The sequence below is a fragment of the Nocardiopsis suaedae genome, assembly GCF_027706745.1.
Classification (GTDB): domain Bacteria; phylum Actinomycetota; class Actinomycetes; order Streptosporangiales; family Streptosporangiaceae; genus Nocardiopsis_A; species Nocardiopsis_A suaedae.
The window spans coordinates 1-44,490 of the sequence record NZ_JAQFWP010000062.1; the positions used below are offsets into that span (position 1 = coordinate 1).

General features: G+C 73.7%; 42 protein-coding genes and 1 pseudogene. 28 read left to right on the forward strand and 15 right to left on the reverse strand.

All coding sequences use genetic code 11. The annotated features are described in order from the left end of the window. Window positions 1–1,105 precede the first annotated feature (1,105 nt). The 3 genes from O4U47_RS24705 to ftsY all read left to right on the forward strand — a co-directional run bounded on the left by O4U47_RS24705 (window position 1,106) and on the right by ftsY (window position 4,481). Entirely contained in the window at window positions 1,106–2,050 is a 945-nt protein-coding gene (locus tag O4U47_RS24705; RefSeq protein WP_270680359.1) for an ABC transporter substrate-binding protein, read from the forward strand. Window positions 2,051–2,054: 4 nt separating this feature from the next. Beyond that, window positions 2,055–3,086 carry a FecCD family ABC transporter permease gene (locus O4U47_RS24710; RefSeq protein ID WP_270680360.1) on the forward strand — a complete coding sequence of 344 codons (1,032 nt, stop codon included), beginning with the start codon at window positions 2,055–2,057 and terminating at the stop codon, window positions 3,084–3,086. Between the two features lie 210 nt (window positions 3,087–3,296). Continuing rightward, on the forward strand, window positions 3,297–4,481 hold the full coding sequence (gene ftsY / locus O4U47_RS24715) for a signal recognition particle-docking protein FtsY (protein ID WP_270680361.1): 1,185 nt from the start codon (window positions 3,297–3,299) through the stop codon (window positions 4,479–4,481). A 91-nt stretch (window positions 4,482–4,572) separates the two neighbouring features. Here ftsY and O4U47_RS24720 read toward each other — a convergent pair whose 3' ends face one another. Both O4U47_RS24720 and O4U47_RS24725 read right to left on the reverse strand, forming a co-directional pair. Next, window positions 4,573–5,364, reverse strand: a complete 792-nt coding sequence (locus tag O4U47_RS24720; RefSeq protein WP_270680362.1) for an ABC transporter permease subunit — start codon at window positions 5,362–5,364, stop codon at window positions 4,573–4,575. Window positions 5,365–5,367: 3 nt separating this feature from the next. Then, entirely contained in the window at window positions 5,368–6,315 is a 948-nt protein-coding gene (locus tag O4U47_RS24725; protein WP_270680363.1) for an ABC transporter ATP-binding protein, read from the reverse strand. A 407-nt stretch (window positions 6,316–6,722) separates the two neighbouring features. Between O4U47_RS24725 and O4U47_RS24730 the strand changes: the two genes are divergently transcribed. From O4U47_RS24730 to O4U47_RS24800, 15 genes are all read left to right on the forward strand, one after another. After that, entirely contained in the window at window positions 6,723–8,048 is a 1,326-nt protein-coding gene (locus O4U47_RS24730) for an ammonium transporter (protein WP_270680364.1), read from the forward strand. 454 nt (window positions 8,049–8,502) lie between these two features. Continuing rightward, window positions 8,503–9,774: a hypothetical protein gene (locus tag O4U47_RS24735; RefSeq protein WP_270680365.1), complete on the forward strand. Its 1,272-nt coding sequence runs from the start codon at window positions 8,503–8,505 to the stop codon at window positions 9,772–9,774. A gap of 103 nt (window positions 9,775–9,877) precedes the next feature. Further along, complete coding sequence (gene ffh, locus O4U47_RS24740; protein WP_270680366.1) at window positions 9,878–11,470, forward strand: signal recognition particle protein; 1,593 nt, start codon at window positions 9,878–9,880, stop codon at window positions 11,468–11,470. 223 nt (window positions 11,471–11,693) lie between these two features. Continuing rightward, a complete protein-coding gene (rpsP, locus tag O4U47_RS24745) occupies window positions 11,694–12,146 on the forward strand; it encodes a 30S ribosomal protein S16 (RefSeq protein WP_270680367.1) in 453 nt (150 codons plus the stop codon). Between the two features lies 1 nt (window position 12,147). After that, window positions 12,148–12,390 (forward strand): RNA-binding protein, encoded by a 243-nt coding sequence (locus tag O4U47_RS24750; protein ID WP_270680368.1) that lies wholly within the window; start codon window positions 12,148–12,150, stop codon window positions 12,388–12,390. Window positions 12,391–12,493: 103 nt separating this feature from the next. Then, on the forward strand, window positions 12,494–13,021 hold the full coding sequence (rimM, locus tag O4U47_RS24755) for a ribosome maturation factor RimM (protein ID WP_270680369.1): 528 nt from the start codon (window positions 12,494–12,496) through the stop codon (window positions 13,019–13,021). 6 nt (window positions 13,022–13,027) lie between these two features. Continuing rightward, a complete protein-coding gene (trmD, locus tag O4U47_RS24760; protein ID WP_270680370.1) occupies window positions 13,028–13,828 on the forward strand; it encodes a tRNA (guanosine(37)-N1)-methyltransferase TrmD in 801 nt (266 codons plus the stop codon). A 164-nt stretch (window positions 13,829–13,992) separates the two neighbouring features. Further along, window positions 13,993–14,352 (forward strand): 50S ribosomal protein L19, encoded by a 360-nt coding sequence (gene rplS, locus O4U47_RS24765; protein ID WP_270680371.1) that lies wholly within the window; start codon window positions 13,993–13,995, stop codon window positions 14,350–14,352. 169 nt (window positions 14,353–14,521) lie between these two features. Continuing rightward, entirely contained in the window at window positions 14,522–15,529 is a 1,008-nt protein-coding gene (lepB, locus tag O4U47_RS24770; RefSeq protein ID WP_408639024.1) for a signal peptidase I, read from the forward strand. A gap of 142 nt (window positions 15,530–15,671) precedes the next feature. After that, the gene (locus O4U47_RS24775; RefSeq protein WP_017626253.1) at window positions 15,672–15,998 is read left to right on the forward strand and encodes a DUF2469 domain-containing protein; all 327 of its coding nucleotides are present in this window, start codon (window positions 15,672–15,674) and stop codon (window positions 15,996–15,998) included. A gap of 357 nt (window positions 15,999–16,355) precedes the next feature. Continuing rightward, window positions 16,356–16,736, forward strand: coding sequence for a YraN family protein (locus tag O4U47_RS24780; RefSeq protein WP_270680373.1), 381 nt, complete (start codon window positions 16,356–16,358; stop codon window positions 16,734–16,736). After that, complete coding sequence (locus tag O4U47_RS24785; protein WP_270680374.1) at window positions 16,737–18,272, forward strand: YifB family Mg chelatase-like AAA ATPase; 1,536 nt, start codon at window positions 16,737–16,739, stop codon at window positions 18,270–18,272. Window positions 18,273–18,313: 41 nt separating this feature from the next. Continuing rightward, window positions 18,314–19,438, forward strand: a complete 1,125-nt coding sequence (dprA, locus tag O4U47_RS24790; RefSeq protein WP_270680399.1) for a DNA-processing protein DprA — start codon at window positions 18,314–18,316, stop codon at window positions 19,436–19,438. Window positions 19,439–19,508: 70 nt separating this feature from the next. Next, window positions 19,509–19,886 carry a RidA family protein gene (locus O4U47_RS24795; RefSeq protein WP_270680375.1) on the forward strand — a complete coding sequence of 126 codons (378 nt, stop codon included), beginning with the start codon at window positions 19,509–19,511 and terminating at the stop codon, window positions 19,884–19,886. A 44-nt stretch (window positions 19,887–19,930) separates the two neighbouring features. Continuing rightward, entirely contained in the window at window positions 19,931–20,821 is an 891-nt protein-coding gene (locus tag O4U47_RS24800) for a tyrosine recombinase XerC (RefSeq protein ID WP_408639025.1), read from the forward strand. Between the two features lie 100 nt (window positions 20,822–20,921). On the opposite strand, the pseudogene O4U47_RS24805 reads toward O4U47_RS24800, so the two are convergent. Continuing rightward, a pseudogene (locus tag O4U47_RS24805) lies at window positions 20,922–21,437 on the reverse strand (murein hydrolase activator EnvC family protein); the annotation flags it as partial. Between the two features lie 315 nt (window positions 21,438–21,752). On the opposite strand from O4U47_RS24805, the gene rpsB reads away from it, so the two are divergent. The 5 genes from rpsB to O4U47_RS24830 all read left to right on the forward strand — a co-directional run bounded on the left by rpsB (window position 21,753) and on the right by O4U47_RS24830 (window position 26,146). Next, window positions 21,753–22,694: a 30S ribosomal protein S2 gene (gene rpsB / locus O4U47_RS24810; RefSeq protein ID WP_270680377.1), complete on the forward strand. Its 942-nt coding sequence runs from the start codon at window positions 21,753–21,755 to the stop codon at window positions 22,692–22,694. A gap of 90 nt (window positions 22,695–22,784) precedes the next feature. Further along, window positions 22,785–23,621 (forward strand): translation elongation factor Ts, encoded by an 837-nt coding sequence (tsf, locus tag O4U47_RS24815; protein WP_270680378.1) that lies wholly within the window; start codon window positions 22,785–22,787, stop codon window positions 23,619–23,621. A 125-nt stretch (window positions 23,622–23,746) separates the two neighbouring features. Further along, a complete protein-coding gene (pyrH, locus tag O4U47_RS24820; RefSeq protein WP_270680379.1) occupies window positions 23,747–24,514 on the forward strand; it encodes a UMP kinase in 768 nt (255 codons plus the stop codon). A gap of 100 nt (window positions 24,515–24,614) precedes the next feature. Continuing rightward, entirely contained in the window at window positions 24,615–25,172 is a 558-nt protein-coding gene (gene frr / locus O4U47_RS24825; RefSeq protein ID WP_270680380.1) for a ribosome recycling factor, read from the forward strand. Window positions 25,173–25,207: 35 nt separating this feature from the next. Next, complete coding sequence (locus O4U47_RS24830; RefSeq protein WP_270680381.1) at window positions 25,208–26,146, forward strand: phosphatidate cytidylyltransferase; 939 nt, start codon at window positions 25,208–25,210, stop codon at window positions 26,144–26,146. Window positions 26,147–26,260: 114 nt separating this feature from the next. On the opposite strand, the gene O4U47_RS24835 is transcribed toward O4U47_RS24830, so the two are convergent. The 7 genes from O4U47_RS24835 to O4U47_RS24865 all read right to left on the reverse strand — a co-directional run bounded on the left by O4U47_RS24835 (window position 26,261) and on the right by O4U47_RS24865 (window position 32,220). Continuing rightward, on the reverse strand, window positions 26,261–26,836 hold the full coding sequence (locus O4U47_RS24835) for a TetR-like C-terminal domain-containing protein (protein WP_270680382.1): 576 nt from the start codon (window positions 26,834–26,836) through the stop codon (window positions 26,261–26,263). Continuing rightward, window positions 26,829–27,644, reverse strand: a complete 816-nt coding sequence (locus O4U47_RS24840) for an alpha/beta fold hydrolase (RefSeq protein ID WP_270680383.1) — start codon at window positions 27,642–27,644, stop codon at window positions 26,829–26,831. Before O4U47_RS24840 ends, O4U47_RS24835 begins: the two co-directional genes overlap by 8 nt. Before the next feature lie 293 nt (window positions 27,645–27,937). Beyond that, window positions 27,938–28,789 carry an NAD(P)H-binding protein gene (locus tag O4U47_RS24845; protein ID WP_270680384.1) on the reverse strand — a complete coding sequence of 284 codons (852 nt, stop codon included), beginning with the start codon at window positions 28,787–28,789 and terminating at the stop codon, window positions 27,938–27,940. Next, entirely contained in the window at window positions 28,786–30,120 is a 1,335-nt protein-coding gene (locus tag O4U47_RS24850) for an MFS transporter (protein WP_270680385.1), read from the reverse strand. Before O4U47_RS24850 ends, O4U47_RS24845 begins: the two co-directional genes overlap by 4 nt. Continuing rightward, a complete protein-coding gene (locus tag O4U47_RS24855; RefSeq protein ID WP_270680386.1) occupies window positions 30,117–30,704 on the reverse strand; it encodes a helix-turn-helix domain-containing protein in 588 nt (195 codons plus the stop codon). The genes O4U47_RS24850 and O4U47_RS24855 overlap by 4 nt, the downstream gene beginning before the upstream one ends. Window positions 30,705–30,808: 104 nt before the next feature. Then, window positions 30,809–31,048: a hypothetical protein gene (locus O4U47_RS24860; RefSeq protein ID WP_270680387.1), complete on the reverse strand. Its 240-nt coding sequence runs from the start codon at window positions 31,046–31,048 to the stop codon at window positions 30,809–30,811. 71 nt (window positions 31,049–31,119) lie between these two features. Next, window positions 31,120–32,220 carry a suppressor of fused domain protein gene (locus O4U47_RS24865; RefSeq protein ID WP_270680388.1) on the reverse strand — a complete coding sequence of 367 codons (1,101 nt, stop codon included), beginning with the start codon at window positions 32,218–32,220 and terminating at the stop codon, window positions 31,120–31,122. A gap of 203 nt (window positions 32,221–32,423) precedes the next feature. Here O4U47_RS24865 and rlmN point away from each other — a divergent pair, with 203 nt between their 5' ends. Continuing rightward, window positions 32,424–33,518 (forward strand): 23S rRNA (adenine(2503)-C(2))-methyltransferase RlmN, encoded by a 1,095-nt coding sequence (rlmN, locus tag O4U47_RS24870; protein ID WP_270680389.1) that lies wholly within the window; start codon window positions 32,424–32,426, stop codon window positions 33,516–33,518. Between the two features lie 22 nt (window positions 33,519–33,540). Further along, window positions 33,541–34,023 carry a VTT domain-containing protein gene (locus O4U47_RS24875; protein WP_270680390.1) on the forward strand — a complete coding sequence of 161 codons (483 nt, stop codon included), beginning with the start codon at window positions 33,541–33,543 and terminating at the stop codon, window positions 34,021–34,023. 7 nt (window positions 34,024–34,030) lie between these two features. Here O4U47_RS24875 and O4U47_RS24880 read toward each other — a convergent pair whose 3' ends face one another. Both O4U47_RS24880 and O4U47_RS24885 read right to left on the reverse strand, forming a co-directional pair. Then, complete coding sequence (locus tag O4U47_RS24880; protein ID WP_270680391.1) at window positions 34,031–34,525, reverse strand: Lrp/AsnC family transcriptional regulator; 495 nt, start codon at window positions 34,523–34,525, stop codon at window positions 34,031–34,033. Window positions 34,526–34,665: 140 nt separating this feature from the next. Beyond that, window positions 34,666–36,291 (reverse strand): PucR family transcriptional regulator, encoded by a 1,626-nt coding sequence (locus tag O4U47_RS24885; protein ID WP_270680392.1) that lies wholly within the window; start codon window positions 36,289–36,291, stop codon window positions 34,666–34,668. 170 nt (window positions 36,292–36,461) lie between these two features. Here O4U47_RS24885 and O4U47_RS24890 point away from each other — a divergent pair, with 170 nt between their 5' ends. Beyond that, entirely contained in the window at window positions 36,462–37,760 is a 1,299-nt protein-coding gene (locus O4U47_RS24890; RefSeq protein WP_270680393.1) for an aspartate aminotransferase family protein, read from the forward strand. A 93-nt stretch (window positions 37,761–37,853) separates the two neighbouring features. Further along, window positions 37,854–39,353 carry a CoA-acylating methylmalonate-semialdehyde dehydrogenase gene (locus O4U47_RS24895; RefSeq protein WP_270680394.1) on the forward strand — a complete coding sequence of 500 codons (1,500 nt, stop codon included), beginning with the start codon at window positions 37,854–37,856 and terminating at the stop codon, window positions 39,351–39,353. 440 nt (window positions 39,354–39,793) lie between these two features. Here the strand turns inward: O4U47_RS24895 and O4U47_RS24900 are convergent, their stop codons facing one another. The 3 genes from O4U47_RS24900 to gabT form a co-directional block, all read right to left on the reverse strand. Next, a complete protein-coding gene (locus tag O4U47_RS24900; protein ID WP_270680395.1) occupies window positions 39,794–40,033 on the reverse strand; it encodes a hypothetical protein in 240 nt (79 codons plus the stop codon). Between the two features lie 215 nt (window positions 40,034–40,248). Further along, window positions 40,249–41,067: a carbon-nitrogen hydrolase family protein gene (locus O4U47_RS24905; RefSeq protein ID WP_270680396.1), complete on the reverse strand. Its 819-nt coding sequence runs from the start codon at window positions 41,065–41,067 to the stop codon at window positions 40,249–40,251. 104 nt (window positions 41,068–41,171) lie between these two features. Continuing rightward, a complete protein-coding gene (gene gabT / locus O4U47_RS24910) occupies window positions 41,172–42,512 on the reverse strand; it encodes a 4-aminobutyrate--2-oxoglutarate transaminase (protein WP_270680397.1) in 1,341 nt (446 codons plus the stop codon). A gap of 183 nt (window positions 42,513–42,695) precedes the next feature. Here gabT and O4U47_RS24915 point away from each other — a divergent pair, with 183 nt between their 5' ends. Further along, a complete protein-coding gene (locus O4U47_RS24915) occupies window positions 42,696–44,255 on the forward strand; it encodes a PucR family transcriptional regulator (RefSeq protein ID WP_270680398.1) in 1,560 nt (519 codons plus the stop codon). The last annotated feature ends 235 nt before the right edge of the window (window positions 44,256–44,490 follow it).

Below are 44,490 nucleotides of genomic sequence, written 5' to 3' on the forward strand. Positions count from 1 at the left end.
GGGTTGAAACGGACATCATAAGAACGGGTTCCCCGAGATCATCACGGAGGGGGCCGGCCGGGTGGTGCATACCGGGCATACTGGGCGCAGCGGGGAGGGGGCGGCGATCCCGCGTCGCGAAAGAGACGCTTCTCGCGTGATCGGGTGGCGGATCTGCCGCGCGGGATGGGCCCGGGCCGCGCGTGGCGTCCGGAAGGCGGGTTCCGGTCGGCCTTCCCCGAGATCAACACGGGCGGCCCGCCGCCCGGCCGGGGCCCGTTAGCGGGGTACCTGCCGAGCCGCCGCCCGCCCGGACCGCGAGCGGCCTGCCGCCCGGTAGGCAGGCCTGGGGAACCGCCCCGCTTACGCCGTCGCCGCCCACCACAGGGACCACGCACTCACCGGGCGGCCGACCGACCGGCAGGTAGGGTCGCCGACCTTCGTCGTCGCCGCCCTTCACCTGGCATCCCCGGGGTCCGGCACCCGGCCGGGGCCCGGGAGCGGGGTACCTGCCGAGCCGCCGACCTGGACCGCGAGGAGCCCGACGCCCGGCAAGCAGGCCAAGGGAACCGCCGAGCTCTGGCCGTCGCCGCCATTTCCCTTGCACCCCGCCGACCCGCCGCCCGGCTGGGGCCCGGAGTGGGGGACCAGCTCTCGCCGTCGCCGCCCGGTACGGTGACCACGCACACGCCGGGTGGTCGACCGATTCGCAGGTCGGGCCGCCCACCTCCGTCGTCGTTGCGATCTGCCTTGCGCTGTGGTGGCCGGGCGTCCGGGCAGGGCCCATGAGCAGGGCGCCTCCCGCCTTTCGGCGGGCGCATCGGGTGCCGCTCTGAGGGTCGGACACGGACCGGACATCCGAGGGTCGGACAGGAGCGTCTAAAGTGGACACGTTGACCTGGTCGCCCGTCGTCGACGGGTGCGGCCGGTCAGCGGCACCGTGCGAGCGAAGTCCGGGTGGGCGGCCGCGGCCGCCCCCGATCCGGCGCTGCCCCGCAACTGTGACGCCCGCCCTCCGGCGGGACGAGCCAGGTCGCCTCGTGCGGTGCCGGCGTCAACTGTCCTCGTGGGAAGGGCAGTCCGCCTCGGCGGGCTCGGTGCTTCCCCTGCCCGAAGAAGGAGACCCGTGCGCATCGCACGCTTCACCGCGGCGGCCGTCCTGCCCGCCGCGCTCGCCCTCGCCGCCTGCGGCGGCCCGGAGTCCGACGGCTCCGGCCCCTCCGACGCCTCCCCCGGGGGCGCCTTCCCCGTCACCGTCGCCGACGCGCGCGGTGACGTCACCCTCGACGCCGAACCCGAGCGCATCGTCTCGCTCTCCCCGACGGCCACCGAGATGCTCTTCGCCGTGGGCGCGGGCGACCAGGTCGTCGCCGCCGACGAGTACTCGGATTTCCCCGAGGAGGCCCCCACCACCGACCTGTCCGGCTTCACGCCCAACGTCGAGGCCGTCACCGAGGAGGACCCCGACCTGGTCGTCCTCGCCCGCGACGCCGAGGACTCCGCCGACCAGCTGGAGAAGGTCGGCATCGACGTCCTGGTGCTGGAGGCCGCCACCGGCTTCCAGGACACCTACGACCAGCTCCGGCTGCTCGGCGAGGCCACCGGCCACGCCGAGGAGGGCGACGCCGAGGCCGAGCGCGTCCAGGGCGAGATCGAGGGCATCGTGGCCGACACCCGCGAGGCCGTCGGCGACACCGGGCTCAGCGTCTACCACGAGGTGGACGACGCGATGTACTCGGCCACCTCCGACACCTTCATCGGCCAGGTCTACTCCGAGCTGGGCCTGGACAACATCGCCGACCGGGCCGACGGCGCCGCCGAGGCGGGCGGCTACCCGCAGCTGTCCCCCGAGTTCGTCGTCGAGGAGAACCCCGACCTGGTCTTCCTCGCCTACCCCGGCGAGGACGCGGCCGCCGACCTGGAGGACCGCCCCGCCTTCGACACCGTCACCGCCGTGGACAACGGCGACATCGTCCAGCTCGACGAGGACGTCTCCTCCCGCTGGGGGCCGCGCGTGGTCGACCTCGTGCAGAGCGTCTCCGACGCGGTGATCACCGCCCAGGAGGACTGAGCGGGTGGGACGCGGTCGCACGGCCTGGCCCTGGCTGGTCGGCGCCGCGGCGGCGCTGGCCGCCGTGGTGCTGGTCGGCGTCGCCGCGGGCGCGGCCTCCATCACCCCCGGGCAGATCGTCCACGCCCTCGCGGCGCGGGCGCTGCCCGGCGTGGAGTCCCCGCTCAACGACCGCCAGCTCGCCGTGCTCGTCCAGCTCCGGCTTCCGCGGGTGGTGCTGGGCGCCCTCGTGGGCGCCCTGCTCGCCGCGGCGGGCGCCTCCTACCAGGGGGTCTTCCGCAACCCGCTGGCCGACCCCTACCTGCTGGGGGCGGCCGGCGGCGCCGGGCTCGGCGCCACCGTCGTCATCGCCTACGGCGCGCAGTGGTTCGACGCGCCCCGCACCATGGTCCCGGCGGCCGCGTTCATCGGCGCCCTGCTCGGTGTGGCCGCCGCCTACGCCCTGGGCCACTCGGCCGGGCGGGGCGGCACCGCCTCCCTGGTCCTGGCCGGGGTGGCGGTCTCCTCGTTCCTGTCCGCGGCCCAGACCCTGGTCCAGCAGCTGCGGACCGAGGAGCTCCAACGGATCTTCTCCTGGGTGCTGGGCGGCCTGATCCGCAGCGGCTGGGACGAGGTCGCCACCGTGCTGCCCTACGCCGTGCTGTCCGTGGCCTGCATGCTGGCCTGCGCCCCGCTGCTGGACCTGCTCGCGCTCGGCGAGGAGAAGGCGGTGAGCCTGGGCCTGAACACCGCCGCCGTGCGGCTCGCCGTCATCGCCGCCGCCTCCCTGGCGACCGCGGCCGCCGTGTCGGTCAGCGGCCTGATCGGGTTCGTCGGCATCGTGGTGCCGCACATGGTGCGCCGCCTCGTCGGCACCGGGTACCGGCTGGTGCTGCCCATGTCACTGCTGTGCGGCGCCGCGTTCCTGGTCCTGGTCGACGTGGTCGCGCGCACCGTGATCGCCCCCGCCGAGCTGCCGCTGGGCGTGGTGACCGCCTTCCTCGGCGCGCCGTTCTTCGTGATGATCCTGCGCGCCACCCGGGACCGCAGCATGTGACCCCCGGCGGCGCCCGCCCGCCGGGGCCCCTGGCGCCGGGCGCGACCGGAACGGGGCGCGGGCGTGATCGGATCGCGCCCCCGCGTCTGGAAGACTGGACGGCGCCCCCGCCGATCACGACCACCACCGTGCGGCCGGCGCCGGGGAGGCGGCCATCGCAGGCACGGGCCGCCTCTCGCCCGCGGGTCGGGGGACCTCGCTAGGAGACTGATGGACTACACGATCTTCGCCGTTGCCGTATTCGTCGTCGCCCTCCTCGTGTTCGGCGGCGTCGTGCTCATCCGGCCGCGCCGCCCCGGTGCGGGCAAGGAGGCCCCGCCCTCCGAGGGGTCCGGCACCGCCGCGACCGCCCCCGCGCCCGAGGAGGAGGGCGAGCGCTCGGGCGCCGCCACCGCCGAGGCCGGGCCGCAGGCCCCGCCCGAGGAGGGCCAGGCGCCCCCGGCGGCGCCGGAAATCGAGACCCCGCCGCCGTCGGCCGGCCGCCTGGTGCGGCTGCGCGCCCGCCTGGCGCGCTCGCAGACGGCCCTGGGCCAGGGCCTGCTGAACATCCTGTCCTCGGACACCCTCGACGACGACGCCTGGGAGGAGATCGAGGACACCCTCATCACCGCCGACGTCGGGGTGACGTCGGCCTCGCAGATCGTGGAGGGCCTGCGCACCAAGGTCAAGGTGCTGGGCACCCGCAGCCCCGACGAGGTGCGGGCGATGCTGCGCGAGGAGCTGCTCGCCCAGATCGGCCCGGACATGGACCGCACCGTGCACACCGGCCCGCACCAGGGGCGGCCCGGCGTCGTCATGGTCGTGGGCGTGAACGGGACCGGCAAGACCACCACCACCGGCAAGCTCGCCCGCGTCCTGGTGGGCGACGGCAAGTCGGTGGTGCTGGGCGCGGCCGACACCTTCCGCGCCGCCGCCGCCGACCAGCTGGAGACCTGGGGGTCGCGGGTCGGCGCGCCGGTGGTCCGCAAGGACGAGGGCGCCGACCCGGCCAGCGTCGCCTTCGACGCCGTCGCCCGCGGCGTGGACGAGGGCGCCGACTCGGTCATCGTCGACACCGCGGGCCGCCTGCACACCAAGACCGGGCTGATGGACGAGCTCGGCAAGGTCAAGCGCGTGGTGGAGAAGAAGTCCCAGGTGGACGACGTGCTGCTGGTGCTGGACGCCACCACCGGGCAGAACGGCCTGCGCCAGGCGCGGGTGTTCGCCGAGGCGGTGGCCGTGTCCGGGATCGTCCTGACCAAGCTGGACGGCACCGCCAAGGGCGGCATCATCATCCAGGTCCAGCGCGAGCTGGGCGTCCCGGTCAAGCTGGTGGGCCTGGGCGAGGGGCCCGACGACCTGGCGCCGTTCGACCCGGAGGAGTTCGTCGACGCCCTCCTGGAGGCGGAGGCCTAGGGCGCGTCGGCGCTCGGACGCGGGGCCGCTCCGCCCGGATCTCCGGGCGGGGCGGCCCCTTTCGCCTTCTCGGCGGGTCGGGCGGCGGCGCTCACACCAGGACGTCGCGGCGGCCGAAGACCACGGCGGCCAGCGCGACGAGCACAGCGGGCGCGGCGGCCAGCACCGCCGTGTACCCGGGGTCCACCCCGTTCACCAGCGGATCGGGGTCGAGCGCGTAGTAGAACGCGGACCCGAACCGCAGCCACTCCAGGTCCTCGACCGTCAGCGCGAACGTGTTGCCCAGGTAGCCGATGACGGCGAGCGCCGCCCCGCCGGCGATGGCGAGGGAGCGCCGCCCCGCCGCCGCCCCGATGGCGAACGCCGCGGTCCCGTAGCAGAGCGCGTTCAGAGCGGTCGCCAGGCACGCCGCCGCCAGGTGCCCCGCGCCGATGTCGAGGTCGAGCACGGGGGAGAGCCCCAGCAGGACGAGGAACATCACCGCGCCGAGCACCCCGGTGTACACGGCCGTCGCGGCGAACCGCTGCAGGAGCAGCGAGGTGCGGCCCACCGGGTGGGCCATGACGAGTTCGAGCGCGCCCTCCTCCTCGTCGCCCGCGACGGCGCGCGCGCCGATGCCCACGGCCGCCACCATCATCAGGATCGGAACCAGCAGCAGCACCGTCCCGTCGATATAGCCCTCCGGGGTGGTCATGTCCGACCAGCCCATGGCCTCGGCCAGGCCCGGCATGGCGTCCACGTACTCCTGCATGAGGTCCGTGGTGTCGGCCATGGTGGGCCAGAAGGAGCTGTACATGGCCGTGACCGCCGCCACGGCCGCGGACCAGCCGATGAGCCCGCGCCGGTGGTCGCCCAGGAAGCGGCGGAAGACGTCGGCCGCCATCGTTCAGCCCTCCCCGCCGGAGGCGTGCGCCCCGTTGTTGTAGTGGGTGAAGAACAGCTCCTCCAGGTCCGGTTCGACCGCCGAGAGCAGCAGCACCGTCCGGCGGGCGGCGAGCTTGACCAGCGCGTCCGGGCTCCCGTCGACCCTGCAGGTGAGCTGGTCGCCGTCGGTCCGCACGTCGCGGACGTTGTCCAGTGCGGCGAACTCGGCCGCGTCGTCGGGGCCCAGCGGCTGGGCGAACCGGATCGAGAACTCGTGTACCGCCCGCGCGCGCAGGGCGTCCATGTCCTCGGTCGCCACGATCCGTCCGTCCCGGATGATCGCCGCCCGGTCGGCGGCGTCGTGCACCTCGCTCAGCACGTGCGACGACATGAAGACGGTGGTGCCCGCGTCGCGGGCCTCGCGGACCATGGCCAGGAACTCCTGCTGGAGCAGGGGGTCGAGGCCGCTGGTGGGTTCGTCCAGGATGAGCAGGCGCGGCCGGTGCATGAACGCCTGCACCAGCCCCACCTTCTGCTTGTTCCCTTTGGACAGCCCCCGGACCGGCCGCTTGAGGTCCAGGTCGAGCCGCGCGGCCAGCTCGTCGATGCGCGCGCGGGGCACGCCGCCGCGCAGCCGCGCGTAGAACGCGAGCAGGTCCCGCGCCGGACGCCGACTGCCCATGGCCAGCTCCCCGGGCAGGTAGCCGATCTCGCGCCGCAGCGCGACCCCGTCGGTGCGCGGATCGCGCCCCAGGACCGACACCTCCCCGGCGTCGCGCCGGATGAGGTCCAACAGCACCCGGATCGTGGTCGTCTTCCCCGCACCGTTGGGGCCGAGGAACCCGAACACCTCGCCCTCGCGCACGCGCAGGTCCACCCCGCCCAGCGCGCGGTGGCGCCCGTAGCTCTTGGCCAGCCCTGTGGTCTGGATGGCGGGGGAGCCCCCGCCGGTCCCGCCGCCTGCGGTCATCTCGGCTCGCTTTCCGGGCCCACACCGCGGCCTCCGTCGGTGTCCTCCATCGGCGTCGCTCATGGTCGTCCGTGGGCGGCCGGGGCGGGCGTTCCAGGAGAGGTTCGATGTTCAGAAGATACTGAACATTCTCTCTCCCCTGCACGGTAGCCGCGCGGCCCGAATGCGCGCCATATCCGTTGACGGCGCCTTAACGGCCGCGCGCGCCCTTCACAGGCCCCCGCCCGGCCGCGACACGCGGATGTAACCGTCCGACCAGATGCTTTACGCGCCCGCAACATACGCACATCCACCGGGAAACACCCCGGGCCGAAGGTATCGGTCGAGGTGAACGCGCCGGGCCCGACGACGTGCTCGCATCACCGAGGAGTACGCACACATCCCCCGTCCCCTGCTTGGAGGCGACCATGGAAGGGCTCGACACGGGCACGACGGCCTGGCTGCTGGTGAGCGCCGCCCTGGTCATGCTCATGACGCCGGGACTGGCCTTCTTCTACGGAGGCATGTCCCGCGCCAAGAGCGTGCTGAACATGATGCTGATGAGCTTCACCAGCATCGCGATCGTCAGCGTGCTGTGGGTGCTGGTCGGCCACACGCTCGCCTACGGGGAGGGCTCGGGCCCGCTCGCGCCCTTCATCGGCGGGCTCAGCGACGCCGGGCTGTCCAGCATGATCGGCGAGGTCGACCCGGAGGGCGGCTACCCGCTCCTGGTGGACGCCGGGTTCCAGATGATGTTCGCCGTCATCACCGTCGCCCTGATCAGCGGCGCCATCGCCGACCGCGCCAAGTTCGGCGCCTGGCTGCTGTTCGTCCCGGTCTGGTCGCTGCTGGTCTACTTCCCCGTCGCGCACTGGGTGTGGGGCGGCGGCTGGGTCGGCGACATCACCATCGGCGGCGCCGAGGTGATCGACTTCGCCGGCGGGACCGCCGTGCACATCAACGCCGGCGCCGCCGCGCTCGCCCTCACCATGGTGCTGGGCCGCCGCAAGGGCTTCGGGTCGGAGTCCATGAAGCCGCACAACCTGCCGTTCGTCCTGCTCGGCGCCGCCCTGCTGTGGTTCGGCTGGTTCGGGTTCAACGCCGGCTCGGCCTACGCCGCCGACGCCACCGCCGCCCTGGCCCTGGTGAACACCCAGGTGGCCACCGCCGCCGCGACCGGTGCCTGGATGCTGGTGGAGCGGATCCGCTACGGCAAGATCACCGCGCTGGGCTTCGCCTCCGGCGCCATCGCCGGGCTGGTCGCCATCACCCCCGCGGCCGCCGACGTCACCCCGGTCGGCGCGATCGGCGTGGGCGTGCTCTCCGGCGGCATCTGCGCCTACGCCATCAGCTGGAAGTTCAAGTTCAAGTACGACGACGCGCTCGACGTGGTCGGCATCCACATGGTCGGCGGCATCATCGGCTCCCTGGCCATCGGCCTGCTGGCCTCGGCGACCGCCAACGGTGCCGACGGGCTGCTCTACGGCGGCTCGTTCGGCCTGCTGGCGGTGCAGGCGGTGGCCGTGATCGGCGTCGCCCTCTACTCCTTCGTCCTCACCTGGGTGATCGCCAAGCTCATCGACCTGGTCATGGGCTTCCGCATCCCGGTGCACGTGGAGACCAACGGGCTCGACCACGAGCTGCACTCCGAGACCGCCTACGCCTTCGACGAGCTCGACGACGAGCTGGAGGGCGCAGAGGCGACGGATCTCTCCTCGCCGACGCCTCCGGGCGAGGAGGTCGCCTCCCGGTAGCCGCTGTACCCGCCCCCTCAGTGCCGAGGGGGCGGACGGCGGCACCGTGCCGGGAGGCGCGTGAAGGCTGGGCCGACGACGGGGCACGCCCCATCGCCGGCCCAGCGGCGTGTCCGGGGCCGGGCGCCCCCCCCCCCCGCCCGCCGGGGGGGGGGGGCGCCCGGCCGGCGTGGGCGGGCGACTCTGGGCGAATCCTTGGCCGCGGTTTGCAAGGAGTGATGGCGCGGTTGGGTACCCTTGCACCCACGGACGGGCCGGACGACCGGCCGCCGGCGGACGGCCGGCGCCGAGACCTCAGGAGCGGCCCTCCGGTATGCGCCCGGAGCCGGACAAGGGCTCCCGCGCGCTCCCGTGACCGACTGAACGACAGCCCGAAATCTCTGCGTGCGCCCGCCGGCACGAGTCGTGCGACCGGGCCGAGCGCAATGGGCCTGGAGGCAAGATGGCGCCGGTGATGTCCAGCAGACTGCGGTCGGGGCGGCCGCTCGGCTACGCCGCGGCGGCGGCCGCGGTCGCGCTCGCCGCGACCGGGTGCAGCCTGGATCTGAGCGACCTGCGTCCCGGTGGTGGTGAGCAGACGCAGGAGGAGGCCGCGCCGGTCGAGGCGGCTCCGGTCCTGGAGGGGGCGCTGAAGCGGCTGGAGGCCGCCGACGCGATCGCCGTGCAGGGCAAGGTCGCCGCGGGCGGCGAGGGCGAGGGCGTCAACGACGCCGCGCTGACCGTCACCTCCGCGGGGACCGTGCAGGGGACCTATCAGGAGGGCGAGAACGAGGCCGAGGTCCTGGAGGCCGAGGGGCGCGTCTTCCTCAAGGCGCCCGACGAGTTCTGGCTCGACCAGAACATCGCCAACCCCGACTCCGACCAGTACGCCGGGTCGTGGGTCCGGGTCGCCAAGGAGCAGCTCGGCCTCGACCCGGGCGCCCAGCTGGCCCCGGCCGAGCTGGCCGCCACCCTGGAGGGGATGGGCGCCGCCTCCGAGGAGGCCCGGCTGGAGGACCTCGACGGCACCCCCGCCTACCGTGTGGACCTGGGCGGCGGGGAGAAGAACCGGGTCTGGATCAGCGAGGAGGAGCCCTACACCCTCCTGCGCATGGAGATCGAGGACCTCTCGGGCGGGGAGGGCGGCTCTGAGGGCTCCGGGGGAGAGGAGAGCCCCTCGGACGACGCCTCGGCCGAGGACGCGGGCGGCTCCGGCGCGCGCGTGCAGTTCAACCTCAGCGAGCCCGAGACCGCCGACGTCGAGGGCGTCTACGACACCGCGATCGCCGCGGCCAAGGACGAGCTGACCTCCTCGCGCGATGCCCGCATCGAGCTGAACTGGCAGGGCCAGATCGACCTGAAGTGCCAGACCGGCGGCGCATGCACCGTGTCCGGAACCGCCGAGGACGTCTCCGACGGCGGCGGCGAGGGCAAGGTCATCGTCAACATGGACGCGACCTTCAAGAACGATGAGCTGGGCGAGAAGAAGTGCGACAGCACCGAGGTGCTGGCGGCCGGGAGCACGGTGGACATGTCCTGCTCCGTGGACTACGCGCTGGAGCCCAGCACCGAGCCCAAGGACTACGAGATCAACGCCACGAGCGTGCTCTCCACCCAGGGCCTGAGCAAGAAGTCCGCCGGGAAGGTCGCCGACGCGCTGGAGGAGCAGAAGAAGGCGCTCTCGGGGGCCGGCGGCGAGGACGCCTCCGCCGAGGAGGAGTCGCCGGCCGAGGACGGCGGCAACTAGCCCGCTGCGCGCGGGGCGGGGCGGGTCCGGCGGGACCCGCCCCGCCTTGTGGGGGCGGGTAACCTAGGAGACCAATCCCGAGGAGAAGGACGGGTCCAGACTCGTGTTCGAGACGCTTTCCGACCGGCTGACATCGGTCTTCAGCTCGCTGCGCAGCAAGGGCCGGCTGTCCGAGGAGGACATCAACGCGACCGCGCGCGAGATCCGTCTCGCACTTCTGGAGGCGGACGTCGCCCTCCCGGTGGTCCGCGACTTCATCGCGAAGGTCAAGGAGCGCGCGCGGGGCGAGGAGGTCTCCCGGGCGCTGAACCCGGCACAGCAGGTCATCAAGATCGTCAACGAGGAGCTCATCGAGATCCTCGGCGGCGAGACCCGGGAGATCCGGTTCGCCAAGACCCCCCCGACCGTCATCATGCTCGCCGGCCTGCAGGGCGCCGGAAAGACCACGCTGGCGGGCAAGCTCGGCCAGTGGCTGGCCGGGCAGCGCAACACGCCGCTGCTCGTCGCCGCCGACCTGCAGCGGCCCAACGCCGTCACCCAGCTGCAGGTGGTCGGCGAGCGCGCCAGGGTCCCGGTGTTCGCTCCCGAGCCCGGCAACGGCGTGGGCGACCCGGTCGAGGTCGCGCGCCGCTCCCTGGAGGAGGCCGAGCGCAACAACCACAACGTGGTCATCATCGACACCGCCGGCCGCCTGGGCGTCGACGAGGAGATGATGCGCCAGGCCGCCGACATCCGCGACGCGGTGAAGCCGGACGAGGTCCTGTTCGTCGTCGACGCGATGATCGGCCAGGACGCGGTGGCCACCGCCCAGGCGTTCCTGGACGGCGTGGGCTACGACGCGGTGGCGCTGACCAAGCTCGACGGCGACGCCCGCGGCGGTGCCGCGCTGTCGATCCGGCACATCACCGGCCGGCCGATCATGTTCGCCTCCACCGGTGAGAAGCTCGAGGACTTCGACCTCTTCCACCCCGAGCGGATGGCCTCGCGCATCCTCGACATGGGCGACGTGCTCACCCTGATCGAGAAGGCGCAGCGCACCTTCGAGGAAGAAGAAGTCAGCAAGATGGCCAAGACGTTGGCCTCCGACGACGACTTCACCCTCGACGACTTCCTCGAGCAGATGGGGATGGTCCGCAAGCTGGGCCCCATCGGCAACCTGCTCGGCATGATGCCGGGCATGGGCCAGATGAAGGACCAGTTGGCCGGCGTCGACGACAAGGACCTGGACCGGATCACCGCGATCATCCGGTCGATGACCCCGGCCGAGCGGGACAACCCCAAGATCATCAACGGCTCCCGCAGGCTGCGCATCGCAAACGGCTCGGGCACCGAGGTGGGCGAGGTCAGCGGCCTGGTCACCCGGTTCTTCGAGGCGCAGAAGATGATGCGCCAGATGAAGAACGGCAACATGCCCGGGATGCCGGGGATGCCCGGCATGGGCGGCGGCAACAAGAAGAAGGCCAAGGCCCAGGCCAAGAAGGCGAAGAAGGGCAAGCAGCGCAGCGGCAACCCGATGAAGGCGCGCCAGCAGGAGGCCGAGAAGGCCGCCGAGCGGCAGCGCCGCCGCGAGGAGGGCCCCGCGGAGCAGCAGATGCCCGACCTGCCGCCCGGCCTCGGCGGCGGGCAGCTCCCCCCCGCGCTCGGCGGCGGGAAGATGCCGGACCTGTCCGACTTCGACTTCGGCAAGAAGAAATAGGAGCGCACGGCGCCGGAGCCCCCGTGTGCGTCCGCACGACCCGCCGGGCCGCGCGGACGCACACGGGGGTGCTCACGCTCTGGCATAATCGAACGTGCGACTCACGGTGCCCGGGTCGGCCCTCTACTTGCCCGGCGCCCACGTCCGGTCCGATCGGCCCCCGCAACCCCACGCGGCGGCGCCCGAACGGACACTCGCTTACGCAATTCAGGAGAACCACTCCGTGGCAGTCAAGATCAAGCTCAAGCGTCTGGGGAAGATCCGTACGCCCCAGTACCGCATCATCGTCGCCGACGCCCGCGCCAAGCGCGACGGCCAGGCCATCGAGGAGATCGGCAAGTACCACCCGAAGGAGCACCCCAGCTTCATCGAGGTGAACTCGGAGCGGGCGCAGTACTGGCTGTCCAAGGGGGCCCAGCCGACCGACCCGGTCAAGGCGCTTCTGAAGAAGACCGGTGACTGGCAGGAGTTCAAGGGCCTGCCCAAGCCCCAGAAGCCGATCCAGGTCGCCGAGCCGCGCGACAAGGACGCCGAGGAGGCCGCCTTCCAGGCCGTCCTGAAGGAGCTCGTGCTCCCGGACAACGAGGACAAGGGCGGCAAGGGCAAGGCCAAGAAGAAGGCCGAGAAGGCCGACGAGGCGACCGGCGAGACGAGCAAGCCCGAGGGCGAGGCCTGACGTGCTGGAAGAGGCGCTTGAGCACCTGGTCAAGGGCATCGTGGTGAACGCCGACGATGTCCAGGTGAGAGCCAAGAGGCTCCGCAAGGGCAAGGTGCTCGAAGTTCGGGTGCATCCCGACGACCTCGGCAAGGTCATCGGTCGCAACGGCCGGACCGCCAAGGCCCTGCGGACCGTGGTCGGTTCGCTGGCCGGCGGCAAGTACGTCCGCGTGGACCTGCTGGACCTGCACGAGGTGCGCTGAACCGTGCGCCGGGGGCGCCGATCCGCGACGGGTCGGCGCCCCCGGTGTCGTGTCCGGGGGCCGGGATCCGGGCCCGGCCGGGAAGGGAACGAGGAAGACCGCGATGCGTCTGGTTGTCGGCCGGATCGGCCGCGCCCACGGGATCCGTGGCGACGTGGCCGTCGACGTGCGCACGGACGAGCCGCGGGCGCGCTTCGCGCCCGGCTCGCGCCTGCTCACCGACCCCGAGTCGGCGGGGCCGCTCGTGGTGGCCTCGTCCCGCACCCACGCGGGGCGCCTGCTCGTGCGCTTCGAGGGGGTGGCCGACCGCACCGCCGCCGAGGGGCTGCGCGGCACCGTGCTGCAGGTGGATTCGGCGGACCTGGGGCCTCTGGAGGACCCCGACGAGTTCCGCGACCACGAGCTGATCGGGCTGCGGGCCCACACCGTCGGCGGCGGCGAGGTCGGGGTGGTCGCCGACGTGCTGCACCACGCCCAGGACCTGCTGGTGATCGACACCGGCGGGGGCGGGGAGGCGCTGGTCCCCTTCGTCCGCGCGCTCGTGCCCGAGGTGGACACCGCCGCGGGCACGGTCACCCTGGACCCCCCGCCCGGGCTGCTCGACCCGGGCGCCGCCGAGGGGGGCGACTGACCGCCGATGCGCATCGACATCGTCACCATCTTCCCCGACTACTTCGCCCCGCTGGAGCTGTCGCTCATCGGCAAGGCGCGGGAGGCGGGGATCCTCGACGTCCGCCTGCACGACCTGCGGTCCTGGACCCACGACCGGCACAACACCGTCGACGACACGCCCTACGGGGGCGGGCCGGGGATGGTCATGAAGCCCGAGCCGTGGGGCGAGGCACTGGACGCGGTCGCCGCCGCCGGCCAGGACGGCCGGGAGGGGGGCGTCCCCCGGCTGATCGTGCCCACTCCCAGCGGGGCGCCGTTCACCCAGGCCCGCGCCGACCGGCTGGCCGCCGAGCCGTGGCTGGTCTTCGCGTGCGGGCGCTACGAGGGCATCGACGGCCGCGTCCTGGAGGAGGCGGCCGGGCGCATGCCCGTCGAGGAGCTGAGCATCGGCGACTACGTCCTGGCGGGCGGGGAGTCGGCCACGCTGGTCATGGTCGAGACGGTGTCGCGGCTGCTGCCGGGCGTGCTCGGCAACCGCGACTCGGTCGACCAGGACTCCTTCGCCCCGGGAGAGATGGAGCACCTGTTGGAGGGTCCCGTCTACACCAAACCCGCGGTGTGGCGGGGGCGCGAGGTGCCGCCCGTGCTGTTGTCCGGCAACCACGGCGCGGTCGACCGCTGGCGCCGCGACCAGGCCCTCCGCAAGACGGCGAGGATGCGGCCGGAGCTGCTCGGGGAGGGCGACCCCTCCCGTTTCGACCACCGCGACCAGGAAGTCCTCGCCGAGGCCCGGTTACAGGCCGGGCCCGGATCTATGGCAGACTAAGACGAGTTGCCCCTGCCGTAGACGTTCGTCCGCATGCTGTCGGACGCCTAGGCGGCGGAATCGCCTCCGCCCACACGGGCACACATCGACACCGGCAGCAGAATCCGCCCGCGCGAACCGCAATGGCCGTCGCCGCGGCGCGCAACCGATGAGGAATCGCTGAGATGCACACCGCTATCCAGGAGCTCGAGAAGGCCCAGCTGCGCTCCGACATCCCCGACTTCCGCCCGGGCGACACGCTCAACGTCCACGTGCGCGTGACCGAGGGGAACCGGTCCCGTATCCAGGTCTTCAAGGGTGCGGTGATCCGACGGCAGGGCGCCGGCAACCGCGAGACCTTCACGGTCCGCAAGGTCAGCTACGGGGTCGGCGTGGAGCGCACCTTCCCGGTGCACACCCCGGCCATCGAGAAGATCGAGGTCGCCGCCCGCGGCCGGGTCCGCCGCGCCAAGCTGTACTACCTGCGGGACCTGCGGGGCAAGGCCGCCCGCATCCCGGAGCGCCGCGAGCCCGCCGCCAAGTAGGCCTCCTGGCCGCACCGGCGCACGCCGGCCGCGGCCGCGCGCTTTCGGGCGCGCACTTTTATCGGCGCGCGACGCGCCGCTCGGATAGGCTTCGTTCCCGATGAGCAACGAGGAATCCGGCACGCACACCACTGGCTCCCCTGCGGACGACCGCGGGGGAGCCAGACGTGTGTCCGGCCCCGGTGCGCCCGCCGGCCCCGGGTCGGCCGCCGAGGAGGCGGGGGGCGCCGGGGGCGCGGAGGGTGCCGGACCGGACGCCGGACGGCCCAGGGGGAGTGCGGAGGACGCGATGGGCGCCAAGAAAGAGGAGACGGGCGAGAAGAAGGGCTCCTTCTGGAAGGAGCTTCCCCTCCTGATCGTCATCGCGCTGGTCCTGGCCTTCGTCATCAAGACCTGGGTGGTGCAGCCGTTCTACATCCCCTCCGGGTCCATGGAGGACACGCTCCAGATCAACGACCGGGTGCTGGTCAACAAGCTCGTCTACCAGGTGCGCGACATCGAGCGCGGCGACATCGTGGTGTTCAACGGCACCGGGACCTGGGACGAGCCGGGGGTGGAGGCCCCCGAGTCCGGGAACGCGGTGAACCGGCTGTTCACCTGGGTGGGCCAGCAGCTGGGCGTGCAGCCCACCGGCAAGGACTACATCAAGCGCGTGATCGGGGTCGGCGGCGACACGGTCGAGTGCTGCGACGCCGAGGGGCGCGTGATGGTCAACGGCGAGCCGCTGGACGAGCCGTACCTGTACCCGGGCAGCCAGGACACGCACACCGAGTTCGGGCCGGTCGAGGTCCCCGAGGGGCGGCTCTGGCTGATGGGCGACCACCGGCAGATCTCCTACGACTCCCGGCTGCACCAGAACGACCCGGGGGAGGGCACGATCGCCGAGGACGAGGTCATCGGCCGGGCGTTCGTCCTGATGTGGCCGGTGGACCGGATGCGCACGCTGCCGATCCCGGAGACGTTCGACTCCCTGAACGAAGGGGGCGGGGGCGGCGAGGCCGCGGGCGCCCCGGACGGCGACCGGGCGTCGGAGCCGGTGGCGGCCGCGGCGGTCCCGGCGGCGGCGCCGCTGCTGCTGGGGGCGGCGGCAGCGGTCCCGGTGCAGCGGGCGGGCCGGGGCCTGTGGCGGCGGCGTCCGAGGTCTGGGAAGTCACACGCCGGGGATTCCGGCGAATGACAGCGCGCGGTTGACATATGGCGCATGATGGATCTGTAGCGGAAGACATCCGCTTTCGAGCATGGCAGGACCAAGAGGCGCCGAACGGGGCGAAGGGGGCCGGGCCGGCGGACCTGGGGTGCACGACGAAAGCGAGCGCGAGATGAGTTCTGAGGACCTGGAGAAGTACGAGGCCGAGATGGAGCTGCAGCTCTATCGGGAGTACCGCGACGTCGTCGGCCTGTTCTCCTACGTTGTCGAGACCGAGCGGCGGTTCTACCTGACGAACCACGTCGACCTGCAGCCGCGCAGCACCGAGAACGGTGAGATGTACTTCGAGGTCACGATGGAGGACGCCTGGGTGTGGGACATGTACCGCCCGGCGCGGTTCGTCCGCAACGTGCGCGTGGTGACGTTCAAGGACGTGAACGTCGAGGAGATCACCAAGTCCGACCTTGAGGTCCCCTCAGGCCGCCCCGGCCAGGAGTAGCAGGACCCCTCGGGACAGACGCCCACGGAGGGCGGGGCCGTACGGCCCCGCCCTCTGTTGTGCTCTGACGGCCTCCAGCGGCCCTGGTGCGACGGCCGCCGGTCCGGAAGCTTCAGGAGCGCGGGGCAGCCGGTGTCGGCGCGCGCCCGGCCGTAGGCTCTCCAGGGGAGACCCGCCCGGTGCTCCGTACGTGCGGAGACGGAACCCCTTCCAAGTCCCCGATCCCGTCGCCGTTGCTGCCTACCCGCGTACGCGGAGAGGCCGGTGCGGGCCCTCGCGCTGCTTGTCCACAGGCCGCCGATCCGTCCGCCGCGGCGCCCCGCCGCCCCTCACCATCGGGGTCGGAGGTGAGGGCTGATGGCATCGGCGACGGCCGGATCAGGGTGGACCAAGGCGGCGCTCGGGCGGTACGGCGAGGACCTGGCCGCCGCGCACCTGCGGCGGACGGGGCTGCGCATCCTCGCGCGGAACTGGCGCTGCCCGGACGGCGAGATCGACATCGTCGCCCGCTGGGGCGGCACGCTCATCGTCGTGGAGGTGAAGACCCGCACCGGGCAGCGCTTCGGGACCCCGCTCGAAGCGGTCGGCCCGGCCAAGATGCGGCGGCTGCGCCGCCTGGCCCGCCGCTACCGCTCCCGGACCCTGAACGCGCCGCCGCGCACCCGTGTCGACGTCGTCGGCGTCCTCGTCCGGCGGGACGGCCGCGCCTACCTCCGGCACGACCAGGGGGTGGCGTGAATGGCCCTGGCCCGCACGCTGTCCATGGCCCTGCTCGGCGTCGAGGGGCACCCCGTCGAGGTCGAGGCGCACCTGGGCTCCGGGCAGGCCGCCCTCACCCTCGTCGGCCTGCCCGACACCGCGCTGCGCGAGGCCCGCGACCGCATCCGCGCCGCCGTCGCCAATTCGGGGGAGACGTGGCCGGACTGCCAGATCACCGTCAGCCTGTCCCCGGCGAGCCTGCCCAAGCGCGGGAGCGGGTTCGACCTGGCGATCGCCGCGGCGGTGCTGGGGGCGGACGGGGCCGTGCCCCTGGAGAGCGTGCACGACTGCGTCTTCCTGGCCGAGCTGGGGCTGGACGGGCGCACCCGGCCGGTGGAAGGCGTGCTCCCCGCCGTCCTGGCGGCCGTCCGGGGCGGGCACACGACCTTCGCCGTGGCCCGGGAGAACGCCGCCGAGGCGCGACTGGTGCCGGACGTGGAGGTGATCGCCGTCCGCTCGCTCACCGAGCTGTTCGCGCGCCTGCGCGGTGAGGCGCCGCCCCAGGAGGACCTGTTCGAGGACGAGCCGCCGCCCCGCCCGGAGCGCGACGCGGACCGGGCACCCCGCCCGGACCTCGCGGACGTGCTGGGGCAGCCGGTGGCGCGGCGCGCGGTGGAGATCGCCGCCGCGGGCGGGCACCACCTGATGATGGTGGGCCCACCGGGGACGGGGAAGAGCCTGCTGGCCGAGCGGCTGCCGACGGTGCTGCCGCCGCTGTCGCGGCAGGAGGCGGTCGAGGTGACGGCGGTGCACAGCGTCGCGGGCACCCTGTCGCGGAGGGAGCCGCTGATCAGCGTGCCGCCGTACAGCGCGCCGCACCACACGGCCACCCGGGTGGCGATGGTCGGCGGCGGCAGCACGGGCATCAGGCCGGGCTGCGTGTCGCGGGCGCACCGCGGGGTGCTGTTCCTCGACGAGGCCCCGGAGTTCCAGCGGTCGGTCCTGGATTCCCTCCGGCAGCCGCTGGAGTCGGGCGCGGTGACCGTGGACCGTGCGCAGGGGACGGTGACCTTCCCGGCACGGTTCCAGCTGTGCATGGCGGCCAACCCGTGCCCGTGCGCCCGGCCCGGTCCCGCGTGCACGTGCCCTCCGCCGCAGCGCCGCCGGTACCTCGCACGGCTGTCGGGGCCGCTGCTGGACCGGGTCGACCTCAAGATCGAGCTGCAGCCGGTCACCCGGGGCGAACTACTGGCCGACCAGCCGTTCGCGGAGACGTCGGAGCAGGTGGCCGAGCGGGTGGCGCAGGCGCGCGAACGGTCGGCCAAGCGGTTCGAGGGGACGCCGTGGCGGGCCAACGCGCAGGTGCCGGGGGCCGAGCTGCGGCGCCGGTTCCCGGTGCCCGAGGCGGCCCGGTCGATCCTCGCGTCGGCGATGGAGCGCGGGGAGATCAGCGCGCGCGGGGTGGACCGGTCGCTACGGGTGGCGTGGACCCTGGCCGACCTGGCGGGCCGGGGCGCACCGGAGCCGGAGGACACGGCGATGGCGTTCGCCCTGTGGTCGGGGCGGTATCCGTGACCGCCGAAGGCCGCGACGAGGAGGACGCCTTCGCGCGGGCGATGCTCTCCGCCGCGGTGGACCCGGGGCACCCGCTCGTGGGGGCCGTGCTGCGGGCGCGCGGGGCCGTGGAGGCGTGGGAGCTCGTGCGGCGCGGCACGATCGCCGACGAGGCGGGGCCGGTGCGGAGCACGCGGCGGCCGGAGGCGTGGGCGGGCCGGGCGCGGGCGGTCGACGGGGGGCGCCTGCTGGAGCGGGCGGCCGAGGCGGGGGCGCGGCTGGTCGTTCCGGGCGACCCGGAATGGCCGGGGCGGTTGGACGGGCTGGGCGACGAGCGGCCGTACGCGCTGTGGGTGCGCGGGCGCGGAGACCTGCGGAACGCGTGCCTGCGGTCGGCGGCGGTGGTGGGGTCGCGGTCGGCCAGCGCCTACGGGCTGCACGTGGCCTCGGCGCTCGCCCACGACCTGGCGCGGGACTCCTGGTCGGTGGTGTCGGGAGGGGCGTTCGGAGTGGACGCGGCGGCGCACCGGGGGTGCCTCGGGGGAGGGGCGGCGACGGTGGCGGTGCTGGCGTGTGGGCCGGACCGGCTGTACCCGGGCGGGAACGAGCGGCTCTTCGCGGAGGTGGTGGAGCACGGGGTGATCACCACCGAGCACGGCCCGGGGGTGCGGCCCACACGGCACGGGTTCCTGGTGCGCAACCGGGTCATCGCGGCGCTGGCGCCCGGCACGGTCGTCGTGGAGGCGGGGCTGCGGAGCGGGGCGCTGAACACGGCCCGGCACGCCCAGGAGCTCAGCCGGACGGTGATGGCGGTGCCGGGACCGGTGACCTCGGCGCTGTCGGCGGGCTGCCACCGGCTGCTGCGGGACTGGCACGCGGTGTGCGTGACGGACGCGGCGGACGTCGCCGAGCAGCTGGGGGCGGTGGGCGAGGGGCTCCGCGAGGGCGGCGGGACGGTGATGGCCGTCGACGGCCTGGACCCGGCGACGCGCACGGTGCTGGAGGCGGTCCCGGCGAGGAAGGGGGTGGGCCCAGCGGAGATCGCGACGGCGGCGGGCGTCGGCATGGACGAGGCCCTGAGGCGACTGGGCCTGCTGGCGGCGGGCGGCTTCATCGAACGCACGGCGTCCGGCTGGCGCGTCCGCCCGGGGACGGGAGCGGCCCACCACGTTTACCAGCGGGTGTGAGGGAGCACGGAGCGGCCGGGGCGCTCTCGCGCACCGGGACTCCTGTACCTCCGGCCGTTAGGGTGATCGCATGGCGAAGAACTACAGTGACGCGCTTCTCGCCGACGGGCCGTTCGTGTTCGTCTCCGGGCAGCTGCCCATCGCACCCGACGGAAGCTTCGCCGAGGGCGACGCCGTCGAACAGACGCGGCAGGTCTTCCGGAACATCGAGGCCGCCCTCGCCCCGCACGGGGCCGATCTGCGGCACGTCGTCAAGCTCACCTACTACCTCCGCCACATCGCCGACCTCCAGTCCGTCCGGCAGGTGCTGCGCGAGTTCCTCGTCCACGAACCCCGGCCCGCCTCCACGCTCGTGGAGGTCAACGGGCTGGCCGACTCCCGCTGCCTGGTCGAGATCGACGCCGTGGCCGCCCTGCCCGCCTCCGAGCGCCGGGGCGGGGAAGGGTGAGCCCGAACGCGCCCGGTGACGGGGAACGGGGCGGCCGGGACGCGCTGCTCGACGACTTCGCCCGGCGGCTCCGCTCCGAGCTGGGGCGGTCCGAGCACACCGTGCGCGCCTACCTGGGCGACGCCCGCTCCCTGCTCGGCCACCTCGACGCCGTCGGCGCCCCCGTCGGCGCCCTCGACCTCGGGCTGCTCCGCGGCTGGCTCTCCCGGCTGAGCGAGGCCGGGGCGAGCCGGGCCACCCTCGCCCGGCGCATCGCCGCCGCCCGCGCCTTCACCGCCCACCTGCACCGCACCGGCCGCCTGGCCGACGACCCCGGGCCGATGCTCGCCACCCCGGTGCGCCGCCGCTCCCTGCCCCGGGTGCTCAGCGAGGACCAGGCCGCCGACGCCCTCACCGCGCACGCCGGGGACGCCGAGGCGGCCGCCGCCCCCGACGGGCTGCGCCGGGCGGCGGTGGTGGAGGTGCTCTACGGCGGCGGGCTGCGCGTCGCCGAGCTGTGCGGCCTCGACCTCGACGACGTCGACCGCGAGCGGCGCACCCTGCGCGTCCTGGGCAAGGGCGGCAAGGAGCGCGCGGTGCCCGTCGGCGAGCCCGCCCTCGACGCCGTCGACGCCTGGCTCCAGGGCGGGCGCCCGGCCCTGGCGGGGCCGCACTCCGGGCGCGCCCTGTTCCTCGGGGCGCGGGGCGGCCGCCTGGGCACCCGCAGCGCCCGCCGCGACGTGCACGAGCTGCTGCGCGCCGCAGGCGACGGCAGCGACGCCGGGCCGCACGCCCTGCGGCACAGCGCCGCCACCCACCTGCTGAACGGCGGCGCCGACCTGCGCAGCGTCCAGGAGTACCTGGGGCATGCGTCCCTGGACAGCACGCAGGTGTACACCCATGTCTCGATCGAGCGGCTGACCGAGGTCTACCGGCGCTCCCACCCCCGCGCGTGAGCGTGCGCGGCGGCGCGGCGGCGACCGCCCCCGCCGGGCCGAACGGCAGCGGCAGCAGCCGCACCCGGCCGCGGCCGAGCAGGGACAGCGGGTCCAGGTAGTCCCGCCCGCGGAGCAGGCCCCAGTGCAGGCACGGCCGCGACCGGCAGTGCGCGTCCCCCTCGGCCAGGACGCCCAGCACGTCGCCCGGGGCCACCGTGTCCCCGGCCTCCACCGACGCGCGCACCGGCAGGTAGGTGGTGCGCAGCCCCCCGTGGACGACCGTCACCGCGCCCGTGCCCGCCACCTCGCCCGCGAAGCCGATCCGGCCCGGCCCCGCCGCCACCACCTCGGCCCCCTCCCCGGCGGCCAGGTCCGCGCCGCGGTGGCCGGGGAGCCAGGGCCGGGGCGGCGGGTCGAAGGGGCGCAGCACCGCCGGGACGCCGTCCAGGGGCCACCGCCAGGGCCCGGCGTCGGCGGAGGCGGGCGCCCCCGCCGCGACCGCCCCGACCAGGGCGAGCGCCGCCGCGACCACGGCGGCGGGCGCGGGGCCCGGCGAGGGGAGCGGTGCGGCCGGGCGGACCCGGCGGCGGGAGTCGGGTGCGTGCGGGGCGCGAGCGGGGGTATCGCAGAGCATGGGCTCAGGATCTCCCCGGGGCCCACGCGACACGAGGAGGTCGTCACCGCCTGTGGACAACGGTCCCGATGTGATTTCGGGCCGATGTGCTTGACATCGCGCCGTCGGGGTCCTTAAAGGCCTCGGCCGGACTCCGGTCCGGTTAGAATCGTCAACGGTCCACTACGGGCCGAACCACATCACGCACGCCCACGCGCTCCCCGAGGCAGGGGAGGGCCGCGTCCACGGTCCGCGCCGCACGCCGGCGCGGCGGATGCGGCCGGGGCGTCAGGCACAACCACGGCGGGCGGCGCCCGCCGCACCGAGGAGGAAGTCATGGCCACAGTCGTGACCATCCGTCAGCTGCTCGAGAGCGGGGTCCACTTCGGGCACCAGACCCGGCGCTGGAACCCGAAGATGAAGCGCTTCATCTTCACCGAGCGCAACGGCATCTACATCATCGACCTGCAGAAGTCGCTGGCCTACATCGACCGCGCCTACGAGTTCGTCAAGGAGACGGTCGCCCACGGCGGCACCATCCTCTTCGTCGGCACGAAGAAGCAGGCGCAGGAGGCCATCGACGAGCAGGCCCGCCGCGTCGGCATGCCCTACGTCAACCAGCGCTGGCTGGGCGGCATGCTGACCAACTTCTCCACCGTGCACAAGCGGCTCCAGCGCCTCAAGGAGCTGGAGGAGATCGACTTCGACGACGTGGCCGCCTCCGGTCTCACCAAGAAGGAGCTCCTCGGCCTGCGCCGGGAGAAGGAGAAGCTGGAGCGCACGCTCGGCGGTATCCGCGACATGTCCCGCGTGCCCAGCGCGGTCTGGATCGTGGACACCAAGAAGGAGCACATCGCGATCAGCGAGGCCCGCAAGCTGAACATCCCGGTCGTCGCGATCCTGGACACCAACTGCGACCCCGACGAGGTCGACTACCCGATCCCGGGCAACGACGACGCCATCCGCAGCGTCAGCCTGCTGACCCGGGTCGTCGCCGACGCCGTCGCCGAGGGCCTGATGGTCCGCTCGGGCGGGTCCGCCGCCGGTGAGCAGAAGTCCGCCGAGGAGCCGCTGGCCGAGTGGGAGCGCGAGCTCCTGGAGGGCAAGGGCGAGGGCGAGGCCGCTCCGGCCGCCGCCGACGCCGCCGCTGAGGAGGCCCCGGCCGCCGACGCCGCCGCCGAGGCGCCCGCCGAGGAGGCCCCGGCCGCCGCCGAGGCCGCCGAGGCCGCCGAGGCCGCTGCCGAGGCGCCCGCCGAGGAGGCCCCGAAGGAGGCCTGAGCCTCTGGGCCCTCCCGCCCCCGCGGCGGGAGGGCCGCCCTTCCTCCCTCTCTCTCCGCGTCCGACCCACGTCCTAGGGAACAGAGAATCATGGCGAACTTCACCGCCGCCGACGTCAAGAAGCTGCGCGACATGACCGGCGCCGGCATGATGGACAGCAAGAAGGCTCTGCAGGAGAACGACGGCGACTTCGACAAGGCCGTCGAGTTCCTCCGCATCAAGGGCGCCAAGTCCGTCAGCAAGCGCGCCGACCGCACCGCCGCCAACGGCCTGGTCGCGCTCAAGCAGGACGCCGACACCGCCGCCGTCCTCGTCGAGCTCAACTGCGAGACCGACTTCGTCGCCAAGAACGAGAGCTTCATCAAGCTCGCCGACGAGATCGCCGCCTTCGCCGCCGCCGGCGACTTCGCCGACGTCGCCGCCCTCGCCGCCGCCGACATGGGCCAGGGCAAGAGCGTCCAGCAGGTCATCGAGGAGAACAGCGCGGTCATCGGCGAGAAGCTGGAGCTGCGCGGCTTCGCCAGGTTCGAGGGCGCCTACGTCGCCTCCTACCTGCACAAGTCCGACCCGGACCTGCCCCCCACGATGGGCGTCCTGGTCGAGCTGGACAAGGCCGACGCCGAGGTCGGCAAGGACCTGGCCCAGCAGATCGCGGCCCTGGCCCCGCGCTACGTCTCCAAGGACGAGGTCCCCGAGGACATCGTCGAGAAGGAGCGCGGCATCGCCGAGGCGACCGCCCGCGAGGAGGGCAAGCCGGAGCAGGCCCTGCCCAAGATCATCGAGGGCCGTGTCAACGGCTTCTTCAAGGAGGCCACCCTCCTCGGGCAGCCGTTCGTGAAGGACAACAAGAAGACCGTGCAGAAGGTCGTGGACGAGGCCGGCGTCTCCGTCGTGCGCTTCGTCCGCTTCAAGGTCGGCCAGTCCTAAGTCTTTGACATGATGGAGGTGCCGGGGAGTCATCCCCGGCACCTTCGGTGGATCAAGGCGGGGACACGGCCCAGGTGACCCCGCGACGCCAACCACTCGGGGGAACCAGAAGGAGGCCGAGCGCCGTGCCGGAGAACGAGGGACACAGCGCCGTGGGCATCGCGGAGATGCACGACGGCGGCTGGCGGCGTGTCGTACTGAAACTGTCCGGCGAGGCCTTCGCCGGCGGGGAGCAGCTCGGCATCGACGCCGGCGTCGTGCAGTACGTCGCCGAGGCCATCGCCCAGGCCGTGGGCGAGGGCATGCAGGTGGCGGTCGTGGTCGGCGGCGGCAACATGATGCGCGGGGCGGAGCTGTCCGCCAGCGGCGTCGAGCGCGGCCGCGCCGACTACATGGGGATGCTCGGCACCGTCATCAACTGCCTGGCGCTGCAGGACTTCCTGGAGCGGCAGGGCGTGGAGACGCGGGTGCAGACCGCCATCCACATGAGCCAGGTGGCCGAGGCCTACATCCCCCGGCGCGCCGTGCGCCACCTGGAGAAGGGCCGGGTCGTCATCTTCGGCGCCGGACTGGGCGCCCCGTTCTTCTCCACCGACACCACGGCCGCCCAGCGCGCGCTGGAGATCGGCGCCCAGGCGGTGCTCAAGGGCACCCAGGTCGACGGGGTGTACGACTCCGACCCGCACCGCAACGCCTCGGCCGTGAAGTTCGACCGCCTGGAGTACAACGAGGTCCTCACCCGCGGGCTGAAGGTCATGGACGCCACCGCGGTGAGCCTGTGCATGGACAACGGCCTGCCGATCGTCGTCTTCGACCTGATGGGGGCGGGCAACATCGTCCGCGCCGTGCGGGGCGAGAAGATCGGCACCATCGTCTGCCCCGCGGACGCCTGAGCCGCCCGGGCGGCCGCACCGCCCCGTCCGACCCGCACCCGAACCCGCCGGCCCGAACGACCCGAACCTTCCCCATGAGCAGCGACACACGGGAGCCGCAATGATCGAAGAGACACTTCTCGAGGCCGAGGAGAAGATGGAGAAGGCCGTCGTGGTCGCGAAGGAGGACTTCGCGTCGGTGCGCACCGGCCGCCCCGGCCCCGCGACCTTCAACAAGATCACCGCCGAGTACTACGGCGCGCAGACGCCCATCAACCAGCTCGCCTCGTTCTCGGTGCCCGAGCCGCGCATGGTGGTCGTCTCGCCGTTCGACAAGAGCTCCCTGTCGGCGATCGAGCGCGCCATCCGCGAGAGCGACCTGGGCGTGAACCCGGCCAACGACGGCACCATCATCCGCGTGGTCTTCCCGGACCTGTCCGAGGAGCGCCGCAAGGAGTACGTCAAGGTGGTGCGCACCAAGGCCGAGGACGCCAAGGTCTCCATCCGCAACATCCGGCGCCGCGCCAAGGACGCCCTGGACAAGGCGGTCAAGGACGGCGAGATCGGCGAGGACGAGGGCCACCGCGCCCAGGCCGAGCTGGAGGAGACCACCCACAAGTACGCCGCCGAGGTGGACGAGCTGCTCAAGCACAAGGAGTCGGAGCTGCTGGAGGTCTAGTTCCGGTCCAGGTCGAGGTCGAGGAAATCACCCCGGTGTCCAACTCTGATTCGGGCTTCGAGCGGGAGAGACGAGGCGAGGGGAGCGGGCCCGAGTCAGGGTCGGGCGGTGCGGCCGCCGACGACGACGGCGGCGCGCGCTTCCGGTTGACCAAGCCCGGCGGCGAGCCGGTGCGGGCCGGCCGCAACCTCCCCGTGGCCATCGCCAGCGGCGTGGCCCTGGGCGCCCTCGTGCTGCTCTCGCTGTTCCCCTACCCGCAGGCGTTCTCGCTGATCACGGCCGCCGCCACGGTGATCGGGCTGCGCGAGCTGAACCGCGCGCTGGCCTCCGGCGGCGCGCGGCTCGCGCTGCCGCCGCTGGCCGTCGGCGGCGTCGCCATGCAGTTCGGCGCGCACTTCGGCGGCGCGGAATGGCTGGTCGGCACCGCCGCGCTGACCGCGATCTGCGCCCTGGCCTGGCGGCTGCGCGGCGGCGCCGAGGGGTACGCGCGGGACGCGGCCGCCAGCCTCCTCACGCTGTGCTACCTGCCGTTCCTGCTGGGGACCTGGCAGCTGCTGGTGGCCCACCCGGGCGACGGGCGGGACCGGCTGATCGCCTTCATCATCGTCACCATCAGCAGCGACATCGGCGGCTACTTCGCCGGGATCCTGCTGGGGCGGCACAAGATGGCGCCGGTGATCAGCCCCAACAAGACCTGGGAGGGCTTCGGCGGGTCGGTCCTGGCGTGCATGGTGGCCGGAGGGCTGACGGTGTCGCTGATGCTCGACGGCCCCGTGTGGGTGGGGCTGGTGCTGGGCGTGGCGGTGGTGCTGGCCGCCATCGTGGGCGACCTCATCGAGTCCCTGATCAAGCGCGACCTGGGCATCAAGGACATGGGCCGGTTCATGCCGGGCCACGGCGGCCTGATGGACCGCGTCGACTCGCTGCTGATCGCGGGGCCCGTGGCCTGGGTGGTGCTCGGCCTGCTGCTGTGACCCCCGCCGCCCCGCCGTTCAGCACAAGCGCATACCGGGCGCAGGTGCGCCGGGCTTCTGGCGTGGGGAAAGGGACGTCTCGGAGGCGATCGGGCGGTTGAACCGCCACCTTCGTCACCTCGGGGCCGCCGTCCGTGCCCGCAGTCCGGCGATGGAGCGCTCGACCATCCTGTCGAAGCTGCGGTCCACGTCCTCGGGGAGGCCGAACCCGCCTGTCGCCTCCAGGTCGGCGAAGCCGTGCAGGGACGACCGCACGGCGCGGATCTCGTCGACCAGGTCCCGCTCGGCGATGCCGAATCCGCGCAGGACCGCCGCCAATACCTCGACCGGCCGCCAGAACGCGGCGGCCACCTCGGTGTCCTCCGGGGGCGGCGCCGTGTTCAGCGCCGCGTACCTGCCGGGCCGGGTGCGCGCGAACTCCCGGTAGGCCGCCGCGACCGCCCGAAGGGCGTCCGGCCCCGAGCGCCCCATCGCCGCCGAGCCCAGTACCTCCCCGAACTCGCGCGCCGCGAGCATGGCGACCTCGCGTCGGAGCCCGTCCAGCCCCGCGACGTGCTTGTACAGGCTGGGGGAGGCCACACCGAGCCGATGGGCGACGGCCTTCAGGGACAGTGCGCCGAGCCCTTCGGCGTCGGCCACGGCCGCGGCCGCCTCCGCGACCGCGGCCGGTGACAGTCCCGCTCTAGGCACGCCCGGCCTCCCGCGCGGTCGTCGCGAGGAAGGCGAGCAGGGCCGGGACCGTGATGTCGGGCCGCTGCGCCAGCGGGTAGTGGCCCGCCTCGGGGACCATCAGCAGCTCGGCCCCGAGCCGGTCGCGCATCCACGCCGCCTCGGCCGCGGGATCGGGCCAGTCGGCGTCCTGTTCGCCCATGACGACCAGCGCGGGCGCGCGCACGTCGTCCAGCCGGGCCGGGACCGGGCGGAAGGCGTTGCGGAAGGTGTCGAGGATGCCCGGGTACCTGTCGCGGGAGCGGAGGGCGGCCCGGATCGCGGCCGTGTGGGCGGGGTGGTCGTCGGTCGTGCGCCCGGAGAAGAGCGAGCCGAGGTACCGCCCGGCCATCGCCGGACCCCAGGGGCGCATCAGCATCGCCTTCAGGGCGAGCGCGGTGGGTCCGCGGACGCCCCCGCCGCGGAGGAAGGCGCCGCTGAGCACGAGGCCGTTCACGAGCGCGGGCCGGGTGGCGGCGGTCCAGGCTGCGGCGGTCGCCCCCAGCGAGTTGCCGACCACGGTCGCGGGCCCACCGAGTTCGCCGATGAGGGCCGCGGTGTCCTCGGCGGTGTCGACGGTGGTGTGCGAGGTGAAGGTGGTGTCGCTGTCGCCGTGCGAGCGCAGGTCCATGGCGGCGACGCGGTATCCGGCCCCGGCGAGCGGTGCGGGCAGGTGCCGGTAGGTGGTGCGGACGTCGCCCATCCCGGGGACGCACACGACGAGCGGTCCGTCCGTGGGGCCGTGCAGGTCATAGGCGATCCGCCCGTCGGGGCGCCGCAGGTACCGCATGAGGGCCTCCTGGCTAATCTCGATAGCTCAAAAGCTAATCCAGTTAGCCAAGCCCGTCAAGGGCGCCCACGGCCGCTCCGGGGGTGGGGCGGTATCTCGTTCCGGTGAGCCGTGCGCGCCTTGCGTCTCCCTTGTTGATCTCGGGGAAAACGACGGTACAACCGCGCTTGTAGGGTCGTTTTCCCCGAGATCATCGGGGGTCTGGGAGCGCCCCGGAGGGCGGGTCCCCACTCGCTCCTCCGGGGCTTGCCGGTCCCCTGACCGGCCGTTCGGGGCAGGGCCGCCGCCGGGCCTCAGCGGAAGGCGTCGGCGTGGTCGGCCGCCCACTGGCGGTAGGTCCGCGGCGGCATGCCGGTGACCTCTTCCGCCGTGTGCCGTTCTTCGGTGTAGGCGGGGTCGGAGAAGGTCCTGTGCGCCTCCAGGATCCCGTTCACCGCCTCGGCGGGCAGGCCGGCCGCCGTCAACCGGGCGTGCGCCTCGTCCAGGCCCGTCCGCTCCGTCTTCAGCGTCCGCCCGAGCGCCTCGCCCAGGAAGCGCACGCGATCGGTCTCGCTGAGCATCTCCGGCCCGGTCACCGTGTACGCCCGCCCCTCGTGCCCCCCGCTCGTCAGCGCGTGGATCGCCACATCGGCCAAGTCGTCCTCGTGCACCACGGCCCGACGCGCCTCGGGGAACGGCGTGCGCACGACCGACCCGCCGCCCCGCAGCTCCTCCGTCCAGGCCAGGTCGTTGGCGGCGAACCCGCCCGCGCGGACCGCCGTCCAGGCGAGCCCCGAGGCGGCGAGCGCCCGCTCCACCTCGGAGTGCGTCGCGGTGATCGGGTCGCCGTGCTCCTCCGCGGCGGGGTCCGCCCCGGCCGACGACAGGTAGGCGACGCGCTCGGCGTGCAGGCGCACCGCCTCCAGGACCGGCACCACCGGTGCGGCCCCCGGAAGCGGCCACACCAGGAAGACCCCGTCGATCCCGTGCATGGCCGCCTCGACCGAGGCCGGGTCCGACAGGTCGCCGCGCATCACCTCCACCCCCGCCGGAAGCCGCGCCGCCTCCGGCGAGCGCACCAGGGCGCGCACGTCCTCGCCTGCTCCGGCCAGCCTGCGCGCCACCGCGCCGCCGACGGTTCCGGTCGCGCCGGTCACCAGGATCATGGTGGGTGCTCCTCTTCTGTGTGCCCGGGGCGCCGCCCTTCGGCGGCGCCGTCGGATCCCCACGAAACAACCTCAAGCGAACTTGATGTCAAGGGGGCGGCGGGCCGCCGCCGCAGGGTGCGCACCCCCGGGGCGCACAGCGCCAGAGCGGTCGCGCCCAGCGACAGCGCGGCGGCCCCGGTCAGGGCGGGTCCGGGCCCCGCGGTCTCGGCCACCGGACCGGCCACCGCCTGCCCGAGCGGCACCGCCAGCAGCGACCCGAGCGCGTCGTAGGAGTACACCCGCGCCAGGCGCTCCTGGGGGATGTTCTCCTGCAGCGACACTTCCCATGCCACGTTGAACTGCTCCATGGCCATCCCCGCCAGGAAGAACAGCGGGAAGAGCAGGACGGGGGCCGGGGCTACGCCCAGCGCCAGGATCGGCGCCGCCTCGACGGCGGTCAGCCCGACGCCGAACAGCAGCGCCCGGCGGGGCTGCCACCGGGCCGCCAGCAGCCCGCCCGCAAGCAGGCCGACACTGTTGGCCGTGAGCAGCAGCCCCCACGTGGCCCGCCCGAACACGTCGTCGGCGATGACCGGGCCGATCACGGCCACCATCGACGAGTGCACCATGTTCACCACGAGGAACTGCACGACGACCACCCACACCCAGCTCCGCCGCACGAACTCCGACCAGCCGTCGGCCAGGTCCCGCAGCGGGTGCGAGGGCGCGGGGTCCGCCTCCGAGGCGGCGGGCACCCGCACGAACGCGAAGCAGACCCCGGCCAGTGCGAACGCCCCGGCATCGGCGGCGATCGCGGCGGCGGAGCCGAGCAGCGCGACGAGCAGCGTCCCCGCCGACATCCCGATGAGCCGCCCGGTCTCCACGCCGATCCGCATCAGGCCGTTGGCCTGGCGCAGCAGCGAGGCGGGGACCGTCTGCGGCACCAGGGACGCCGCCGCGGGCAGGTTCGCCGCGGCCGCCGCCCCGTTGACCGCCGCCAGGACCAGCATGAGCGGCATCGACGCGGCCCCGGCCGCCAGCGCGAGCGCCAGCAGCCCCTGCGAGAGGGCGGCGACCGCGCACGCCCCGCGCAGCACCGCGGCCCGGGGCAGCCGGTCGGCCAGCACGCCCCCGGCCAGCAGCAGCGCCACGTTGGCCAGGGTGCGCGTCCCGATGACCAGGCCCAGGTGCACGACCGAGCCGGTGGCGTCGAGCACGACGAAGGCCAGGGCCACCTGTGCCAGCCCGTTGCCGAAGTACATGAGGGCCCGGCCCGCGCCCAGGGCGCGGAAGGCCCCGGAGCGCAGCGGGGCGAGGACGTCACCGCGGGAGCGGGGCCCACCGGTCATGCCGGGTCCCCCTCGCCCCTGTCGTCGCCGCCCTCGCCGCTGTCGGGACCGTCCGCGGTGCGCAGGGCGAAGAAGAGCAGGCTGGCGCTGACCGGGATCGCGCCGGGGGAGCGCGGCGCCCGCGCCGCGCGGTGCAGCTCCTCGCCGAGCTCCGAGGCCCGTTCGACCAGTGCCGCCCACTCCTCGGGGGCGACCCACACCTCGGTGTCGGTGAAGGTGCGCGGCGGCTCGGGGTCGCGCAGCCGGGAGCGGCGCCGCAGCTCTTCGGCGAGCGCGGCGGTGAGCATCCGCAGGTCCTCGGCGCCGCCCTGGGCGGTCGCGGGGCCGCTGGCGGGGTCGTGCCGGTAGCGCAGGGCGCGCCCGCCGCGCACCTGCACCTCCTCGGCGAGGGTGAGCAGGCCCGCCTCGTGGAGGCGGCGCACGTGGTAGCTGACGTTGGCCTGGCTCTCACCGAGTTCGCGGGCGGCCTCGGCGGCGCTCATCGCGGCGCCGGTGAGCAGGGAGAGCAGCCGCAGCCGCAGCGGGTGCGCGAACGCCCGCAGGGTGACGGGCGACGGGGCGGGGGGTTCGGATCCGGAAGGCATGCGGCCAGTGTGGCCGCGCCCCGGCCGACCGTCAAACACTTATTTGGGGGTCGCCCGTCGGGGTGTGCTGGGCGCCGGGGAACGTGGCCGGGCCGGGAGCCCTCTCAGCCGATACCGGCCACCAGCACCGCCGCGGCCAGGAACAGGGCGAAACGCACCACCGCCGCCACCCGGCGCAGGCGGAAAACGGCCCGGCTGGGCTCGACCGCCGCGGGATCGCGGTAGCGCCACTTGGACAGCTCCCACGTCAAGCGCGGATGGACCGCCTGGACCGCGTTGAACAGCGCCAGCAGCCCGAGCAGCACCGCGAGTACGGTCGTCAGCGCCGCGAACCCCTCAGGCACGGCCACCTCCTTCACGCTTCACGGCCGGGGACCGCGTGCGGCGGCCCCGCCGACCGTCCTCGCCGACCGCCTCACCGGTCGCCCAGGATCCAGCTCCGGCCCTCCGCCGCCAGCTTCTCGATGAGGGTCGCCGCGTCGTGCTCCTTGGCGAACAGGTGCTCGGGCCGGGTGATCGGGACGATCCACAGCCACCGCACGGGGTCGCCGTGGAAGGTCAGCCCCGAGGTGTCCGGGGGCGGCGGGCCGCCGCCCGCCAGGGGCGACGGATCGGCCACCAGCAGCACCGCCGATCGGTCCCCGCGCATCTTGCGGTCCTCCTGGCCGTCCAGCCACTTGACGCTGTGCCCCGGACCGAACCAGGTCACCGCCCGCCACGGGAACGCCCCGATCCACCGGAAGATCCGCGCCGCCACGTGCGCCGGCATCGTCGTGGCCAGCGCCAGCTCGATGCGCGCGTACTCGGAGGTGTCGGCCATGTACCGGTCCAGCGTGGGCATCCGCTGCCCGCACATGCCCACCGAGCTCAGCACCGTGTACGGGCGCCCCTCCGCCGGCGGCCGCTCGGTCACCCGCAGCAGCGGCGCATGGCCGTCGGACACGTCCCAGTAGTGCCCCGGCGGCCCCACCGTGCGGCTCAGGTGGTTGAACACCGTGCGCTGCACCGACCGCCAGGCGTTGGGCGCGTCCCGCCAGCTCCAGTAGGCCTCGGCGTGCACCACCCGCGGCCACAGCTGAGCCCGCACCGGGTCCAGCGCCCAGGCGTAGGGGCTGCGCCCGATGGCCTCGCGCGCGTACCCCGGGATGCCGCTGTCGGCCTCGGCCCACCCGGGCACCACCGCCAGCAGGCTGTCGCCGTCCGGCCCCGACTCCAGCAGGGCCACCCCGTCGCCCTCCTCGAACCACACCGCGCGCAGCGCCCCCGGCGCGAACGGCGCCCTGCCCTGCGGGTGGCGGGTGTGCGCGGCGGGCATCAGCGGCGCCTCGCCCCGGTACAGCCCCGACGGGTCGCCGGTGTCCGGGGCCACGTCGTGGTTGGCCAGCCACACCGGCACCCGGATCCGCCCGCGGGCGTCCATCAGGTAGCCGGCGGTGGTGCGGGAGTCGCATTCGACGACGATGCGGCGGCTGTGATAAGGACTGTACTCGTCGAGCAGAACGCGGGCTCCGGCCACCTGAGCTCCCTTCCTCGCCGCCTGCGGCCGCCCGGGCGCCGCAGGCGCGCCGTGCCGCGCCCTTCCCGGCGCCGCATAGTATGAACCTAATGCCCCGACCGCCGATGCCGCACTAGGTGGGGACCAGAGCGTTATCGGTCCTGTAGCAACCCGTTGGCGGGCGGTCGCGCGGCCGCCGTTCCCACCCGTCCCACTGGATGCACATGCCTGCCGAGCTCACTTTCGCCGCACCGCGCCGGGCCAAGCCGCCCCGGCACCTCGCCGACCTCAGCCCGCAGGAGCGCAAGGACGCCGTCACCGAGCTCGGCGAGAAGCCGTTCCGCGCCAAGCAGCTGGCCCAGCACTACTTCGGGCGCCTGGAGTCCGACACCTCCGGTATGACCGACCTGCCCGCGGACGCGCGCGAGCGCCTGGGCGAGGCCCTGCTGCCCAAGCTGCTGACCCCGGTCAAGCACATCTCCTGCGACGGCGGCATGACGCGCAAGACCCTGTGGAAGGCCTTCGACGGGGTCATGTTCGAGTCGGTGCTGATGCGCTACCCCGAGCGGGCGACCCTGTGCGTGTCCTCCCAGGCCGGGTGCGGCATGAACTGCCCGTTCTGCGCCACCGGCCAGCAGGGGCTGACCCGCAACCTGTCCACCGGCGAGATCGTCGACCAGGTCGTCGCCTGCGCCCGGGACCTGGAGCGGGGCAACGTCTCCGGGGGCCCAGGCCGCATCTCCAACATCGTCTTCATGGGCATGGGCGAGCCGCTGGCCAACTACAAGCGCGTGCTGGAGGCGGTGCGCCGCATCACCGACCCGGTCCCCGGCGGGCTGGGCATCTCCCAGCGCGGGGTGACGGTCTCCACGGTCGGCCTCGTCCCGGCGATCGACAGGCTCATCGCCGAGCGCATGCAGGTGCGCCTGGCGATCTCGCTGCACGCCCCCGACGACGAGCTGCGCGACGAGCTGGTGCCGGTCAACACCCGCTGGAAGGTGGACGAGGTGCTGGACGCCGCCTGGCGCTACGCCGACACCACCGGCCGCCGGGTCTCGATCGAGTACGCGCTCATCCGCGACATCAACGACCAGGCCTGGCGCGCCGACCTGCTGGGGCGGCTGCTCAAGGGGCACCTGGCGCACGTCAACCTGATCCCGCTCAACCCGACCCCCGGCTCCAAGTGGACCGCCTCGCGCCCGGAGGACGAGCGCGAGTTCGTGCGCCGCCTGGAGGCGCACGGCGTCCCGGTCACCGTCCGCGACACCCGCGGCCAGGAGATCGACGGCGCCTGCGGACAGCTCGCCGCGCAGAACTGACCCCGGCCCCCCGGAGGCGCCCGTGGAGGTGCTCACGGCGCTGGCGGCGGGGATCGTGGCGGCCCTCCTGCCGGTGCTCAACATCGAGGTGTACCTGGTCGGCGCCGCCGTTCTGATGGGCGACGCCGGCCTCGTCGCCATGGCGATGGCCGCCGCGGTCGGGCAGACGGCGGGGAAGCTGGCCCACTACGGGGCAGCGCGAGGGGCCCTGGACATCCCGTGGCTCAAGCGCCGGAGCGAGCGCCCCGAGCGCGCCTGGGCCGGGCGGGTGGAGCGCTGGCGCCGCAAGGCCGAGGACCGCCCCGCGTGGGCGGCGGGCCTGCTCGCCGTCTCGTCCCTGGTGAGCGTGCCGCCGCTGATGGTGGTGTGCGTGTTCGCGGGGACGGTGCGCATGCGCGTCGACGTGTTCTGCGCGGTGACCGCCTCCACGCGCTTTGTGCGCTTCCTCGTGGTGGTCTTCGCGCCGGGCGCGCTGACGTGGGTCTACGGGCTGTGGCCGGGGTGAGCGCGGGTCAGCGGGTGCCCCAGGCGTAGGTCTGCTTGCGCAGCTTCAGGTAGAGGAAGCTCTCGGTGCCCACGACGTCCGGCACCGCCCGGATCGAGCCGAGGATGTCGAGCAGGCGCTCGTCGTCCTCGGCCACGACCTCCACCAGCAGGTCGAAGGAGCCGGCGGTGATGACCACGTACTCGCACCCGTCGAGCCCGGCGATCTCGTCGGCCACCCGGTTCAGGTCGCCGTTGCAGCGCACGCCGATCATCGCCTGGCGGCTGAAGCCCAGCATCATGGGGTCGGTCACCCCGACGACCTGCACCACGCCGGTCTCCAGCAGGCGCTGCACCCGCTGGCGCACGGCCGCCTCGGACAGCCCCACCGCCTTGCCGATCGCGGCGTAGGAGCGGCGGCCGTCCTCTTGGAGCTGCTCGATGATGCGCTTGGCGGTCTCGTCCAGCACCGGCGCCGCGTGGTTGCGCCGGGTCCCCGGCGCGCTGTCCTCGTGCTCGGTCACGTGGTCCTCCGCTGGCGTGATCGTCGCTGGCCGTGCGCCGGGGCACGGGAATCGGTGGGGAGCCGCCCCCTGGGCGACGGAATCCAAAGTAGTGCATCGGAGGGTGCGCGGGGTCCGGCCGCGCCGCGGTGGTCGTGGGCTCAGGGCGCCTCGCCGGGCAGGCGGTCGCGCACCGAGTCCAGGGACATCAGCGCCACGTGCAGTGACAGGCAGGTCTCTACCGAGTCGAGGTCGGCGCCGAGCACCCGGGCGATGCGGCGGAGCCGCTCATAGAACGCGGGTCGGGACAGGTGCGCCGACGTGGCCGCAAGCGCCTTGTTCCGTCCGGCCTCCAGGTAGTGCCGCAGCATCTCGGTCAGGTCGCTGCCGTGCCGGGCGTCGTAGGCCAGCAGCGGCCCCAGCTCCCGCTCCACGTAGGTCTGCAGCCGCTCGTCGTCGCGGAAGAGGTGGAGCAGCCCGCGCAGGTGCAGGTCGGGCAGGCGGTACAGCGGCCGCCGCTCGGGCCGGTGCAGCGCGACGTCGCCCACCTGGCGCGCTTCCAGGAAGGAGCGGCGCACCTCCCGGATGTCGTCGGTGTGCGACCCGGCCGCCAGTACCGGTCCGGTGCCGACCAGCTCCCGCACCCTTTCCGCCAGCCGCTGCAGGCGCGGCTCGGGGTCCTGCCCCTGGGGGAGCGCCAGCAGGATGCCCACGCGCACGTCGTCGAGCGATCCGACGAGGGCGGGCAGCCGCACCTCGCGGCACGCGCGCGCGGTGGCCTCCGCGGTGTCGGAGAGCCGGGCCTGGGCGGCCAGTCCGGTCCCGCCCTCGGGGAGCCGCAGCACCAGCCCGCTGAGCGCGCGCCCGTCCAGCGGGACGCCCACGGCCCGCGCACGCACCAGAGCCTCCTGCGGGTCGGAATAGGAGCGGTCGACGATGCCCGCGATGATCGTGCGGTGCGTCTGCCGCTCCAGGCTCTCCTGGTGGCGCTCCAGGAGCCGCCCCAGGGCGAGCGTGGTCGCGGCGCGCTCCAGCAGCATGGACTGGCGGGGCGAAGGAGAGGCCCCGCAGATCAGTACCAGGCGTCCCCAGTCCTGCCCGCGCGCGCCGACCATGGTCACCAGCCACCCCATGGTGGTGTCGTGGACGGTGCGCCCGCCGCCGCGGACCGTGCGCGAGCGCCCCTCCCAGGACGCCAGGACGGCCTCGGGCTGCTCCCCGGCGACCTCGCACAGGAGCACCTGGTGGTTGAGGTTCTCCAGCACCACGGGGCACTCGGACAGGCGCGCGACCTCGCGCAGCACGTGCTCGGGCCGGGCGCCCTCCACGGACAGCCGGGTGAAGACCTCGTGCAGCCGCTCGGATTCGCGCAGCTCGTCCAGCTGCTCGTTGACCACCCGTACGTGCACCGCCTCGGTGATCTCCACGAAGCGGGTCTCGCGGTCCAGAGCGATGACGGGGATGTGGGCCTCGCGGGCGGCCTCCAGCAGCGCGCGCGGCAGCTCCGACTCCGCGCCGTACTTGCGGCCCAGCTCCACGGCGATGCCGCTCACCCCGACCGACGCCAGGTCCTCGACGTAGCGGCGCAGCGCCCCAGGGGAGTCGGGCATCGCGATGCCGGTGGTGAGCACCAGCTCGCCGCCGCGCAGCAGGTGCGCCAGGTCGGTCACCTCGGCGATGTGCACCCAGCGCACGGTGACCCCGAGCAGGTCCTCGCCCACCACCACGCGGGGGCGGGCGCGCTCGACGACGGGGATGCGCAGGACTTCGGCGAGTGTGGGAAGCACACCGGCGAGTCTACGGGGTTGGGTCTGCGGTGTGTAAGTGGGAATGCGACCCGGCTTTACAGAGTGACAGGCGCGGCGCCGGAATCGGGCTGACGGACTGTCAGATCCGCGTCCCCGGAACCGACAGTGTGGCGCTGGCCGCACGGCCGGGCGGGGGTGAGACTGAGGTCATGTCGGAACTGCACGAACGCCACCGCGCCGTGATGCCCTCGTGGCTCGCCCTCTACTACGACGACCCCATGGAGATCACCTCCGGCAAGGGGAACCGCGTCACCGACGCCGAGGGGAACACCTACCTCGACTTCTTCGCCGGGATCCTCACCAACATGCTCGGCTACGACGTGGCCGAGGTGCGCGAGGCCGTCGAACGGCAGATCGCCCGCGGGGTGGTGCACACCTCCACCCTGTACCTGATCCGCGGCCAGGTCGAACTGGCCGAGAAGATCGCGCGGCTGTCCGGGATCCCCGACGCCAAGGTCTTCTTCACCAACTCCGGCACCGAGGCCAACGAGACCGCACTGCTCCTGGCCACCTACGCGCGCGGCACCGACCAGGTGCTGGCCATGCGCAACAGCTACCACGGCCGCTCCTTCGGCGCCGTGGCGGTCACCGGCAACACGGCCTGGAAGAACTCCTCGCTGTCCCCGCTCAACGTGCACTACCTGCACGGCACCGACCGCGACCACCCGGCCTTCCGCGGCATGGACGACGCCGCCTACACCGAGGCCTGCGTGGCGGACCTGCGCGAGGTGCTGGCCACCGCCGTGGCCGCCGGGGGCCCCGCAGCGCTGATCGCCGAGCCGGTGCAGGGCGTGGGCGGGTTCAGCATGGCGCCCGACGGGCTCCTCGCCGCCTACAAGGAGGTCCTGGACGAGTACGGGGCGCTGTTCATCGCCGACGAGGTGCAGACCGGCTGGGGCCGCACCGGCTCCTCCTTCTGGGGCATCGGGAACCACGGGGTCGTGCCCGACGCCCTGACCTTCGCCAAGGGGCTGGGCAACGGCTTCGCCGTCGGCGGCGTGGTCGCGCGCGGCGACCTGATGGACGCGCTTCCCGCCAACGGGCTGTCCACCTTCGGCGGCAACCCGGTGTCGATGGCCGCGGCCAACGCGACCCTCGACTACGTCCTCGACCACGACCTCCAGGCCAACGCCGACCGTCTGGGCCGGGTCGTGCTGGGCGGCCTGACCCCGTTGGCCGACCTGCCCACCGTGGGCGGGGTGCGCGGCAAGGGGCTGATGTTCGCCGTCGACATGGTCGACCCGGAGACGGGGGCGCCCGCCCCGGCGCTGGCCGCCCGGGTGCTGGAGGAGGCCCGGCGGCGGGGGCTGCTCATCGGCAAGGGCGGCCTGCGCGGCAACGTGCTGCGGATGGCCCCGCCGCTCACCCTCACCGAGGACGAGGCGCACGAGGGGCGGGACGCCCTCGCCGACGCGGTCCGCGCGGTGGACGCCGCCGCCCGCGGCTGACCCGGGCGGGGCTGACCCGGGCGGGGACGCGGCCCGCACCGGCGCCGCGGCCCGCACAGAACGACCTGGCAACGTGGAATCGGAAGGACGCAGATGAGCAAGCACGTCACCCACTGGATCGGCGGTCGGCCCGCCGCGGGCGAGGCGCGCCGCAGGGGGGACATCTACAACCCGGCCACCGGGAAGGTCGCGGGCACCGTGGACTTCGCCGGGCGGGCGGAGGTGGACGCGGCCGTCGCCGCCGCCGAGGACGCCTTCCCCGGCTGGCGGGACACCCCGCTGTCCAAGCGGGTCGCGGTGCTCTTCCGCTTCCGCGAGCTGCTCAAGGAGAACGCCGGCGAGCTGGCCCGGCTGATCAGCGCCGAGCACGGCAAGGTCGTCTCCGACGCCGCCGGGGAGGTCCAGCGCGGCCTGGAGGTCGTGGAGTTCGCCTGCGGCATCCCGCACCTGCTCAAGGGCGGCTACTCGGAGAACGTGTCCACCGGGGTGGACGCCTACTCCATCCTGCAGCCCCTGGGCGTGGTCGCGGGCGTCTCACCGTTCAACTTCCCGGCCATGGTGCCGATGTGGATGTTCCCGGTGGCCATCGCCTGCGGCAACACCTTCGTGCTCAAGCCGAGCGAGAAGGACCCCTCGGCGTCGGTGCGCATCGCCGAGCTGTGGGCCGAGGCCGGGCTGCCCGACGGGGTGTTCAACGTCGTGCACGGCGACAAGGAGGCCGTCGACGGGCTGCTGGAGCACGAGGACGTCAAGGCGGTGAGCTTCGTCGGCTCCACGCCCATCGCGCAGTACATCTACGAGGGCGCCGCGCGCTCGGGCAAGCGGGTGCAGGCGCTGGGCGGGGCGAAGAACCACATGGTGGTGCTGCCCGACGCCGACCTGGACCTGGCCGCCGACGCGGCGGTCTCCGCGGGCTTCGGGTCGGCGGGGGAGCGGTGCATGGCCATTTCGGCCGTGGTCGCCATCGACACCATCGCCGACGACCTGCTGGAGCGCATCCGCGAGCGGGTCGAAGGACTGCGGGTGGGGCCGGGCGACGACGACCGCAGCGAGATGGGGCCGCTCGTCACGCGCGCGCACCGGGACAAGGTCGCCTCGTACCTGGAGTCGGGGGTGCGCGAGGGGGCGTCCCTGCCCATCGACGGGCGCGTGCACCCGGTGCTCGGCGGCGGCGGGGACGGGTTCTGGCTGGGGCCCTCGCTCCTGGACCACGTCAGCCCGGAGATGGCCTGCTACACCGACGAGATCTTCGGTCCGGTGCTCAGCATGCTGCGCGTCCCCTCGTATGAGAGCGCTCTGGAGCTGATCAACGCCAACCCCTACGGCAACGGCACCGCCATCTTCACCAATGACGGCGGCGCGGCCCGGCGCTTCCAGAACGAGGTGGAGGTGGGCATGGTCGGCATCAACGTGCCGATTCCGGTGCCCATGGCTTATTACTCCTTCGGCGGGTGGAAGAAGTCGCTGTTCGGCGACTCGCACGCGCACGGAATGGAGGGCGTCCACTTCTACACCCGCACCAAGGCCGTCACCTCCCGGTGGCTCGACCCCTCGCACGGCGGGGTGAACCTGGGGTTCCCGACCAGCGGGTGACGCGGCGCCGCCACGGCGGGCGGCCGCGTTCACCGGACCGCGGCTCCGGACCGCGTCCCCCTTCTGCTCAGGGGGATGCGGTCCGGCACTTTTTCAAGGTTCCCCGGCGGAATCGCCCTACCCAAGGTCGGGCGGTCGCTACAGGGAGTATCGTGGGGCAAGGTTCGCCTCACCCGGCGGTGCATGCCGCCGCTGAGGCACGACCGCGGACCACACCGGGAGATGCGCTCATTTCCCCTCCTCCCCCCACGGAAAGCGAGCGCGTCGGGTGCTCCGGGGCCGCTCTCCCCCTGGCCCCGGAGCACCCACCTTCCCCGTCCGTCCCGTCGACCCTCTTCCGGCGCACACCCGGCCTTGACGACCCTGGCCGGTGCGGCGCTCGCAGCGTGTTCGGACGGCGTTCCCGGGGACGGCGCTCGCGCTTCCGTGCGGGTGCCCTCTCAGCGGGCCGCGAGTTCGGGTTCTCCCGCGTGCGCGTCGTGCGCCGCGGCGATGCCCGCGCACTCCGCGCACCCGTAGACCTCGCTGCCGTCGGGCAGTGCGCCCAACGCGTGGCGTGGTCGGGGCCAGCGGACGTGGCAGATGGCGCAGGCATCCCCCATGCACTGCGCGGTGCTCAGCAGTTCCGGCTCGAACGTGTAGATGTCGGTTGTGTCGGCAGCGGCCCCCAGTCGGGGCACAATGCTCAGACCGCTCAACGTCCCATCTCCCCCCGTGGTTTAGGACAGTCTGGCGGACCTATAGAGTTCGGCTCTTATTGAACCAGAAACGGTCTGCGACCGGAATGGCTCAGGCCGTTTTCTGTGACTCTAAGCCCATGAAGCTTAACTCTTGGTAGTCGGATCGGGAAGACTTGGCCAAGCCTTCCGGGTGAATATTTCCTTTTGTCCGATTTTTACGGGGTGGCGTCCGGGTCGCGCGGCACCACCGTGAACCGGCGCAGCCGCAGGGCAGGGTTCTTCTCCCGGACCTCGGCCACCCGCTCGAGGGCGATACGGCCGACCGCTACCCCCGTCTGCTCACCCAATGCGACGATCCGCGTCCCCATCGGGTCGATGATCGCGCTGTTGCCCGCCCCCGTCGGCGCGTTCTGCCCCGCCGCCGCGACGTACAGGGTGTTCTCGATCGCGCGGGCGCGCAGGAGCGTCGTCCAGTGGTCCTCCTTCAGCGGGCCGGGCACCCACTCGGCGGCCAGCAGCAGGATGTGGGCCCCCGCGTCGGCGATCCGCCGCGTCACCTCCGGGAAGCGCAGGTCGTAGCAGGTCTGCAGGCCGAAGGTGAGGCCGTCGCAGGTGAAGGTCTCCGGCTCGGCGACCGGGCCGGGCTCGACCACGTCCGACTCGCGGGCGCCGAACGCGTCGTACAGGTGGAGCTTGCGGTACCGGGCGGCGACCGCGCCGTCGGGGCCGAAGGCGGCGAGGGTGTTGGAGAACCGGCCGGGCGCCGACGGCAGCGCCTCGTTCAGCCCGGCCACCACGTGGACGCGGTGCTCGGCGGCGAGCGCGGCGATCCCCGACGGGAAGGGGCCGTCCATCGGCTCGGCGGACTCCACGAACCGGTGGTCGGTGCGCGGCGCGGTGAACATCGCGTACTCGGGCAGCAGCACCACGCGCGCGCCGCGCGCCACGGCCTCGCCGACCATCGCGCGCGCCGTGTCCAGGTTGCGCCGCTTGTCCTCGCCGGGCGCGTACTGCCCGATGGCCACATCCACCATGCCGCCTCCTCAGGAACCGGGGACACTCCCGCATCCCCTTTCTACCGCGAAGGGCCCGCACCCCCGCGGACGGGGGAGCGGGCCCTGGAGGCGCGAGGCCTCGGCTACAGGCGGTCGAAGGCCTCCTCGATGATGGACAGGCCCTCGTCGAGCAGGTCGTCGCCGATCACCAGCGGGGGCAGCATCCGGATGACGTTGCCGTAGGTCCCGGCGGTCAGCAGCACCAGGCCCTGCTTGTGGCAGTAGGAGACCACCTTGCCCAGCGCCTCGCCGTTGGGCGTCTTGTCGTCCGGCCCCTGGACCAGCTCGATCGCGACCATCGCGCCGCGGCCGCGCACGTCGCCGATGATGCCGTGCTCGTCGGCCAGCGCGCGCAGGCGGGAAAGCATCCGCTCACCGATCGCCTCGGCGCGCTCGACCAGGCCGTCGGACTCGATGGCCTCGATCGAGGCGAGGGCGGCCGCGCAGGCGGCCGGATTGCCGCCGTAGGTGCCGCCCAGGCCGCCGCCGTGCACGGCGTCCATCAGGTCGGCACGCCCGGTCACCGCGGCCAGGGGCAGGCCCCCGGCGATGCCCTTGGCGGTGGTGATCAGGTCCGGGACGACGCCCTCGTGCTCACAGGCGAACATCCGGCCGGTGCGGGCGAAGCCCGTCTGCACCTCGTCGGCGACGAACACGATGCCGTTGTCGCGGCAGAAGTCGGCCAGCTCCGGGAGGAACCCCTCGCCCGGGACGATGAACCCGCCCTCGCCCTGGATCGGCTCGATCAGCACGGCGGCCACGTTCTCCGCGCCGACCTGCTTGGTGATCTGGTCGATGGCCTGCGCGGCGGCCTCGCGCCCGCACTCCTGCGGGCCGGTGGGCCAGCGGAACGGGTAGGCCATCGGGATCCGGTGCACCTCGCCGGCGAACGGCCCGAACCCGTGCTTGTAGGGCATGTTCTTCGCGGTCAGCGCCATGGTGAGGTTGGTGCGCCCGTGGTAGGCGTGGTCGAACACCACGACGGCCTGGCGGCCGGTCGCGCTGCGGGCGATCTTGACCGCGTTCTCCACCGCCTCGGCGCCGCTGTTGAGCAGCACCGAGCGCTTCTCGTGCTCGCCGGGGGTGAGCCTGTTGAGGGCCTCGGCGACCTCCACGTACCCCTCGTAGGGGTTGACCATGAAGCAGGTGTGGGTGAAGCGCGAGAGCTGCTCGCCCGCGCGCTCGGCGACCCGCGGGTCGGCGTTGCCCACGTTGGTGACGGCGATGCCGGAACCGAAGTCGATCAGGGAGTTGCCGTCGATGTCCTCGACGATGCCCCCGCCCGCGCGCTGGACGTAGACCGGCAGGACGCTCCCCACGCCCTGGGCGACCGCCTTCTTCCGGCGCTCCTGGAGCGCCTGGGACTTGGGGCCGGGGATCTCGGTGACGATCCGCCGGGCCTGGGCGACATCGGTGCTGGCCATGGGTACCGTCCTCCCTCTCTGCTCGGCGGCGCGCCCCCGCGCGCCGGACGCTCGGGCGCCGGTCGGCGGGACCGGCGCGACGCCCCGACCCTACGGCCGCGCCGGGCGACCGGACCTCTCCCATCCGGATAAAATCACGGCACCCGATTGGCCATTCTGGAGAGACTTCAGAGAGGGGACGCCGTGCCTCCCACACTGGGCGCCGTCCTGCGCACCCCCCGTCTGGGCCTGCGGCTGCGCGCCGGCGGCCCAGACGCCGAGGTGCGGCCGGTGCGCTGGGTCGCCATCAGCGAGCTCACCGACCCCACCCCCTACCTGGAGGGCGGGGAGCTGGTGCTGACCACCGGCATCCGCTGGCCCGAAGGCGGGGGCGGTGCGGACGCGCTGGCCGCCTACACCCGGCGGCTGGCCGACAGCGGCGCCGCCGGGCTGGGGTTCGGCAGCGGGGTCGCGCACGAACGGGTTCCCCCGGCGCTGGTGGACGCGGCCGAGGAGGCCGGGCTGCCGCTGATCGAGGTGCCCCGGCCGACTCCGTTCATCGCGGTGGGCAAGGAGGTGTCCCGCCTGCTCGCCCAAGAGGAGTACGAGGGGCTGACGCGGGCGTTCGCGGCGCAGCGCAGGCTCACCCAGGCGGCGCTGCGCGGGGACCGCGCCGTCGTGGAGCGGTTGGGCGCGGAACTGGCCAAGGTCGCGTCACCGGCCCGGGCGGTGCCGGGCCGTGCCGGAGGCGGGGAGCCGTCCCGCTGGTGGGTGCTGCTGCTCGACCCGGACGGGCGCGCGCGGCACGCGGCCCCGGAGGGCGCCGCAGCGCGCGCGGGGGACCTGGGGGAAGAGGTGGCGCGGCTGCGCGCGGCCCGCCGCCCCTCGGGCGCGTCGGTGTCGTCGGAGGGGGAGAGCATCTCGCTCCAGCCGTTGGGCGTGGGCGGGCGCGTGCGCGGGTTCCTGGCGGTCGGGGCGTCGCACGGGCTCGGGGCCGATGAGCGCACGCTGGTGAGCGCCGCGGCGTCGCTGATGTCGCTGGAACTGGAGCACCGCGCCCCCGAGGAGGGGGAGCTGGCCGCCGGGGTGCTGGAGGCGCTCCTCGACGGGGAGCTGGATCTGGCGGAGGGGCGCGCGGAGCGCCTGCGCGGGGCGCTGCCCGAACCGCCGCTGGTGGTCGCCGTGGCCGAGGCGGCGCCCCTGGGCGGCGACGGGGACCTCACTCTGACGCACCTTCACCCGCCGCGCGGATGCCTGGCGGGACGGATCGGGGACAGGGCCGTACTGGTCGGCCCGAAGGCGGCGGCCCCGGGGGAGGCGCTGGCCGAGGCGGTGCAGGGGAGTGTCGGCGTCAGCCGCCCGTCGGACCTGGAAGGGCTCCCGGCGGCCCGCGCCGAGGCCGAGCGCGCGCTGGAGGCGGCGGCAGCCGAGGGCAGGGGAGTGGTCCGGGCGTCGGAGCTGCCGGGAGGGTTCCTCGGGCTGCTCGGAGGCCGGGCGGGAAGGCGCATGGCGGGCGACGTGCTGGCGCCGCTGCTGAAACAGCGGTCGGCGGACGACCTGGTCGCGTCCCTGCGCGGCTACCTGGCCGCCTCGGGGAAGTGGGACGCCGCAGCGGAGCGGTTGGGCATCCACCGCCACACACTGCGGTACCGGATCAACCGCATCCGCAAGCTCCTCCCGGGGGAGCTGTCGGACCCGGACTACAGGACCGAGCTGTGGATCGCCCTGAGGCTGCTGGAGGAGGAGCCCCCAGGGGAGAGGTGACACGCAGGGGGGAGACAGGAGGGAACCAGGGGGAGGAGGTCCCCCCGGCTCAGCTGGTACCCCGCTCATGGGCTCCGGCCGGGCGGTGGGCCGGTGCGGCGTGGGGTGGATGGCGGCGACGACGGGACCAGCTGGTACCCCGCTCATGGGCTCTGGCCGGGCGGTGGGCTGCCGGGGTGTGGGGTGGTGGGCGGCGACGACGAAGGTCAGCGGCCCTACCTGCGGATCGGTCGGC

Excerpts from the sequence above, each read along its gene's own strand:
- frr (WP_270680380.1), top strand. The coding sequence starts at position 24,615 with ATGATCGAAGAGACACTTCTCGAGGCCGAGGAGAAGATGGAGAAGGCC.
- O4U47_RS24845 (WP_270680384.1), bottom strand. The coding sequence starts at position 28,789 with ATGATCCTGGTGACCGGCGCGACCGGAACCGTCGGCGGCGCGGTGGCG.
- gabT (WP_270680397.1), bottom strand. The coding sequence starts at position 42,512 with ATGGCCAGCACCGATGTCGCCCAGGCCCGGCGGATCGTCACCGAGATC.
- rplS (WP_270680371.1), top strand. The coding sequence starts at position 13,993 with ATGCACACCGCTATCCAGGAGCTCGAGAAGGCCCAGCTGCGCTCCGAC.
- O4U47_RS24730 (WP_270680364.1), top strand. The coding sequence starts at position 6,723 with ATGGAAGGGCTCGACACGGGCACGACGGCCTGGCTGCTGGTGAGCGCC.
- ftsY (WP_270680361.1), top strand. The coding sequence starts at position 3,297 with ATGGACTACACGATCTTCGCCGTTGCCGTATTCGTCGTCGCCCTCCTC.
- O4U47_RS24905 (WP_270680396.1), bottom strand. The coding sequence starts at position 41,067 with ATGGTGGATGTGGCCATCGGGCAGTACGCGCCCGGCGAGGACAAGCGG.
- O4U47_RS24850 (WP_270680385.1), bottom strand. The coding sequence starts at position 30,120 with ATGACCGGTGGGCCCCGCTCCCGCGGTGACGTCCTCGCCCCGCTGCGC.
- O4U47_RS24840 (WP_270680383.1), bottom strand. The coding sequence starts at position 27,644 with ATGCGGTACCTGCGGCGCCCCGACGGGCGGATCGCCTATGACCTGCAC.
- O4U47_RS24895 (WP_270680394.1), top strand. The coding sequence starts at position 37,854 with ATGAGCAAGCACGTCACCCACTGGATCGGCGGTCGGCCCGCCGCGGGC.
- O4U47_RS24725 (WP_270680363.1), bottom strand. The coding sequence starts at position 6,315 with ATGACCGCAGGCGGCGGGACCGGCGGGGGCTCCCCCGCCATCCAGACC.
- O4U47_RS24775 (WP_017626253.1), top strand. The coding sequence starts at position 15,672 with ATGAGTTCTGAGGACCTGGAGAAGTACGAGGCCGAGATGGAGCTGCAG.
- O4U47_RS24720 (WP_270680362.1), bottom strand. The coding sequence starts at position 5,364 with ATGGCGGCCGACGTCTTCCGCCGCTTCCTGGGCGACCACCGGCGCGGG.
- O4U47_RS24785 (WP_270680374.1), top strand. The coding sequence starts at position 16,737 with ATGGCCCTGGCCCGCACGCTGTCCATGGCCCTGCTCGGCGTCGAGGGG.
- rimM (WP_270680369.1), top strand. The coding sequence starts at position 12,494 with ATGCGTCTGGTTGTCGGCCGGATCGGCCGCGCCCACGGGATCCGTGGC.
- O4U47_RS24795 (WP_270680375.1), top strand. The coding sequence starts at position 19,509 with ATGGCGAAGAACTACAGTGACGCGCTTCTCGCCGACGGGCCGTTCGTG.
- rpsB (WP_270680377.1), top strand. The coding sequence starts at position 21,753 with ATGGCCACAGTCGTGACCATCCGTCAGCTGCTCGAGAGCGGGGTCCAC.
- O4U47_RS24780 (WP_270680373.1), top strand. The coding sequence starts at position 16,356 with ATGGCATCGGCGACGGCCGGATCAGGGTGGACCAAGGCGGCGCTCGGG.
- O4U47_RS24855 (WP_270680386.1), bottom strand. The coding sequence starts at position 30,704 with ATGCCTTCCGGATCCGAACCCCCCGCCCCGTCGCCCGTCACCCTGCGG.
- rlmN (WP_270680389.1), top strand. The coding sequence starts at position 32,424 with ATGCCTGCCGAGCTCACTTTCGCCGCACCGCGCCGGGCCAAGCCGCCC.
- O4U47_RS24890 (WP_270680393.1), top strand. The coding sequence starts at position 36,462 with ATGTCGGAACTGCACGAACGCCACCGCGCCGTGATGCCCTCGTGGCTC.
- tsf (WP_270680378.1), top strand. The coding sequence starts at position 22,785 with ATGGCGAACTTCACCGCCGCCGACGTCAAGAAGCTGCGCGACATGACC.
- trmD (WP_270680370.1), top strand. The coding sequence starts at position 13,028 with ATGCGCATCGACATCGTCACCATCTTCCCCGACTACTTCGCCCCGCTG.
- O4U47_RS24735 (WP_270680365.1), top strand. The coding sequence starts at position 8,503 with ATGTCCAGCAGACTGCGGTCGGGGCGGCCGCTCGGCTACGCCGCGGCG.
- dprA (WP_270680399.1), top strand. The coding sequence starts at position 18,314 with ATGCTCTCCGCCGCGGTGGACCCGGGGCACCCGCTCGTGGGGGCCGTG.